The following is a 57,671-nucleotide window of genomic DNA, read 5'->3' as shown; positions in this document are numbered from 1 at the left end:
CTCGTCAACCCGTGGTTCGGTCTGCCCAAGCACACCATGAGCACCGACGCCCCGGCGGTTCAAAAAGGAAAGGCCGAGAAGCCGCCGACCGACCGTCCGGTCGTCCAACCGCGACACCCCGTTTCGGGCCTCTTTCCCGGCGTCCTGCCCTGGAGAACGCGGCCCCGCATCGCCGCCTAGCCTGGCCAACCAACCGACGAATCGGCGCGCCGGAACGAATTAACGCGCCGCGTCGCTCGGTGCGTTCTGGTCGCTCTCCTCTCCGAAGACGGGCCCGATGAGCGCATCGAGATGCGCAAGCCGCCGACTGCCAAAGAAAATCAGCCGTGAAACACGGTTGGCATGTTCGGCGTCGCCTCGCAAACGGACTCGAAGCCGAGAGCTGACGTCGACACGGATCTCGACGCCGGGAACCCGATCGTTGAGATCGCTCGGGAGCGAAATACCGTGGAAGCCGGTCATGCTCCAGAGACGTTGTGGTCTTGTAATTCATTATAAATAAAAACGTTGCGTGAAATCTCCGGGATTGGGCCGGCCGCTGGTGACTGCCATATTGGCTTGCTTTGCGATTCTTGCAACGCGACTGCCAACATGTGCACGTCAGACGATCCACACGACCCCCGCGCCGCTCCGCATTTGCCGTGATGTGGTTTTTTCGCAACGGCGCATCGGATGCATGAAAGGGTTTTCATGGTCAGGGCGGGCTCAGTCCGAATTCTTTCGTATAAGATGTGATGCTGACCAAGCTAGGACTTCGCTCCGTGCGTGTTCTAGGGTTGACGTGCATGAGGTCGTGTGATGGTCGCCGGCAAGGCGGTGTGGGCGTAGGTTCACCGAGAGGCGCGTCGCGTGAGCGGGGGGAGAAGCGTTCCCGGCTCGCTCGCAATCGGGGCGGCCCGCGAATCGACGCGGAACAGGCGTTCCGGGTTTTGAGCTTCGCGAGCCGCTCAAGGGCTGGGCTCGATCCGAGGATTACTGTGAGGTCGCGCGCCGCGGCTTCGCGAGACGACTGTGTCGTGGTCTTTCCACCGCCAGGGAAAGACTCTGGAGGATGGGGAAATGGCATCGGGAGCGTATCAAGGCCGCGACGCGCGGGATGAGTTTGTGGACGATGACGCCCACGCTGTAACCAGGGCGTCGGGCGGAAGGGTCCGGCTGTCGTTGTTCACATGGGAAGGGCTGGCGGGGGCGGCCGTCTTGGTGACGCTCTGCGTTTTCTTCGCCGCCGACGAGACCCCCGCGAATGACGGGATGATCGCCCTCAGAGGCCATGTCGGGCTGGTGGAGAGCGTCCGGTTCTCCCCTGACGGTGAGACGTTGATCTCGTCGTCCTGGGACAAGACGGTCAAGCTCTGGGATGTTGGTCCTTCGCCGCAAAGTCTGGGCGAGGAGATGGCCTGCCTGCCCAGCACGTCCGAGACCTACGCCGCGACGGTATCGCCCGACGGCGGTACGGTGGCGTCGGTCGGCCTGTGCGGGCTGACGATGTGGAACTGGCGGGACAGCCAGACGTTTCCGGAGGTGAAGGCCCTGTTCGGCCCATGCCGGGCGCTGGCGTTCGCGCCCGACGGCCGTAGTCTGGCCGTGGGGAGCTTCGACCATCAGATCCGCATCTGGGAGCCGAAAAGCGACCAGGTGCGAGCCGTGTTGAGCGGACATCGCGACGTCGTTCGAGCACTGGTGTACGTTCCTGACGGCTCGTTGCTCATCTCGCTGAGCTTTGACGGCGAGCTCAAGTTCTGGGACCCGCGGAGCGGTCGCGAGGTCGATCGCCTTGATGGGACGAACCGGGGAGTTCACGCCTTCAGCCTGTCGCCGGACGGAGCCACGATCGCCCTGAGCCGGCTGGGGCCCGACTCACGCCAGATCGAGGTCTGGGACCTGACTACCAACCGAATCAAGGCGCGCTGCCCGGGACATGCGGCGGAAGTCCACGCCCTGGTCTTCTCGCCCGACGGCCGGACGCTGGCCTCGGCGGGAGGCGATCAGCGGATTCGGTTCTGGAACGCTGAGACCGGAAACTCCGCCGGCCAGGTCGACCGAGAGCTCGGATGGGTCCGCTCGCTCGATTTTTCGAGGGACGGCCGCTGGCTCGCCTTCTCGGGAAGCTTCAACCAGGTCTATTTGAAGCGCATCGTGTTGCCGCACGAGTCGTCGTCCGCTCTCGCTCTCAAGGACTCGTGAGGCTCGCGCGGAACGCGTCGGTCGATGAAGCAGGCGGACGTCCATCGCCCGCCTGCTCAATCGTTCCGCCGGTTGCGAGGCTCCGACCGGTCAGCCGTGGCCGTAGCCGCGGTCGAAGGCCTCCAGGTCGCGCATGTACGAGGCGTAGGTGGTGCGGAACGTGTCGTAGTCGACGTTCCAGCGCGGCTGGTCCTCGGTGTGACGGTGACAGTGTTCCTCGATCAGCCGGTGCAGGAACTTGAACAGGTGGCGAGGCGTCCGCAGGTTGCCCAGGGCGTCCTTCAGGTAGTCGTCGCTGATCGTCTCGTCGACGAAGGCACGGAGCCGCCAGCCGTCGGCCGCCTTCTCGATCGGGGAGTCGCCGGCGCGGGCGTCGCCGTTGGCCGAGGGGGTCGTTCGACAGGCTCGCAGTCGGTCGCTTGCCAGGTCGTAAAGCGAAGCCCCGGTCCACCTTAGCGGCTTGATCATGTTGAGCTTGTCGGGCCGGGCGCGGTCGTAAAACTCCTTGTCTTCCTTCTCAAGGTAGTAGGCGAGTTCGATCGGCAGCAGGAGTTTGACGCCGATCCCCGGGTGGCGCAAGAACTTGTGGTCCAGGAGGGGCCAGATGAACGCGCGCATCTTGCGGGGGTCGCCCTCGATCTGCTGCGGCTCGTCGACCCGGTCGATCAGGACGACGACGCCGCCGTAGCCGAGCGTGTTGAGCACGCCCTGGAACTTGCGGAGCAGTTCGTAGCGTTCTTCGGCCCGGCCGCGCGACGCGGTGGGCATCGGCTGGCCGCCGAGTTCGCTCGGCTGGAACCAGAGCAGCTCCCAGCGTAGGGCCGACGGGTCGCGGTTGAGCACCTTCAGGCCCTTGCGGATGTCGCGGGCGTACCACTCGGCGCGGGCCAGCCGCCATCCCCAGTAGATCCAGCCAGCGACCAGTGGGACCAGCAGCCAGGGGAGCAGCGACCAGCTTTGCAGGCTGGGGAAGAGGGCGATCAAGGCGACGACCGCCAGGGTCGTGCCGAAGCCGATCTGAAGATCGCGGCGGCTCCAGAGCGGACGGAAGCCCGATCGACGGCGAAGCCGGCTCCATCGCTTCTCGATCGGCTCGCCGGTCGAGGCGTCGTACAAGGCCGACAGCAGCAAGAGGTCGCGGCGCTGATCCAGGCTGAGGACCGAGAGGTCGATTTTCTCCGCCGTCAGCAGGTCGATGAGCTGCGTCACGCCGAGCGACAAGATCGCGTCCATGTGGTCCTGAAGCTGCCACCGGCCGAGGACCTGCGACGTGTCGTTCGAATGGAGGGCGACCCGGAAGTTGTCCAGGTAGGGGTTGAAGTCGTCATAGGAGATGACGAACACTCGCTCGGAAGGGTTGGCCTTGTTGAATTCGTCGATCTCCGACGTCGCTTGCAGCCGCAAGGCTGTCTTGCCGCTCCCCTTCTCACCGAAGACCAGCGCCGTCGAGGGATCGGCCGGACTGCCGAAGAACTTGTTCCACGCCGGGTGATGGATCGTCGCCATACATCGACGCTTGAAGACCGTGTCGGTCTGCGCGTCCTCTTCGCTGAACGGATTTCCTTTGATGCCATGATGTTCGAGAAACTGTTCCGTCTTCATCCCTGGCGCGGCCTTTCCTCTAAGAACACCGGCGTCCGCGTCGACCGCCCCGCTTCAAGCGGCCACCGTCGCATGGACGTTCCTCGCGCTTCGCCGATCGACGACGACGAAAAGCAAGAGGCTCCCGGCTCGTGACACTCTCCCAGTACCCGCTCGGGTGGAAGACGTCGATCGTTTTCGTCTTACCCGATTCAGCCGCGCATCGCAATCTCAGGCGGCCTCCCCGAGCCGTCCCTCCGATTCCTCAGAGCCCGCGCACAACGCTCCCCAAAGGATTCCTTCGCTGCCTCCTGTCAACTTATTGACGAACCATGGTCCCAAAGGTACCCTCGATTCAGTTGAGACTGAATCTCAGTATCAACAGTCCTTCGGTTTGGCTCCGGACCCACCGGAGGAGGCTCGAAGGGGAGCCCGGTCGAAGCGGACGGCTTTCGGTGGTCGTGCGTGGAGAAACCGACGACGGCTTCCTCTTCGAGTGATTTTCGACGCTGAGAGTTCCGCCGCCGCCACGACACGACGTTGGGCGGCGATCTCGGCCCTTCCACATAAACGACGCGTGAGTCGGCTCGCGGCTGTGGGACGACTCACGCTTCAGAGATACCTGACGGTGGATCACCGCGCATCCACCTAAGACCTGAGGGGAATGAGCAACGATGAGCGTTTTCCGTCATACCGCCTTGTGCTTCATGGCCGCCGCGACGATGGGCTTGTTCACGACGTCGGCCCGGGCCGATTTCGTCCCGGGGGCGAGCATCATCGACCCGGGCTTGCCGGGCGCCGCCGAAGCTGACGTCTGGACGAACGCGTCCTTGACCGCCGGGGGGAATCCCGGATACGGCGGATTCCCAGGATCGGCCGCCTGGCCGGCGCCGATCGGATCGAGTCAAGGAGGAGACGCCGGACTGTCCAAGCTCTCGGGGGCCGCCTATCCGGGCGGGAGTTCGATCTATTTCGGCGGCTTTTCCTCCGCCCAGAACACCCTGGGCGGTACACTGGCCGTCCAGGACGGCACGCCGGTTGCTGGTCTTGCGAACGTCGTTTTCCAGATCCAGATCGGCGAGGCCTTCGGTTACGATTTTTTTAATCACGCCTTGCCCGTCCTGAGCTACAACGGCGGGTCGCAGAACCTTGCCGCCACGCTGTCGCTCGTGACCGACCAGGTCTACAATGGCGAATTCGCTTCGCCGACGGGTCCAAAACCCCTTTATATCAATACCTACATTCTGCAATGGGATCTGAGCGGGATCGCTGGTGTCGACGGCTTCTCGATCGCGTTCAGCGGCGTGCAGCATTCCCAGATTTACGCCCTCCGGCTGGATCAGTCGGACGTCTACGAGCCGTACGCCGCGTCCGCCGCCGTTCCCGAGCCGGCCTCGCTGGCGCTGCTCGGCTGCGGCGTCGCCGCGCTGTTCGTCAAGCTTCGCAAGCGGGCGTAACCAAACGGGAAGCTCTTCGACGCTCCGCCCGACGACGGCGGCCCCAAGACCTGCTGGGGCCGCCGTGTCGTGTTCAGGCGAACCCAGCCCGCGCCGGCCAGGCGAGCGCTCGGTTGACGCGATCATGGCGCGGGTCGTACGATTCGATGCCTGGGCGTCGATCTCGTTTCTCGATCCGTCAGGGAGTGCGTCGTGGTGCTGAACCGGTTGCGGACTCGCCACGTGCTGAGCGTCGTTTGCGTGCTCGGGCTGGGCTGCGGTCGCGCGGAGCCGACTCTGTTGCCTTCCGCCAAGGCTGAGAAGGCCGAGCCGTTGCGGATCGCCGCGGCGGCCGACCTCCAGCGCGTGCTGCCGGATCTGATCGAGAAGTACAAGGCGCACGACGCGGACGTCGTCCTGACCTTCGGCGCTTCGGGTCAGCTCGCCGAGCAGATCCGCAAGGGGGCGCCGTTCGACGTCTTCCTGTCGGCCAACATGAAGTTCGTGGAAGGGCTGGAGACCGAGGGCGTCGTCGCGGCGGGTTCCGTGAAGCCGTACGCGCGGGGCTCGCTGGTGCTCGCCGTCCACCGGGCCGCGAGCGGCGACGTTGACGGGATCGCCGATCTCGTGAAGCCGAAAGTCCGCAAGATCGCGATCGCCAATCCCAAGTTCGCCCCATATGGGACGGCCGCGAACCAGGCTCTCGAACGCGCCGGCCTGGGGGGCTCGCTCGGGCCCAAGCTGGTTCTCGCCGAATCGGTTCGCCAGGCGTTCCTTTACGTCGAGCAAGGCGACGCCGAGGCGGCGCTCGTGAGCCGTTCGCTGATCGTCGACGGGGGATCGCTCAAGGTGATCCAGGTCGATCCTGGGCTTTACGACCCCTTGATTCAGGGCCTCGGGGTCGTCGCCCAGTCTGACAAGCTCGACCGCGCCCGCCGGTTCGCCGATTTCGTCGTCGGCGAGGCCGGGCAGTCGATCCTCGGCGCGCACGGATTCCGGACTTCTGGGGAGAAGGCCGAGCCGCCCGCGGCCCGCGAAGGCGCTCCGCATGGGGGATGATCTCGGCCCGCTCTGGCTCTCGCTGAAGGTCGCGGCGGCCGCGACGCTCCTGATCGTCGCCGTGGGGTTGCCGGCCGGGTTGCTGCTGGCGAGGCGACGGTTTCCGGGCAAGGGGCTCCTGGCGGGGTTCCTGGTGCTGCCGCTGGTCCTCCCCCCCACGGTCCTCGGGTATCTCTTGCTCCAGCTTCTCGGCAAGCGAACCTGGGTCGGGGGCTGGCTCGACCAGTCGTTGGGGATCGTGCTGGTCTTCCACTGGTCGGGGGCGGTGCTGGCGTCGGCGGTGGCGGCGTTCCCGCTCTTTCTGCTCCCCGCGCGCGGCTCGTTCGAGGCCGTCGATCCCGGCCTGGAGGACGCGGCCAGGCTGCTGGGCAGGGGGGAGCTGTCGGTCCTCACGTCGGTGACCTTGCCGCTGGCCTGGCGCGGGTTGGCCGCCGGGGTCGCGCTCGCGTTCGCCCGGGCGCTCGGGGATTTCGGGGCGACGATGATGGTCGCGGGGAACATTCCGGGACTCACGCGGACGGCCTCTCTGGCGATCTACGACGCCGTGCAGGAAGGCGACTCGACGCGGGCAGCCTGGCTGACGCTCTGGATCTCGCTGATCTCGATCGCCGCGCTCGGATTCGTGCAGCGGACCTTGCCCGAGCGGGGGAGACGGCTTTGAAGGACCAACGGCCGGTGCTCGAAGTTCAGGTGACCCGGCGGGTCCACCACGGGCTCGCGGTCGACGCGACCATCAGCCTCGACGGCGAGATCGGCGTGGTCTTCGGGCCGTCGGGCTCGGGGAAGTCGACCCTGCTGCGGCTGATCGCCGGACTGACCCGGCCGGACGTGGGACGGATCGCGCTCGGCGGCGACGTGCTGTTCGACTCCAGCCGGGGCGTCGACGTCCGGTTGAGGCATCGACGGATCGGCATGATCTTCCAGGACGACCTGCTGTTCCCGCACCTCCGTGTTGGCGCGAACATCGGCTTCGGCCTGAACCACGAAGCCCGAGATCGGCGCGCGTCGCGGCTTGCCGAGGTCGCCGCGCTGTGCGGCGTCGAGCACCTCCTCGACCGTTGGCCGTCGACGCTCTCGGGGGGGGAGCGCCAGCGGGTGGGGTTGGCTCGCGCGCTGGCCCCGAGGCCCCGGCTCCTGCTCTGCGACGAGCCGGTGTCGGCCCTCGATCTGCCCAATCGCCATGCGCTGCTTGAGGGACTGCGGCGGGTCCAGAAGGCGGAGAGGCTGCCGGTGCTTTACGTGACCCACAGCCCGGCGGAAGCGATCGCCCTGGGGACGCGGCTGTTCCTGATCGAGCACGGCCGACTCGTCGCCGAGGGCTCGCCGCTCGACGTGCTGGCGAACTCGCGGCACGCGGGCTTTCTGCATCTCGAAGGGGTTCGCAACGTCTTCCTGGGACGGGTCGCCGAGCACGCCGCCGACCAGGGCTCGACCCGCCTCGAACTGACAGGCGGTCCCTCGCTGATCGTCCCGCACGTCGACCATCCCCTCGGTACGGCCATGATCGCCGAGATTCGCGGCGACGACGTTTTGCTCTCGCTCGAACCGGTCACGGGCGTGAGCGCCCGCAACCTGATTGAAGGGGTGGTCGAGGCGGTCGTGCCGCACGGTCACGAGGCCGAGATCGTGGTTCGCACCGGCAACCTGCGATGGCTGGCGAGCACCGTCGGCCCGGCGTCCGGCCTACTCGCGCTTTCGGCTGGCCAAACGGTGTATATGATTATCAAGGCCCGCAGTTGCCGCGTCGCCCTCGCGACACCGGATCGGGTGTAGAATCGTCTGATGGGAATTCCCGAGGGCGCGGCTTTCGGGGTCGTGTTGGTATAGTGATGATGTCGTCGAGCTTGCACGATCTCGAGGAGCCGACGAGGCAGCCCCCTTTCTTGTGAGCGTCCCATGTCCGGAGCCGGCTTTCCAGGAGATCGGCCCGTTCCCTCCGGCCCGTCGGCCGGGACGTCGTGTCCTGACAGCTTCGCGCCGCGGCGTCGGGTCGTTTCCAGCGCCGGCGTCCGGGGCGAGTCCGAGATCCGCGACGTGCTCCACGGTCGGCTTCGCGCGGCGGTGTTCGTGCTGTCGCTCTGCTTCCTCGCCTTCTTCGTCGTCAACGCCTTCAGTCCGGGCGTACTGACCGGAATCCTCCACCTGCAAGGCGTGGTCGTGGTGATGCTGATGGCCGCGACGGCCCTGCTTTCGACAGGGTGGAAGCCTTCGTCCCGGCGGCTTCGAATCATGGAGGCCGTGGTCTTTGGAGGGGTCGGCGTCTACTTCATCATCGCCATCTATCTGGGGATGCGACTGCGGCTCGGCGTAGAGGCCGACGGCGCCTGGCAGTTGGCCGATTTCCTCAAAAGCGCCCTGTCCTGCATGCTGCTGATTATCTACACGTATGCGATCTTCATCCCGAACGACGCGAGGCGGGCCGCCAGGATGATCGCGCCGCTGGCCTTGACCCTGCTCGTCGCGCCGTCGGCCCTCGCCCTGACCACGCCTGCATTTCGGGCGCTCCTGGGTACGCATCCGGCCTTGAGCTTCGAGAACCTCGGTGAACACGCGCTGCTCCTGACCCTTGCCGCCTCGACCGCCGTCTACGGCGCTCACACGATCAACCGATACCGGGCCGAGGTCCTCCATTCTCGCGAGATGAATCAGTATGTGCTGATCCGGAAGCTGGGGGCCGGCGGTATGGGCGACGTCTTTCTGGCCGAGCATTCGCTGCTGAAGCGGCCGTGCGCACTCAAGCTGATCAACGAGAAGCTGGACCAGAACCCGACGGCCCTGGCGCGGTTCGAGCTGGAAGTCCGGGCGACGGCCAGGCTGTCGCACTGGAACACGGTCGAGGTCTACGACTACGGCCGAACCGACCTCGGCGCGTTCTTCTACGTGATGGAGTACCTTCCCGGTTGCAGCCTCCAGGAACTGGTCGACCGTCACGGGCCGTTGCCGGCGGGGCGGGTGATCTACCTCCTCAGGCAAGCCTGCGGCGCCCTGAACGAGGCGCACCAGGCGGGCCTGGTGCATCGCGACCTCAAACCTCCCAACATCTTCGCGGCCTACCGCGGCGGACAGTACGACGTCGCCAAGATCCTCGATTTCGGCCTGGTCAAACCGATCCACGACGAGCGGTCGTCGGTCCTGACCCTCGAAGGCGTGGTCACCGGATCGCCCCTCTACATGGCGCCCGAGTTGATCGTCAGGAACCACGAGCCCGACGCGCGGGTCGACGTTTATGGGATCGGCGCGGTCGCCTACTACCTGCTGACCGGCCGGCCGCCGTTCCTGGGACCCGACGCCATGGCCGTGATGATCGCTCACGCCCGCGACCCCGTCGAGCCCCTCTCCGCCGTCGTCCCCGGCGTGCCCCCGGACCTTGAAGAGGTCGTCCTGCGCTGCCTTGAGAAAGATCCGGCCGACCGCTTCCAGGACGTCGTCAGCCTGGCCCGCGCCCTCGAAGCCTGCTCCGACGCCGACGACTGGTCGGCCGAGCGAGCAGCGGCCTGGTGGCGGACGCACCAGCCGATCGAGGCGGCCGACCAGCCGCCCCCCCCGCCGGACCGTGAGACCGATCGCGAGGCCCTCGACTCCCTGAACCACGTCGACTTTCAGGCCATCGCCCGGCCGGGCCCTCGCGAGCCTCTTGATCCCGAACTCACGATCGCCGAAGATCGGGGACATCCGGCTCGCCTCCTTCCCCACGGTTACGACGCAACCCGCGACCGATCGCCGAGTGAATCCTCGTGACGGCTCCCCAAACGATCGATCCCGAGCGGCCGGGTGGAATTCTGCCTGTCGTGGTGCATCTGGCCTTCGCGTTCGACGTCGGCGACGAGATCAACCTCGACGCGGCCCGAGAGCTGATTCAGGGCGAACTCGGGCGGTTGCCGCGCCGCAAGCGGACCCCCGAATCGATCGGCTATCGACCCGCTCCGGTGCGCCTGCCCATCGATCCCGGCGGCCTTCGGCTGCCCGGCGAGGTCGTCATGACCGGCGTCCCCCGGGCCGAGCTGACGCTGTTCGATTTCGGCGCCGTCTCGCTGGCGATCGAGTTCCCCCTGGCCGCCTCGCCCGAGGCGCTCTCGGACCTGGCGGGCCGGCTGTCGGACATGGCCCCGCTGAACGAGGCCGCGTATCGCCTCCTCGAACCCTGGATCGAGCGGCTGAAATCCGCCGTTTTCGACTTCTCGTTCAGCCCGATGACCGAAGAATACATCGTGTTCCACCTCCCCGAACGCCGGCCTCGATGGCTGGAGGATCACGCCGACTGGATCGCCGGCCTCGTCCGGCTGGAGACCGAGCCGCTGAGCGAGACCGAGGTCGCCGAGGCCACCCGGCTGTCGCTTCGGTATACGCCGAGCGACCTCGTGGTGCTCGACTGGGCCGCCGGATTCGTCGCCGACGTCGATTGCGCTGACACATTGGAAGTTATTGATTTCGCCAATGTTCAGCTCCTGGAGTATCGCCACATCGACGACCGGCTCGACGACCGCCTCGAAGCCGCGTACCGGCTGATCCGGCCCGACCGCCGGCGGTCGCTCGTCCGGGGCTGGAACACCCACGGTGTGGCCGTCCGCCAGGTCCGGGAGCTGGAGATCGAGGCCGCCGGCCTCTTCGAGCGGGTCGACAACGCCCTCAAGCTGATCGGCGACCACTACCTGTCCCGTGTCTTCGAACTCGCCTCGGGCCGGTTCCACCTCCGCGGCTGGCAGCAGTCGATCCGCCGCAAACTCGAAACCGTCGGCGACGTCTACGACCTCCTCATCCAGCAGGCCGGCGGCCACCGCATGGAGGCCCTCGAAATCACCGTGGTCCTGCTGATCACCGTCGAGATCCTGTTGGCCCTCTTGAAGCACTGATTATCCGATCAGTGGTGGAAGACGGGCTCTCCGACCCCGGCGCCGCCGGCTTGCAGCACCTGCTCTTGGTCACGCGGCAGGTATCGCGAGCCCAGCAGGAAGAAGACGGCTCCCAGGGCCAGCACCGGCGCGACCACGAGCATGGCGACGGTCAGGTTCTCATCGCCGATCGGCGCGGCGCCGATCGAGGCGAAGAACTTGCCGACCCACGAGCCGGCGACGCTGGGCTTGCCGAAGAAGGTCGAGATCCAGCCGAGGATCAGGGGCGAGCTGATGTCGCCGAACACGTGGATCAGGAAGATGTAGAGGGCGAATCCCGACGCCCGCTTGTTGGCCGGGACCACGTTGGCGATGACCGTGTTGCAGGGGCCCAGGACCATCGACAGCAGGATCATCGCCCCGAACAGCAGCGACAGCGAGACGGCCCGATCGGCTTCGAGGACGGCCATCAGACCCAGGGGAACGGCGGCCGTGGTCACGATGGTCGCCAGCAGCAGATAGGCCCGTTTGGTGAACCGCAGGGAGAAGTCGGCCAGGAAGGTCCCCAGGGCGATCCCCAGCAGCCCCGCCAGCGCGGTGAGCCCGCCGATCGACATGCCGGCCTCCTTCATCGTCATGCCCCGGACGATTTGGTAGAAGTTCGCGCCGTGGACCGCGTAGGCACCGGTCGCGAATGTGATCGCCGCCATCCCGGCGGTGTTGAACACGTAGGTCGGGATCTTGAACAGGTTGAGGTATTCGGCCAGGCCCGGGCGCTCGCTCTTCTCGGTCTCATGGCCCCCTTCGGTCGTCCCCCGACCAGGGTCGTGGATCACCAGGGCGAGAAACGCCGCGATCAGGCCGGGGAAGCCGACGATCATGAACGCCTTCTGCCAGCCCAGCTCCTCGCCGATCCAGCTCCCCAGCCCGTACCCCAGCGCCCCGCCCAGCGGCAGCGCCAGGTAGTAGATCCCCATAGCCCGGCCCCGCTTGCTGACCGGGAACAGGTCGGCGATCAGCGTCGGGGCGATCACGCCGTAGCTCGCCTCTCCGACTCCTAACAGGGCCCGCCAGAAGAACATATGGTTGAAGTCGAGCGAAAACGCGGTGCCGACCGTCGCCAGGCTCCAGAGGCCGACGCCGCCGGCCAGCAGCATCCGACGGTTGTAACGATCCCCCATCCAGCCGATCACCGGCGAGACCATCGTGTAGACGATCATGAACGAGACCCCCAGTACGCTGTACCAGAAGTCGTCGATCTTGAAGTCTTCCTTGATCTGCGTCCCGACCGCGAAGAACGAGTATCGGTCGATGTAGTTCAGCAGGTTCATGCCGAACAAGACGGCCAGCGCGAAGTACGGACCGCCGATCGTCGGCAGGAAGCTCTTGCGAACGGACGCGGCGCCCACCGGGCTGGAAGGGGGAGACGGCATCTTCAAGGAAAGCCTCACGATGAGAAAACGCTCAGGGTTAAGCATTGTGTTATACACGCTCCCCCATCGACTGGCGAGAGCCGTGGAACCGAGCCGAAGCCGCAACCGCAACCAACCCGCGCGACCCGACCCCCACCGCCGCCGGCGCGTTTGGCTTCGTTCGCGCTGGAATCACCCTCCGTCCCCCGCGCTCGGGTACCGGAAATCCGGTGCGGTTCGCCGCTCTCGACCCATCCTAACTCCCACGTGATCGACCCGAGCGGTCGCCCCAAAGCCGGTCCCGAATTGGCTTCGTTTACAACCGAAAAACAGTCGATTCTAAGACGCAAGTCCTGTATTTGCAATTTGGTGTGATCTTTTTCTGGATTGGCTTCGATCGCGCCGAAAACGGGCTCCTTCGCACGTTGCGGCGGGCTCGGAGCACCCTCGGGCCGACTCCGACCGCGGCCCGTCCCCGCACCGCCCGGAGCCCGGCGTGAATTGGGTTTATTCGCGCGGGATTTCCCATGTCCGGCATTCTGCGTTCCCGCAGGGGCACCCTGGTCCGCTGGTCGCTCCAACCGCCCGACGGGAAGCTCCGCGTCTCGCTCGGACTGGCTTTGTTCGACGGGCTGAATACGCCGTTCGACCGTTCTGAAAGCCTGTATTGGCAAGTGTTTGCGAGGGGGGCATGAATTGGCTTCGATCGCGCGGAAACCACGCAGTTTTCGACCCCGATCGTCCTCGCCTCGTCCTCGTTCGTCGGCCGTCTCGATCCGCGCCCGCGCCGCCGGCTGATTGGCTTCGATCGCGCTCTTTTCGCCGTCGCATCGCTTACGCCCCCAACTGCGGCCGGCATCGGAGGTGGAAACCTCGATCGCGTCACGCTCGAATTGAAAAAGAGCCGGGGCGAACCGCATACTGTCCCATCATGAATATACGACCTGATTCCGTCGGGGTCGGACTGGTCCGAGGGCGGCCGGACATCCTAAAAGCGCTACGTCACTGTTTTTCGTCCGCCAGCATCGACGACTCTTCGGCCGTCACAAGTCCGGATTGCAGCCGGGGTCCCCGGCCCCGATTCGTATCGAGCATCTCACCACCCTGAAGCCCGTCTTGAGCCACCCGTTTCTGAGGCGAGCATGAGCGAACCCCCCCGTCCCCGACGACCTGTCCAGAGCTTTGGCACCGTGATCACGGGCATCGTCGTGATCGTCGTGCTCAGCATCGGCACAGACGCCGCGCTGATCGCGACCGGCGTCTTTCCGGCTCACGGCCAGCCGATGACCGACGGACTTTTCCTGCTGGCGACGATCTATCGCACTCTCTATGCCATCCTTGGAAGCTACCTTGCGGCCAGACTCGCACCCGATCGGCCCATGGCGCACGCTCTCGCGTTGGGCATCGTGGGTCTGGTCGTGAGTATTTTAGGTGCCGTGACGACGTGGAACACGGATACGACCGCTGGTCTCTCCTGGTACCCCCTTGCGCTCGTCGTGCTCGCGTTACCCCCCGCCTGGGTGGGAGGCAGGCTCCGCGAGATGCAGCTTCATGCACGGTAACCGTTCACGGGTCGGCGCTGTTGAATCAGCGCGAGCCGACTGAGGGCGGGGTCAGCGATGGGACGGCGAGGGCCGCGCGATGGGCCTGGAAGGCGGAGGTCAGATAGTCGAGCACGTTGCGGCCTTGTCGTCGGCAGGTGGCGACGACCGTCAGCATCCGCTCGACGAACCGACTCCCCGAAGCGCTGGCGGTCCCGCCGCTGATCCGTCGCCAGATCACGGCGTGACGCACCGCGCGTTCCGAGACGTTGTTGGTCGGCTCGACGCCCGGCCGCCGCGCGAAGTTCCACAGCCCGGCTTCCAGCCGCAACAGCTCCGAGCACGTACCGGCCGCCCGCTCGCTCGCGCACCGCGCGCCGGCCTCCAGCGTCGCGTGGACCAGCCGTTCCAGACCGCCGATCGCTTTTTGATATGTCGCTCCGCCGAGCAGTCCGTCGCGCGCCTTGCGATGGATCCGGAACAGCCGGTTCGACAACCCCAGCAGCCGGCCGCCGAACTTCGCGCCGACCCCGCCGCGGTCGATCATCGCCTGGAAATCGCGGCGGAGATGGCTCCAGCACAGTTGCCGGTCCGCCGCGGCGATCCAGTTGTACGCGCTGAAGCGGTCGCTGCCGACGGTCCGGTCCGGCCTGTCGCCGAGCAGGCTTCGGGCGACCTCGCCGGAGCGGTTCGCGGCGATCGCGAAGACCGTGGCGGTCGGGGTCGTCGCCGCCCACAGCCAGGCCCGACGGCCTTGCTCGCGCCAGCCGGTCTCGTCGACGTTGACCACGGCCGCCTCGTGGACCGCCGCGGCCAGTTCGCGGTGGGGTTCGGCCAGGGCGAGGGCCGACCGCCGCTCCAACTTGGCGATCATGCCGGTGGAGATCGACAGCCCCAGCAAGTCGCCGGCCAACTGGCGGATCTGCCGCTTGCTCAGCCGATAGGCCCCGGCCAGGGTCGCCAGCACCGCCTGGAGCCGCGGGCCGAAACAACTCGCGGAGCCCCCCTCGGGGAGCGTGCCGCAAGTCGACGCGCCGCAGCCGGGGCAGGTCAGACGATGCAACCGATACTGATCCACCCACGGATCGAACCGGGGGATTTCGGCGACCTGATGGACCAACGGCGCCGGATCGACGCCGTCGAGCGGCCCCTTGCACCGCCGGCACGACGTCGGCTTGCAGTCGGTCGACGAGTCGAGCTGCTCCGGCGGAACCAGCGGCCGGACCGCCCTGCGATGCCCGGGCTGTCCGCCCCGCTTGCGTCGCGACGGCGGCGCCGGCGGCTTCCGCTTCACCCCGATCGGGTCCGACGACGGCGGCTTCGACGAGTTGGTCGAGTTCTGGTTCAGCCGCGCCTCGAGATCGGCGATCCGCCGCTCCAGAACGTCGATCCGCCGCTGTGTCGCCAGAAACACGGCGGCGACGGCCGCCTGCGCGTCAGGCGGCACTTTACTCCAAAGCTCCTCGGGGATCGGCGGCGCGTTCGTCATTACGACGGTATAGCGCCCTCAACGGCAAAGTTCAATACCAGGCCGTGACCGCTTACCATGCACGTTCACAACCCCCCGCCTGGGTGGGAGGCAGGCTCCGCGAGATGCAGCTTCATGCACGTTCACAAAACTGACGAAAGGCCCTTCGTCGGTGCGCTTTCACGCGTCAGCCGCCGACCCGTCCGGGCTCGCAATCACCACAGTGTAGCCTTCAGGGTCGCGCAGCCAGCATTCCCAGTGGTTCGGACCGCCGTTGCCGTCCGGCGGATTGCGATGGCGCGGCAGGACGATTTCGGCCTTCATCGATTCGGCCCGAGAGAGGGCCGCGTCGAAGTCGTCGATCTCGAACCACAGGAGAACGCCGTTGCCGTAGGGCTTCGCGTCCGGATCACCGATCGGGCCGTGGTGGTGGTCGACCTCCCACCTGTGCAGTTGGAGGATCAACACGCCGTTTGCGGTCAGCCGCTCGTATTCCGCACCGCCGTGCGCGCTCTGGCAGCCGAGCAGACGCTGATACCATCGGCTGCTTGCTTCGACGTCACGTACTGCGATCAGGGGTTGAGGACGCATGAGAAACTCCGTCTAAAGGTAGGCGTTTACGAGCCGGGGGGATAATTGCTCAGGCAGGATCCGAGTGTGGCGGTACGAAGCCTAACTTCCACTTCACGGCCGAAGGCCCCCCAAAACGCGTCGATGTGTCGGACCGACGCACCTAGCGGCCCGGCGAGCCGGCGGCGCCGCTGGCAATCCCGATCTTACGTGATTACAGTACGTTTTGTGGTCGAAGTCGAGTCGAAAGGAGCGCCCCCATTTCCGGTAGGCTGCTCAAATGCGAATCTGGATTGCCATCGTCGTCATATGGGCTGCATATGCGGCCACTGGCGCGGTTCCCGACGTCAGTGTTCCCTGGCTCGTCACGATCGGTTGTTGGGCATCAGTTGATCTCGTGTGGCATCTATCGGGACGGAAGATTGCGCCGGCGGGCAACGGCCGCGTCGCTTCCTTGAGATCACGAATTCTGACGAACTTCCCCCACCTGCTTTACTGCTTGCCCTTGGCGGACGTCCCGATTCTCGGTCTTCGGTTGCTTCCGCCGTTGGCTTCGGTGCGATGGGCCGGGGCAGCGATGTGCGTGGCCGGCGTTGGATTTGGCATCTGCGCGCGACGCGCTCTGGGGAAACGCTGGAGCGGCGATGTCGCGATCGTACCGGCGCATGCTTTGGTACGACGAGGCCCCTACGCGATCGTTCGGCATCCGATCTACCTCGGGCTTCTCGTGGCTCAGTTGGGGATGATCATCGCGCTGGGTGAAGTGCGGGCGCTGATCTTTGTATATGGAATCGACCGGTTAATGAAGAAACTGCCGCTTGAGGAAGCCGCGCTCCGTAAGGAGTGTCCGATGGAGTACGAACAGTATTCACGCCGCGTGCGGAAACTGGTTCCCTTTGTCTGGTAGTCGTGAGCGTGACGTCGGTCCGACAGAGCAGCCCAATCAGACGCTGAACCTGACCTGGGCCGCGGAGTTGGCCCCGGCAGATGAGCGGGGGCGTTGGGTAGCGCGCTTCGGTCGGATCGGCTGACGCGCTCGGGAGATATCTTCGCGGCTCTATACGTTTCCGTACGCTTGTCGCCCTCGGCGTGTGGAGGGTTACGTCCAAAGAAATGAGCCGGGAAACGCGCCGGTCGCTGTCTCATCGGGGCTGATCCAGCCGACGAGAGAGCGGTTGCGACGCATTGAGCTGCGACCGTTTCGCGTTGCCGAGTAGGACGAGGCGACTGTCCGCAAGTCCCGTCGGCACGCCCCAGTCGTTACGTCGGGCGTCGATGAGGGCGTTCGAGGCGGCGATGGTGACGTCGGACTGGCCGTTGTTCCGGATCGTGTTCTCACTCAATACGACGTCGTACTCGCCTTCGTCGGGCGCGATCCCGAAATCCTCGCCGACGTTGCCGACGCCGATGCCGGTTTTGAGGGCTTTCTCCACGATGGAGTTGCGTAAAGAGAGTCGATAGCGCCCCTTGGCGAACGGCCTTTTGTCGATCACCGAGGGAGCGAGCCAGATGTTCTGGGCCTCGCCGCGAAACCCGTCGACGAAGCCGACGTCGCGGATGACACTTCCTTGCACGTTGATCGAGACAAGGCTTTCGCCGGCTCGGGCCGGGTCGGACGGAGGTAGGTTGAGAATCGACCCTTCGAGATTCATTTGCGCCGCCTTCTCGAGCGTGGAGTCGCGAATCTCGATCTCGACCGTCGCCGGGACCGATGACGCGACGCCAACGACGCCGTCCTGGCCCGATTCACCCGATGTGGTTCGCTCGATCCGGGCCTTGGCCCTGGCGTCGGCGCTGGCGAAGACGAGGATGTTGCGGCCCTGTTGGCTCATGCGGCCACTGACCACTGCGTCGGCAAGTTCGAGCTGAGCCTCCGAGCCCTTGCCCTCGGCGAACGCCATGACTCCGATGTCGAATAGTGGAGAGCTGGGCAGGCCGCCTTCGGCTCGGGAGTGGTCGACGACCAGGCGGCTGGTGGCTCCCTTCAATGCGAACGAACCGACGCCGAGGCCGGCCGCCCGATTGATGTTGCATCGAAGGAGGCGATTCTCGGTTCTCCTGCCGGGTTGGGTCGAGATGAACAGCACTCCCGCGTGGGAGATCGGGCCAAGCAGGCCGACCTCGGTCGTGGTGAGGCCGGCGGATTGATTGGCGTCGTCCATGTCGACGCCGATGAGGCTGACGCCGGTGACGTCGACGCCGAGGACGCCGCTCGCCTTGGTTCGTTCGATACGCACTCCGATGACCTGGCAGTCGTCGGCCAGCACGAGGCCGTTGCCGCTGTTCCGCTCGACGGAGCTGTTGGTGATCGACGGTTTCCGGTCGACCTGGATTCCCACCAAGGTCTGACCTTGCTTCAACGCCAGGCCGCCGTCCAGCGGGTCCTCGCCCGGCAGCAGCATGATGACGTCGCGCGGCTTGGTAACCGCCTCGAGAGCGGCCAAGGAGCCGATCGGGGTCGATATGTCCGTCCCGTCGCCGGTCGCCTTGGCTCGCGCGAACCAGACGGCCGATCGAGCGTGAGTTGGTTCAAAGGCGTTGAGGCCGCAGGCCAGGAGCAGGACCTGTAGCGCGACGCCCGGTTTGGCCAGTCGCCCGATAAGTCGGCTCCGGCTGGAGCGCAAATCCATCCGCGCGATCGACATCCGCAGTTTCTCCGTTGGGATCGTGTTGCTGCGACGTATTCTCGAAAGGAACTTGCGCTAAACTTGATGCCATTCCGCCGTACCCCGTGCAATCTCGCGACATGACGATTCGATCATTGCCGGCGATTGGGCCGAGGGCCGCCGGCGCTGGAGTCTTCTCGAACCCGGATGAAATGGTCGGTGAACTCCGCGTTCGGGACGGCCTCGGGAATTTTGGGCATGTGGCAGTTCAGGCACCCTTCCGTCTGGTTCACGGGGCATATCGCGCCCATGGAGGCGTCTCTCGCCCCCCGACTCGTCGGATCGGCGTCTTTGGTCGCGGAGTGGCACTTGAGGCAGACCGCCTCGTAGGCGGTTGAGGAGGTCGCGACGTTCTGATGGGGGTTGTGACAACTCACGCAACTTAATGAACCGCTCTCCTTGTAGCAACGGCTCTTCACTAATGACGGGGCCTGGAACCTGATGAAGTCGGGGGAGTCGGGCGACATCGTCGGTGAGACAGGGCTGTGGCATTGGGCGCACAAGTTCGTCACTTCGTCCGCGGTCGCAGCCGACGGCCTGACGATAGCCCGGTCGGTAAGCCCGAGCGCGATTGCCTTGAGGTGGTTGCCTCCAGGGCCGTGGCAGCGTTCACAGCCGATCCCGCGGTCATGGGGACGTTCCGGAGCCGGCGTCAATACAGACGACGCGGTCGTCGTGTGGCAGTGCACGCATTTTCGAGCGAAGTCCTCGGTGATCGGACGACCCAGATAGCCGATCGCGTCGGGGGGGAGATCCGTGTGACCTATCGTCTTGCTCCACTTTTCTTGCTTCGCATGATAGGAGACGCGGCCCTCGCGGAGTTCGTCGTGCGCATCCTTCACCACGAGGGTCTCGCCGTGATTCCCCGAGCCGAGGACGTACTGGACGATCGCGCGATAAGTCTGGTCGTCGACCGTCGTTTCCAGGGTGGTCGTCCCGTGGTCGTTCGTCAATCGATGGCGTACTCGGGTCGAGATCGGGTCGGGGATCTCTCCCTCTGCTTTGTGCTTTGAGGCGGTCGGGCTTTTCCAACGATCTTGGAAGGTCAGCGCATGCCGGCTGTACTGCTGCGACTCGTAGATCGAAGCATGGCAAGGCCGGCAGCTCACTGCGCTGGTATAGGGGGCGGGCTCGCGGGCCAGCGGAGGCATGGGGGGGATCACGGCGGCGAGGGCCGACGCGACTTCGCTCGCCTTGCCCTGCTGGAGAAAGGCGCGGCTTGCAAGCCATCGCGACTCGCGGTTCCGTTCGCCCCCAGAGGCCGAGTCGAGGATCTCCAGGGCCCGTTCCGGCCGCCCCAGCCTCAGGTTGACGCGGGCCGCGAGCGAGGCGACTTCGGACCGCTCGATGCCGATCGTCCGCAGGCTCGGGGCGTCGACTTTCAGGACTCGTTCAAGTGGCGTTGACGCTGACTCGGGCTCGTCGAGATCGCTGTAGATCCGCGCCTCGATCCAGGCGCCGCGCAGGCCGAGTTTCGGATCGCTCGCGAGCTTTCGGGCCCTCGGAAGCGCTTCCAGGGGCTGCTTTTCTTTGTGAGAGTAAAGGGCGAGCCGGAAGAGGGTTTGGGGATCGTTGGGCGCGAGCCGTTCGGCGTCAAGCCAGGCCGAGACCGCCATCGGCTCCTGGCCCAATTTCGAGCACCCGTCGCCGATGAGGAGATAGTCCAAAGACTCGAGGGCGGCCGAGTCGATTCGTTGGTAGACCGCCAGCGCCTGGTCGTCACGCCCGGAGCGGGCGAAGGATCGGGCGAGTAGAACGAGCGCGCCCTGATTCCCCGGGTCCTTCTTGAGGACTTCCCGAGCCCCTTTGACGGATTCCGCCCATTCACCTCGAGTATACGCCGCCCGGCCGCGAGCCAGCCGCCAGGCCGAGTCGATGTAGTTCGATGCGAGGAATGCGGCGAATCCAAACGCCATCGCCGCCGACCCGAAGAGGCAGGCCACCCCGACGCGCTTCCCGAATCGTGGTCGCGCCCTTGTGGTAGCCATTCTGGAGTTCCGATAAGAATCAAACCGATCAGAAGTCGATTTCCGGGATGGAAGGGACTCCCGACCCGTTTAATAATCGATTCAACACTCTCATGCGTCCCGATGGTCACGGAAGAACTCCACGAGCGCCGCTTTGCGTTCGGTGGCGATCGAGTCGGTCAGCCGGCGGCGTTCGGCGTCGGGCATCGGGGTGAAGGCGCGGGCCAGCGCGATGTTGCGGCGGATGAACTCGGGCTTGGGCATGCCCAGGCTCGCCAGGCTGACGGGGAGCGAGAGCGAATAGGCGAGCAGCTTGTCGATCGGGGCGGCGCTCGTGATCTGGTCCTGGCCGAACACCTTCATGGCGATGACGCCCATTCCTTTGCGCACGGCTACCGGCAGCGCGAGTTCCTCGAAGCCGCCGGTCGGCATGCGGGTCGCTTTCATGCCCCCTTTTCCCTCGGCCATCCGGGCCATCGCGGCGTTGAGCGCCATCTGGGTGCAATTGAAGTCGTGCCGTTCGAGGGCCGTCCTCAAGGCTTCAGGGGCGGCATGGCAGGTGATGCCGATGGCCCGCGCGATCTTCTGTTCGCGGGCCTCGTACAATGCCTCCAGCACGCCCCCTTTCGCCTCGATCGCGGCCAGGTCTTCGGGGCCGGACAGGGCGTGGATGTGCAGGACGTCGAGGTGGTCGGTCTGGAGCAGCTTGAGGCATTGCTCGATCTGGCGGCGGGCGTCGTCGGCCTTCCGCGCCGCGATCTTGGTCGCGAGCGTGACCTGCTTGCGACGCTCGGGCATGAGTTTGCCGATCCACCCCTCGCTCTTGCCGTCGCCGTACGAGTGGGCCGTGTCGATGTAGGTGACGCCGAGGTCGAGGGCCAAGGTCAGCGCCTCGAGCGCGCGGTCCTCCTGTTCGTACATCAAGAACCGGCTCCCCGAGCCGAAGCCCAGGGCCGAGACCTTGATGCCGGTCTTGCCGAAGTCGCGCATCGGCAGCTTGGAGTCGGCGAGGGCGCCGGCTCCAAGCGCGGGAGCGACGACGGCCCCGACGGCGGCCGTCTGGAGGAAATCTCGACGATTGAAGTCCATGACGACTCCTCGTGGAAGAAAGGGCTCGTGGCGAGCCGGTCGGGGCCGAGATAGAGGGTTATGTGCTTATGACCTTGAGCAGTTCGCGGGCCTGGGCCATGCCGGGGGCGGGGCGGCCGCATTCGCTGGCGGTGACGCGGGCGAGGGCGACGAGCTGACGCCAGCGGAAGGCGGGACGGGTCGAGGCGAACTCCTCGCGGACCGTGTTGTAGTACTTCTCGGCGTGGAGCGCGCCGTCCTCGCTCACGGCGTACTTGAGCAAGAGCGCGAAGACCGGCGCGGGGTCGTGACCGAGCGTCCCGTAGCGGTGCACGAGCGCCGAGGCGATCTCTTGCTGGTTGGCCTGGACCGCCGATTCCAGCTCGGTCACGAGGCGGTTCGCGTCGGTCGACTTGACGTCGGCGAGGACTTCGGCGAGCGGGCGCGGGGTCCATTTGAGGAAGTCGGCGGCCCGGGCCTGGCGGTCGCGGGCGACCTCGTAGCCGGCGAGGATCAGGCAGGCGGCGGCGTTGCGTGGGTTGACCACGCGCGACATGTTCCGCCAGGCGTTGACGGCGTCGCTGGCGTGGACGCCGACCGAGTCGCCGTGCACGCTACCCGGAGGTTTGCCCGGCGACGCCCAGCGCTCGGGGCGGCCGGCGTCGCGGAGGACGAGCTGGTTCGCGGCCAGGGCGATCGCCTCGCCGACGTCGCGCGGGTCGATCCCTTCGGCCAGGGCCGCGGCGACGGCGTCGGCGGCGGCGGCCGGGCTCGATTCGAAGACCGTCTTGCTCATCGCGGCGACCCATGCGTCGTCGGCCCGCTTCGTTCCGGGCGACGTCCTCGGCAGCTTGTGCTGGTCGAACAGCCGAGGCAAGAGCGCGCGAGGCTCGACGTTCTCGGCCGTGCGCCGACTGTTCTGCTCGCTCTTGACGCAGTAGCGGACCGACTGCCGGAGCATCGTGTGAGCCTGTTCGGGGCCGACGACGTCGAGCAGTTCCCAGGCGCGGTAGGGGAGGACGACGCGGTGGACTTCGGTCTCGTCTTCAACCGCGACGAGGAGGCTGTTGAACGCCTCATCGGGCGAGATGGCGGCGATCGCGGCGAACGTGCGCTCGGCCTCTTTCATGTCCTTCCCGCGAACCGCGTCGCGGAGCGCTTCGCCCGACTCGTGGGATGCGGAGAGCGCGCCCGGCTTGACTGTGTGGAGGACTTCCGAGGCCGCGCCGCCGTGTTCGTGGATCCGGTTCGTGTTCCGGTACAGCACCTTGAGCACGGGGAGGGCGCGGCGGTCTTCGGGCAGCTCCTTCGCCATGTGGTAGGCGGGGGCGAGCGCCATCAGGGTGTGGAAGCCGATGTAATCCTCGCCGCCGAACGTTCGCGCGTTGGCGAGCGCGGCGGCGGCCACGAGTTGCTTCAGTTCGGTTCCCGACCGGAGTTTCTCGACCAGTACTGGAAGAAGGTTCTGGACGGACGTCTCCTGCATCAGGCCGACGAGCGGTTCGATTCCGCCGAAGACGAGGCGTTCGCCTTTCTCGCCGTCCGCCCAGGCGGGCGTGAGCCCCATGTCGAACGCCGTGCCGAAGCCGACGCTCGCGACCAGCATCCCCCGACCCACGTTCCCCAGAAACTCCCGACGCGTGCGCTGCGTGCCCATCATCGTCGTCCTTTCAGGTGAAGCATAGCGGAGGGCCGGAGCGTCCCTCGTCGCCTGGCAAGTTTACCAGGTTCTTCGGCGCGGCAAGAGCCTCGACTCCAGCTTGCGGGCGATTTGAATGGAGCGGTTCGATATCGCCGATCGATGCACGCCGCTCCCCTCTGGTAGGAGGTGCGGGCCCGTGGCAAGCGTCGAAACCGCCGCGGATCGGAACTGGCGCCATCCGCAGTTCGAGTGACTTCGATTTTGTCATTTAGAGCGGTTCGCGTTTGGGCTGCACACGTAGGGGCGTCCCTTGTGGGCGCCCGATCGGCGTCGGCGACCGCGGCGGCCCCGCAATTCGGGCGCCCACAAGGGACGTCCCTACAGTCACGCGGTCTTCCGGCCGCCCCTGCTGTGCGCGACTCAAAGGTTAACCGCTCTAGTATGCTTGATGATGGTATTTAAATGTAAAGGCGAGCGAGTTATTTATCTTGCTAAACGATTCGTACGGGCTTAATGTCCGGTTTATCGCGTGCCCACCAATTCCCGCCATCCCGTGCAAGATAGCCAGCAGATCGCCGATGGTTGAACTCCGTTGACTTGACGCACCCGTGGCCAAAATCATCGAGGATACGAAGCATGAGACGCTCCGCGCGCAGATCGCGGACGTTGACACCCAAGATCGATCATCTCGAGGAACGCTTCGTGCTGTCGACGCTGGTCGCCGGCGTTGCCGTGCCGTCTCCGACGGCTCATGGAGGGTGGGTCGGCTACGGGAGAAACAGTGCTTCGACCGCGATGCCAGTGCGAATCCAGGGGCTCGTTAACGGCGACGGTGCATCTCTGGCTCACCGCGGCTTCGCGAATTCGGTGGTCGTGGCTTGATTGACGGCGTCGAAAGCAGCGGGCTCACAGCACCACGTCGCTCACACATCCGCGCTCGGAGCAAACGGCATCTTCACGGCGTCGGCCGGATCGAATCCCGTTCATCGCGCCATGCGTTCGTCGAACGCCGGAAACACGCCGTCCGCGGGCGTCGCTGTGGCGGTTCCGGCGAACCGCTCCGGGGTCACGCGCTTACGATCGGCCGCTGTCTCGACGCCTGGCGCGATTCGTCCCCTGGCCCTCGCTCCTGGGGCCAGCCGCTCCACCGCTCGCGATTCCACGCTCGACTTCACGACGATGAGCGGCTCCGGCGGCAACCCCCCGGCCTACTATCCGACCTTGAAGGGCAGCGGCGGCAGCGTAGGCTCGATCTTGGCCCCGGGAGAAGACCCTGCCAAGCCGAAGAATTGGATCCTCTACAACAACAACCCGGCTCCGATTGGCGACATCATGCACTTCTGGGTGGAGAACATCGATACATCGAAGATCTTGTCCTATACTTGGTCCGGCGGCAGCGACATTAAGAGCTATTTCGGCGGTGACGGCCAGGACGCTTCGTCCCTGCACAAGTTCGTCAGCATGACGCCCGGGGTGCCCACTAATCAGGCGGGGTATGATTTCATCATCCCCGCCACGGTCGCCCCGCAGAATTACGATGTGAAGTTGACGATCAAGTATAAAGCGGAGCCCACGGGCACGGCCCCGGATTCCGTCTTGCACTGCACGTTCACCACCGTCTCTCCGGACACGGCCACATTGACGGTGGAGCATCAGGGTACGCCGCAAGCCGGTAACCCATACGCTTTTATCTGGACAGGATTGTGCCTTACTCCCTATGGCGAGACCGAAGCGGAGTCCGGGATCGAGATCACAGCCAGCACCAAGGCGGCATCATCGGTCGGCGGTAAGTTCATGTTTCTTCAACTGGTGAAGCCGGATCGATCGCGTAGGTTCAATGACAGAGTGACGGGTTTGCCAAGAACCGAAATTATGGAGGCGAGGGACGAAAGATCCAGTCCGCCGGGATGGGCGTCCGGCGAGTGGAACCTCGATGACCCATGTGGGAAGACGGGCTATTGGCTCGCTGGATATCCCCCGGATGTTTATGTTCATGAGTGGAGCGTCTCCGCAGGTGAAACTAGTCGGGCAGTATCCATGTGGGATAGTCAAATGATGAAATATTACCAGGGTATAGTTCTAAATCTGACCATCGGGCACAAGGTTCCCGCGGGCAGCACCTACTCGCCTGAACACTACGTCACATACTTAATGTACCAGCCTCCGAGCGGTGTCTGAGTGGCCCTGTACAAAGTGGCTTGGTCGTTCGGGATATCCGTAAGCGTTGTCCACCCGGACCCGACCACACCGACACAGTGGTGGTTACGACCGACAGCATGACGAACGTCGTAGCCACTCCCTCGAGCGCCGTGGGAGAATGGCCTTCGTGGATCGGTCGAGCCTCTCAAACGGTCGACGGCCACTCATGAACCGCCGACCGCTAAAGGCTGGCAGGATCGGCGGTCGGCTGAATGCCCGACTACGGGAGGCCCCGGACGCGGACAGCGGCCGAGGGTTGACGCCTGGTCGCGTCCGTCGGCATCGAAACGGTCGAGACTCAACGAGGGCTCGGACATGAAACCGCCCCGCATGCAGTTCACGATTCGCCGCCTGATGCTCGCGGTCTCGGTCGTCGCCTTGATCCTCGCCCCAGCCCGGTTCGCGAGACACGCCGTCCCCCATTTCTTGCGCTGTAGGGTTCTGTGCTTGCAAGCGGATGATTTGAGTCGGATGTGCCGCTCCCTGGCGGCGCTTTATCGGGATTGTGGCCTCCCCCACCCGCCCTCTCCCTTTATTTACTACTGCGATGACCCCAACGCGGTGGCGATTGCTGAGTTGGTCCTCTCGAACACCATGCACTGCCCACACGCGCGATCAGCTGGTTGCATCGCGCTGCTTGACTCTCGCCCTGGGGGCGAACGTGAATCCATTCAAGCCTCTGATTCACTGGGACGAGCCGCCCATGAAGAACTGAGGGTGTATCAGAAAACGTGAATCGGCCGCGAGGACCGGGCAACGGGTGCGATCCTCAGACAGAGAGGCGATCCGGGCGGTTTTCGATCCCGCAGAACCCTGACGAATAGAAAACCCGATGTCCTCTACTGATACCCCGCCCACCGAGCCGCCGGCCGCTCGCGTCCTGTTCGCGGCCTATCCTTGCTATCTCGACAATTCAAGCGGGGCGGCCGTGGCCTCACGGTCGCTTCTCGAAGGCCTGGCGAGGCGCGGGATCGCCGTCGAGGCCCTCTCGGGTTCCAGATGGGACAGTGGTCGCTACCACGAGATCGAAGAGTCGACCGCTGCGGATCTCGGTACGGCGTGGTCGTTCGACTCGAGCGGCATGCGATCCTTGGAGGCCCCCCAGGTACGGCTTACCGTGCACGGCGTGCCGGTGACGCTGTACCGGGGGCGGCCCAGCGACGACGCGCTGAGCGACCAGGAACGCGCGGAGTTCCTTGGAATCTACGAGAAGACGCTGGATCGATTTCGGCCTCGGTGCATCGTCACCTACGAAGGAGACGTCCTGGACGACGCGCTTCGTTCCCAGGCTCGCGCCCGAGGGATCGCGGTCGTCTTCGCCCTGCATAATTTCGGCTATCGGACCCGTGACACGTTCGCGAACGTCGACGCGGTGATCGTGCCATCGCGGTTCGCGGCCGATCACTACCGTCGATCGATCGGATTGAAATGCACGGCCCTTCCCAATCTGATCGATCTTGAGAGGGTCCGGACCGAGACGAGGAGGCCGGAATACCTGACTTTCGTGAACCCGTCGCCGGAAAAAGGGGTCTTCGCACTCGCCCGCATCGCCGACGAGTTGGGACGTAAACGTCCCGACATACCCGTATTGGTCGTGGAGTCGCGAGGGACCGAGCGCACCCTCGTCGACTGCGGACTGGATTTGCGGGACCACGGCAACGTACATCTGATGACTCATACGCCCGACCCGAGGCACTTTTGGGAGGTCACTCGCGTCTGCCTCTTGCCTTCGCTCTGGTGGGAAAACCAGCCATTGGTGGCGATCGAAGCCATGGTCAACGGGATTCCCGTCATCGGCTCCGACCGAGGGAGGATACCCGAGACCCTGGGGAATTCCGGGGTCGTCTTACCGCTTCCCGAACGTCTGATGCCCTACTCGCGCGAATTGCCGACCGGCGAGGAGGTGAGCCCGTGGATCGAGGCGATCTGTCGACTCTGGGACGATCCGGAACTCATGGAGGAGCACGCCCGGCGAGCCCGAATCGAAGCCTTGCGATGGAGTTCCGACCTCCTTGAAGCGCAATCGGCTCGATTCATTCGCGAAGTGACGCCTTCGTCGGCCCCGCCGTTCGTCCAACCGACCAGTTCAGTCGGACCGGTCGAACTCGATTCCCCCTGGGCGCAGCGGGCTTCGTCCTGGGACCAGATCCCGGGCATGTTCGACTTCGCCGCCGTATACGACGCTGCCGTCGAATCCGCGCCGGATGGGGCTGTCTTCGTCGAGGTGGGCTGCCTGGCGGGCCGTTCCACCTGCTACCTCGCCGCCAAAATCCGGGAGTCGGGCAAGGCTATCACTCTTTACGCGGTCGACACCGGGCGGGGATCGGCGTCGGATATGACCGGCCAAGACATCGCACCGTCACTGGGCGGCTCAATGGCCGGAGTCTTCCACTGCAATCTGATAAGCTGCGGCGTGGATGATCTGGTAGTGCCGATCTTCACCACATCCGTTCGGGCCGCGAACCTCTTCCAGGCCGGCAGCGTCGACTTATGCTTCATCGACGCCGACCACAGCTACGAGAGTGTCATGGAGGACTTGCGGACCTGGTGGCCGAAAGTCAAGCCCGGGGGAATTCTCGCGGGCCACGACTATCGTCAGACGGCTCACTGGCTCTTGGGCGTGACGCCGGCTGTCCACGAGTTCTTCGGAGTCGCGGACGCCGGGCACCCGCTCTGCCCATCCTGCTGGACAGCGACGAAACCTAGCGACTCGGAAGCCAACCTCGTCTCGACGCTTGACGGTCGGGGTTGAGGTCGGCCCTCAGTTCGCTTCGGGCTCGGTGTCGAGGTCGGGGCCTCGGGTGGCGCGGCGGGTGGTTTTGCGGGCTTTCGGCCGCGGGGCCGGCTGTTCTTCTTCCTCGTCGTTGCTGTTGTCGTCGGCGCTGCGGGCGGCGGTGACGTCGGTGTTGCGTGACCGGGTCTTGGCTCGGCTGACGGTCTCGGCGTCGAGGAACACGAGGACCTCGGTGCTGCTCGGCGCGCCGAGCGGGGTGCCGAGCCATCCCCCCTTCTTGTCGATGATGCCGGGGTGAATCCCGCCGCTGAGGAGCAGCGTCTGGCCGAGCGGCCAGTTCTTGACGGTCTGGTCGAGATGGGTCTGGTACGAGATCGGCACGTCGATCGACATCTCACTGGGACCGATCTCGCGCGGGGCGATGATCTTGGTGCGCTGGAACGACTGCACCGAGTTGACGGTCAGGTCGATGGCCGCGTCGACGCCGTCCCCCTCGAACGTGAGGAGCGGGCTGAGGCGGAGGACGATGCTCTCCTCCAGCTTGTCGGCCTTGGGCTGGAAGCCCGTGCCGGCGGCGCTCTCGCGCTGGATGCCGCCGGAGAAGGTCCGGGGCTCGGCGGTCTTGATCGTCAGGGTCTGGCCGTTGACCATGTCGACGCGCTGGTCGGCCAGCTTGCGGAAGCCTTGCTGCACCTGCATCTGCGAGAGGACCAACGCGGCGTCTTCCACCCGCATCATCCAGATCTGCTGGCCTTGCGGGCCGCTGCCGACGGACGTCAACCGAGAGAACACGGTGTGCCGCCAGCGGGTGTCGACGGCCGCGATGAACTGAACGTGGATCGACAGCACGTCCTCCGTCGCGCCCGTGAACCGCTCGACCACCTCGTCGACCTGCTTGAGGATCTCGGGGCTGTTGTAAGCCCGCAGCTCGGTCTTGCTGGCGCACAGGACGGCGGTCTTCTCGCCGTGCCAGTCGTTCGCGCCGGTGCGGCGGAAGATCCAGTCGATGATCGCCTTTTGCGGGTTCTGTTGATTCTGCGCGACCCGCGTGTAACGGCCGATCGAGAACCGCTTCCACTGGAAGCCCGGCTCATTGCTGAAGCCGACCGGCGGGTCTTCGCTCGCGGGCTCCGCATCGGGGTCGTCGCGGATGGGCGGCTCCTCGGCTTGCAGGGCCGAAGTCGAGGACGCCGGTTGAAACCCACGATCCTGACGGGAACGTGTTTTCGGGGCGCGCCGCTTGGCTTCCTGGCCGAGGAGGCTCGCGGGAGAGAACGCTCCCAGCAACGTCGTCAGCAATAGCGCGGTGCGGCGATTCATGCCAGGAGGCCTCCATGCCGGTCTGGCTAGAAACCATGCATTGAACGAGGGGATGGATGGGGCAGGCGTTCCAATCCGAATCCCCGTCCTGGGGATCGCGCCTGGGATCGAGCGGAAACCTATCAGAGGTCGAATTTTCCCTCAAGTCCAATCCATGTTCCGCCGACGCGGCGATCACGAAGAACTGGAGCGGGGAGGACATCCCGACCTTCGAGCGTTGTATGATGGGGCCGGAGAGCACGCCCTGCGTCGGGAAGATCGAACCGCGACAGGGGTGTTCTTGAATGCCGACGTTCTCCCTCGTTTGATGTGCTTCCGCGTGAGTCCGTTCCGTCCGTTCCTTCTCTTTCTTCCATGAGGCGAACCATGTCGAGCCGTCGCGGTTTCTTGGGGACGATGATCGGAGGAGCGGCCGGGGCCGCGATGACGGGCGCGGCGACGACCGCGATCGCGGGGGCCAAGGGGCGGGTCCGGGGCGCGAACGACCGGATTCGATTCGGTCTGATCGGCGGCGGCTCGCGCGGCAAGGAGATCTTGCGGGCCGCGATCCAGTGCCCGAACGTCGAGCCAGCGGCGGTGGCCGACGTCTACACCCGGCGTCTCGACGAGGCCAAGGCGATCGCGCCGGGCGCCACGACGTACCGCGACTACCGCGCGCTGCTCGACGACAAGACGATCGACGCCGTGCTGATCGCCACGCCGCAGCACCTGCACGCGCTCCACTTCGTCGCGGCCATCCAGGCGGGCAAGGACGTCTACCAGGAAAAGACCATGGCGTTCAACCCGAACCACGCCCGCCGCATGCGGAATGCGCTCGAGGGGACGGGTCGGGTCGTTCAGGTCGGCATGCAGATGAACAGCGGCGACGGCGTGCGGAAGGTCCGCGAGCATGTGACGGCCAAGGATCTGGGTGACATCACGCTCGTCCAGACCCACCACTTCCGCAACGCCGCGTACGGCGGCTGGCTCCGCGACGTCCCCCCCGACTGCAACCTGGAACACGTCGATTGGGCCGCCTTCCAGGGCGAGGCCAAGGCCGTCCCGTTCGACCCCCAGCGGTACATCAACTGGCGGTTCTTCTGGGACTACTCCGGCGGCAACGTGTTCGAGAACATGGTCCACACGTTGGCCTTCTGGTTCGGCGCCCTCAACCTCTCGATCCCCGATTCGGTGACGATGACCGGCGCGAACTACCTGTCACCCAAGATGAACGTCCCCGACACCTTCCAGGTCTCGATGAGCCATCCGGAAAAGCTGCTGTTCACGTTCACGTCGATGTTCGGCAACGGCTACTACGGCGAGGGCCGCGACTTCCTCTTCGGCAACAAGGGGACGCTGAGCTACAGCCATTCCAACGGGAATCTCGAGGTGATCGCCAGGGGCGCGAAGCCCAACGAATCGAAGCCCTCGGCCGGCTACAAAGATTTCACGGGTCTGCATATGCAGAACTTCTTCGATTGCGTGCGGAGCCGCAGTGAGCCGGCCGTCCCGTTCGAGCTGGGCTTTCGCACCTCGATCGCCTGCCGGATGGCCATCGACTCCTACCGCCGAGGGACCACCGTCCGCTGGGACCCGACCACCGAAGAGATCGTCTGAACGATCTGAAAACAGAAAGCTCGACTGAAACTTCAGGACGCCTGGCGTGCGGCCGAACCGTCTTTCTGGAGTGCGGGAGCTTGCTCCGCGCCTGACAACCAAGCGGCGGCAAGCCGCCGCACTCCGCATTCGGCTCGAACGCTCAGGTGACTTTTCTTCTTGCGAATCACACTTTGAGAAATCCCTGACCGGCGTCAATCGGCGGATCGATGATTCCGCGCCGCCGACCTGGGCTTCCTCGCGACTCGTCCGCGGATTGCGCTGATTTCCACAGACTGGGATCGGAGCATCCGTGAACTGTGAAAATCCGCGCGATCCGGGGATTGATAGAATTCCCGATCGAGGACACCTGTCTTAGTTCGGGGGCGGGTTGTCAACGGTTCGTCGGCTGGAACGCGGCGAGGGCAAGGTTCGTCGCGTGCTCGCGGACGTCGGCGGGCCAGAGGGCGACTTCGCGGGCGAACCGGTCGGCGTCGCCGGCGAACAGGGCCCGGTTGGCTTCTTCGAAGCCCGGCAAGTTGCCGCCCATCGTCGAGAGGAACCGGTAGGCCGCTTCCTGCGCCTTACGGACCCGGTCTTTCCCTTCATTGGCGCGGCGGGCCTCGTCGACGATCTTGCGGAGCGTCACCGACGCGCCGCCGGGCTGATCGCCGAGCCATTCCCAGTGTCGCGGCAAGAGCGTTACTTCGCGCGACACGACCCCGAGCCGAGGACGCCCCGGACCTCGCGGCGCGTCGTCGGCCGCCTCCGTCGATCGCTCGAACCGCTTCAACACGTCGTCGACCGTCCCGCGCAGGTCGATCTCGACCTGCTCGCTCGTCTCGTCGTCGAAGATCAATACGGGCGCCGACTCGCCCCGATCCACCACCCGCTTGACCTCGACCGCCACGTCGATCAACAACCCCCGCGCGATCCGCTGATCACCCTCGAACGCCGTGCACAACCGCCGTTCGCCATCCATTCTTCGGTCCTCCCCTTGAATCGAATTCTTCGATGCCCGACGTATTTTACCCGGATAATATCGGCAGGCAATATCGCCCGGGTAAAATCGTGGTCGAAGATTTTTTTCGAACGGGAGGCTGGCGGGTTCAGCTTCGACAGCGGTGGCGGCGGAGTGCGAATGGTCCCAGAGGGACCATCGCGCCCAGGCACAGCAAGAGGGCGGAGCAGGGCTCGGGGACGGCGAGGGGGTTGGGCTGGATATCAAGAGAGAAGGAAATGGAGACAGACGCCTCGTCGAGAGGTTGTGCGGTTGGGTTGAGGGCGTAGGCAGTGAAGATCGCCGGCTGATGGGACGTGGGGGAGGAACTGTCGTAGAGGCCGAGCGGCGTGTCCTTGTCGATCAGGGCCCAGAACAGAGACTCCGTTCCAACCCCCTTGGGGAAGTCGGCTATGGACCAATCGGGGACGACAAGCTGGATCATGTCTCCATGGGCGTTGTAGAGCGGCGTGACTCTGATTCGCTCGAAAGCGTAATTGGATGACATTGAGAGTTGAATTTGAAAGTCGACGCGCACCGTGCCATCTAATGGGCGGAATACTTGCTCGTCTGTTAAATGGTCGGATATGTAGATGCCATCTGCGTATAAGGAGGGGGAAAAGGCCGAGCAGACTCCCAAAACAAGCAACCATTTGGAGGCATGCGAAATCCGGTTCAACACGGGTGACTCCTGGAATTGGCGCGGCGGTATGTGTGCCGTTGTTCACGCAACAACTCCGGAGATCGTAAGTGATCGAGGGGCTTCAATGAAATACGAATCAAGGAGGTGTGTTGCTGATGGTGCACGTGTGTTATCTTGGTTGGCTAAATTACGCCTTGTGCGGCCATTCTTGGTTGGCTTGGCCCATAGTTTAGGGAAGTGTGTCCGCCTAAAAGTCGACCGGCCGGACGATCCGGTTCGTCGCGGCCGGTCGGTCAGAGGAGGTTAAGGACGCGGTCGGCGAGTCCTTTCTCGCCGAGGATGACGTTCAGCTTGCCGCCGGCGACGACCTTTTCGAGGACTTCGAGTTCGCGAAGCCGCATGAGGGTCGGGTTGTCGGCGAGGAGCTTGGCCGTGTTCGCCTGGCTGCGAAGGGCGGCCGTTTCTTCGCGGCGGGTGATGAGGTTGGCCTCGGCGGCCTTCCGGGCTTCCGTGACCTTGTTCATCAGGTCTTTCATGTCGCCCGGGAGGATCAGGTCGCGGACGCCGAGCGAGGCGACCGCGAGTCCCAGGGCCTCGGCCCGGGGCGCGAGCAGGCCGGCGGCCTCGACCGCCACGGCTTCCTTGTCGGCGAGCAGCGCGTCGAGTTCGCGGCCTCCCACGACGGCCCGAAGCGCGAGCTGGGCTTCGCGGTAAAGGGCCTGCTTGTGGTCGTCGATCGTGCAGACGGCCTTGCGCGGGTCGACGACGCGGTAGGTCGCCGAGGCGTTGAGCCGGAGCGTCACCTTGTCGGCGCTCATGATCTCCTGGCCCGGCACGTCGATCGTCGTTTCGCGAAGGTCGACCTCGACCACCCGGACGTCGGCCGACCGCTTCCAGAACGCCCAAGGGCCGGGATCGAGCAAGCCCGCGCAACGGCCGTCGAGGAACAGCACGCCCACGCAGCCGCGATTGACCGCTCCGGTTTCAAGCTGCTCGCGGGCCGTCGCGCTCTGAAGCACGACCTTCAGGTCGACGTGCTCGAACCTCGGAGCGCGGACGTCGACGACCTCGACCCTCACCTCGCGCTGGCCGAGCCAGACGACGTGCTGGCCCGGCGGCAAGATCCGCGCGAACCGGCCGTCGATCCAGACCAGCGCGCGCTGATCATCCTGAAGGTCGATCACCTGTGCGTAGCCCTTGAGCACCCCCGACTTGACGATCAGGTCGAGCTTCTCGTGCGCGAGGAACGGCGCGCGGCGCGAGACGACCTCGACGTTCGTGCGGTTGAACGGGTCGAAGATCCAATGCGAACCGACGCCGATCAGGCCCCGGAACTCGCCGTCGCGGAAGTGCAGACCCATCTCGAAGCTGCGGATCTTGAGCCGCTTGAAAAGGAACATGACTGAGCCTCCCCGGCCCCGGACCCAGTCCGGCGGCCGAATTCTAAGTATTGTGCATGATAAGAGACCTTGATGAATCGGATGGACGATGAAACGCCGTCGGGGGACGGGACGACCGATGGTCGCGCGTCGGGTCGCGGAGCGACGCTTGAGCCTCGTCGGGCGATGGTTTGCATGCGGGTCGGGACGGGTCGAGCGATCGGGCGTGCGCCCGGCTGCTCGACGATCGTCCGTCGCGGCGTGCTGGCCGTCGACCGAACGGGGCGGAATCCGCGTGCTACAGGGCGTCCGTCGGCGGTGCCGGCGTCGGGCCGTGCGTCGCGAGACGCTCGGGGCCGTGCGCCGGCCGACCGGTCCGGCCGCCCGTCCTCCTTCGGCTTCATGGTCTGCGACGTTTTCAGCGTCGTAGGGCAATTGGTGGGAAAACCAATCGCGGGTTTGTGGACGGGAGTCGAACCCGTGACCTCAGGTTCCTAGCCTGATGCTCAATCCGCTGAGCTACCACGATCCGGCCCCGCCGTGTTTTCGAACCCCGATACGGAACGCGCACCGCCGATCGTGAGCACACGAGAAAGGCGCGCCGTCGAGCCGACGAGACCGGCCGCTTGCTTGAAAATCAGTGCGACGCTCCTTGTGAGTTGGAGGGTCGTCGCGAGAGACGCCGGTGGGAGTCGAACCCACTTGAACCGGGTTGCAGCCGGTCGCCTGGCCGTCTGGCTCCAGCGTCGTTGAGACAAGATGTGCGAACGCCGAATTGTCAAAGACGGACGACGGCCAACAAAAAAAGCCCGACGTCGCATGACGCCGGGCCGTGGCGGACCGGGAGAAGGGCCGTCGGGCGGAGTCACTGGCGAAGCGCGTCGCCGGAGCGATCGGCGCTTTTGGTTCTGGTTTGCAGATAGCCGCGACAACCTAACATGGCCCCTCGCTCCTTTCGCCTGGAAGTCGATGATTCCGGTACTGAGACGCGCGGGCCGGTCCTGATGTTCGCCTCGATTTCGGAAGTTCCCGTGGGCCACGGTTTCCGTCCGGGCCGTGAGGCGCTTGGCGTGTCGTCGCTCGGCCTTGCTCGCTATCCTGGATCGGTCGATCAAACGAGGGAGGCGGCGAGCGATCATGATGCGGATTCGAGATGCGAGTAGTTCGGTGAAGGTTGCGCGGCGAAGCGTGCTGGGCCTCGGCGTCGTGATCGCGTCGACGCTGTCCGCGGTCGTCGCGGAGGAGCCTCCAGGTGGTCGCGAGCCCGCGATCGTCGTCCGCGCCGTTCATCCCGACCGGCAGGCCGCGGCGGTGGTTGGGCTGTTCGCCGACTCGCGTTCGCCGCACCCGGCGGCGGCGATGGCCGCGTGGCGACGGGCGACGGCCGACATCAGCCAGCTTGGCAAGCCGCTCCAGGCGGTCGCCGCGATCTTCAATCCTCAGATGATCGCGGAGTGGAAGGCGTTCCACGACGTCGAACTGGCCGTCGGCTTCGCTCCCGAGGACGGCAAGCCGCTGTGGCGCGTGATCGCGCCCGAGGACGACGGCACGCTCTCGGCCCTCATCACGTCGCTGCGGCTCTCCGGGGGCGCGAACGAACCACCGATCGCCGATCCGCCGGTCGTCGTCGAGCGTCTGGGAGGCCCTGGGGCGGCGGTCGGGGCCCGGCTGCCGGAAGGCGTGGCGTTCGCCGGTCGGCGCGACGAACTGGCATCGGCCGTCCAGGTCTTGCGGGCAAAGGCCGAAGCCGATCCCAAGGCGACCGAGCCGCTTCCCGCCGGCGTCGACGGCTCGGGGTTTCGGCTGAGCTTCGATCTCGACAGGCTCGCCCCTCCAGGGGGGGCCAACCTGACGCTGTCGCGGATCGCGACCGCCGCTCGCGCGGGGGGAGTGAAGACGAGCCTCGGCCGGCTCGCTCTCGATGACGACCATCTTGATCTGAACCTGAGCACGGGGCTCGATCCGGAACGCGTGCCGGCCGCCGCCGAAGGGCAAGGGGCGGTTCTCGATCCCTCGTGGCTGGCGTGCGTTCCGGCGCAGAGTGCCCAGGCGGCCGTGGCGATCGCCTTCGGGCGCGGGGCCGACTACTGGAATCGACTGTTCGACGTGGCCGATCGCGTCGACCGGGCCGATCCGGCCCGTGCCCAGCTCGCGCCGCTGCGGGTTCGGCTGAATTTTCTGGCCATGGCCCGAGGCGTCAGGCTCGAAGCCGACCTCTGGCCGATCCTCCGCGGCGTCACTGTCGCGGGCCTCGCCGATCCCCGACAGGCCGGCCGAGCCGGCGGCGTCCTGCTCGCCCTTCACACCGACCGAGCGGAAGACGCCGAGCGTATTCTAGCCCGCGTCGTCAGGCCGATGTCGGGGCTGTTCGGCGGCGGCAAGAACGCCGCGGAGTCGAAAACCGTGGCGCTGGGTCGGGTCTCCGGTCGTCCGCTTGAGGCGGCTGTGCGGGGGACGAGCGTGCTCGTCGGCTGGGGCGATAAAACGCTCGAACTCGGGCTCCAGTCGATCGACCGGCCCGAGCACTCGGCCGCCGCCGTCGTCGAGCGGGAGCGGGCAGGGGCCGGCGCGGGGGAGCGTCCCACCAGCCGGGCGGGCGTGTACTGGCCGGGTCGGCTGGCGTTGCCGATGCTGGGGTTGAATGCCTTGTCGCCCCTGACTGTCAGCTTGTCCGAGGGGGCCCCCGTCGTATGGCGAGGAGGCGAGGAGGGCGGCCGGGCCTGGGATCTGGTACGCTGGCCGGACCTCCGACGGCTTGTCGCGCGGTTCCTCGACCGCGTGCCCCAGTCGCCGCCGGACACTCCTTGAGACGGTCCCCCGCATCCGAGAACGAGAACCCATGCGTTTGATCGACCTGCATTGCAACTGGGCGCTCCAGTACGCCGCCGAAACGTCGCAGTACGACGCGTCCTTCTACCCGGAGATCGCCGCCAAGGTGGCGCAGGTCGACGGCTACCTGATGGGTACGTCGCTGGCCTTCCTCGCCTGCGGCCGCGCGGCGGGCGACTGGGAGCGTCAGGCCGAACCCTGGCTCGCCCTCGCGTCCATGATCGATCGGTACGAGGCCGAGTTCGCCGGCCGGCTGGTCGCCACCCCCGATGACGTCGACCGCTGGCGGGCCGAAGCCGACCAGGGCCTTTGCTGGGGCCTGCTCGGCGTGTCCGGCTTCGACCGCCTGGTCCGGTCGCCGGCGGACCTCGATCGCCTCGCCCCGCTGTTCGAGCGCGGCGTCCGACTGTACCAGCCGGTCGAAACGGCCGACGGCCTTCTCGGCGGCTCGTCTGACGCGGACGACGCGCGCGGCCTCAGCGATCTCGGCCGGGCGTTTCTGGAGCGGCTGCTGGATCTGGCACCCCTGGCCGGAAAACCCGGGTCTAGGCCGCTGCTCGACCTGGCCCACATGAACGCCCCGACGTGCGCCGACGTGCTGGCGTGGTTCGAGCACGACGAGACCCGCGCGAACCGGCTTCCGCTCCTTCATTCGCACGGGTCGATCGACGGCCTCGGCCCCGACTTCCCGGGCCGGTTTCGAGCCCTGGGTGGCGTGATCGGTCTGAGCGTCGGCCCGCCGGCGGTCGAATCGGCCGAGGCGCTCAGGTCGAGGATCGAAGCCCTCGCCGCGTCGCCGTTCCGAGGTCAAACCGGCTACGAGGGGATCGGCGTCGGGACCGATTACCTGGAACTCGACGCGACCGTCGCCGGGCTTAGCGAGGTCGAGAAGGTCGCCGAATGGCTGTCGAAAGTGTTTAGCCCCGGCGTCGCCGCGCTGCTCGGCTTTCAGAACGCCCGCCGCCTGGTCGAAGCCGCCGCTGGAGCCCGGATCTGACCCGCCGATCCGGGCCTGAAGCCGTCACCCGCGCCCGTCCGGCGGGCCTGCCAAAATGACATGGCGGCTCGACGTAATGCCAGGGTCGGCAGGAGCGACGCTCCGGAGGAAGAAATTGGGCGTGACGTAAGTTTTGCTTTCAAGGCTACTTACGAATAGTGGATCGGTCGGCATAAGGCTTGCTTAACGGGTGAGGCAAGTCAATGCGCCGCCCGGGGAATTCGAGACGGCGAGTCGGCTTCACGGCGTTTCCCGGGCCCGGCCAAGACCGGAACTTTGAAGTCAGTCGCCAAGAGGAGCAAGGGTCAGATGAATCTGAAGCCGTTGGGAGATCGCGTCGTCGTCGAGCGGGAAGAGGCCAAGGGGACGACCGCGGGCGGCATCGTGCTGCCGGACACCGCCAAGGACAAGCCCCAGAAGGGGAAGGTCGTTTCGGTGGGTGATGGCCGCGTGACCAAGGACGGCAAGCGTCGCGAGCTCCAGGTCAAGCCCGGCGACGTGGTTCTGTTCACCTCCTACGCCGGCGAAGAGTTCAAGCTCGACGGCGAGAAGAAAGTCTTGCTGATGCGCGAAGACGACATCCTCGCCGTCATCGGCTGAAGCCGGATCGAGCCGAGCCGTGCTGAGCGGGGCCGAGCCGGCCGCCGCGCGGCGGCTTGAGCGCATGAATCACGTGGTCGGGGATCGCGGAAACACGAACACTTTCACCTTTTGGTGTGGGGAGATCAAAGCAAGATGGCAGCCAAGATGATCGCGTTTGATCAGGAAGCGCGCCAGGCGATGCAGCGCGGGATCCAGAAACTGGCCCGCGCCGTCAAGGTGACGCTCGGCCCGCGCGGCCGCAACGTCATCATTCAGAAGTCGTTCGGCTCGCCGACGGTCACCAAGGACGGCGTCACCGTCGCCAAGGAGATCGAGCTCGAAGACAAGTATGAAGACATGGGCGCGAAGATGGTCAAGGAGGTCGCCAGCAAGACCTCCGACGTCGCCGGCGACGGCACGACCACGGCCACCGTCATGGCCGAGGCCATCTACAACGAAGGGCTCAAGGCGGTGGTCGCCGGCGTCAACCCGATGCTGATGAAGCGCGGCATGGACAAGGCCGTGACCGACATCGTCGCCGAGCTCCATAAGCTGTCGACGAAGATCACCAACAAGAAAGAGACCGAGCAGGTCGCCACCGTCGCGTCGAACTTCGACACCGAAGTCGGCACGATGATCGCCGAAGCCACCGAAAAGGTCGGCAAGGACGGCGTGATCACGGTCGAGGAAGGCAAGACCCTCAAGACCGAGGTCGAGTGGGTCGAAGGTATGCAGTTCGACCGCGGCTACCTGAGCCCCTACTTCGTGACCAACCCCGGCACGATGCAGGCGGTGCTCGAAGACGCCTACGTCCTGATCCACGAGAAGAAGATCTCGTCGGTCAAGGACCTGGTCCCCGTCCTCGAGAAGGTCGCGCAGACGGGCAAGCCGCTGCTGATCATCGCCGAAGACCTTGAAGGCGAGGCGCTGGCCACCCTGGTCATCAACAAGCTTCGCGGCACGTTCCGTTGCGCCGCCGTCAAGGCGCCCGGCTACGGCGACCGCCGCAAGGCCATGCTCGAAGACATCGCCGTTCTGACCGGCGGCAAGCCGATCTTCGAGGCGCTGGGCATCGAGCTCGAGAACGTCAGCCTGGAAGACCTTGGCCACGCCAAGAAGATCGAGGTCGACAAGGACAACACGACGATCATCGAAGGCGCCGGCAGCCACGACGCCATCAAGGGTCGGATCGAGGCCATCCGTCGCGAGATCGCCGACACCAAGAGCGACTACGACCGTGAGAAGCTCGAAGAGCGTCTCGCCAAGCTCGCCGGCGGCGTCGCCAAGATCAACGTCGGCGCGGCCACCGAGAGCGAGATGAAGGAAAAGAAGGCCCGCGTCGAAGACGCCCTTCACGCCACCCGCGCGGCCCTCGAGGAAGGCATCCTTCCCGGCGGCGGCGTCGCCCTGCTTCGCGCCTCGACGACCGTCAAGCCGACCGGCCTGACGCACGACGAGGAGATCGGTTTCGGCATCATCGTCCGCGCCTGCGCGGCCCCGCTCACGCAGATCGCCGAGAACGCCGGCCAGGACGGCGGCGTGGTCGTCGCCAAGGTCCGCGAGGGCAAGGGCAACTTCGGCTACGACGCCCTGAAGGACGAGTACACCGACCTGGTCAAGGCCGGCATCATCGACCCGACCAAGGTCACCCGCTCGGCCCTCCAGCACGCCGCCAGCGTCAGCACCCTGCTGCTCACCTCCGACGCCCTCATCGCCGACGCTCCCGCCGGCGACGAGAAGAAGTCGGGCTCCGGCGGCTACGAAGACATGTATTGATCCTGATCAATACACCATACGGAAATGAAGAAGGGAGCCGATTCGTCGGCTCCCTTTTTTTATGCGCCGACGTCGCGGGGACGCCCGGCCTCCGAATTCAAACCATCATGACGCCGTGGCGACGCCCGGCCTCATGAAAATGGGGGGCTTTTCGCATGGCGTCACGACCAGGTCCGGTAGGGGCGCCCCTGGTGGGGGCCCGGTTCGTTTCACGCCGACCGCTCGGCGATCGGGCACCCACAAGGGGCGCCCCTACGGCAAACCACAAACCGGAATTTTCAGAGCAGCTCGAAGCGTCTGCGAGTGCATTGTTTTGCGTTCGCGTACTCGGCCCGCCGGCCGGGAGGATGCACTCGCTGGCGCTTCGGGCTTGTATTGGGCGCCTTGCCGTCTGACGATTCACTCGCCGGCTTGCGGCTCGCGGAACAATAGGACGAGCGAATGCTGGAAGCCCGGCAGGACGTCGCCGCCTTCGATCGCCTGATCGTCGTTGAGCGTGTGGACGTCGGTCGGAGATTGGTAGACGCGGGCCTCGCCCTTGTCGGGAAAGAGCAGCCAGACGCGACGGACGCCGGCGTTGAAGCAGTCGTCGAGCTGGAAGGTGAAATCCTCTGCCAGCTCGCCCTTGCGGACGATCTGAACCAGGAGATCGGGCGCGACGTGCCAGCGGTCGTGGGACGGCACGCGGCGGTACTGCGCCCAGCGGTCGAAGGAGACGAACGCGATGTCGGGCAGCCGGCCGGTCGGCTCGCCGGCTCCCAGATCGAACTGCTTGGGGCCGACGACGTGACCGAGTTCGTTGGCCGCGACGTGGGCTTCGAGCGAATCGAACAGTGTCTTGACGACGTGGTTCTCGAAGGCGGTCGCTTCCGGCTGAACGGTTTGGAGTCCGGTCGAAGCATCGCGGTCGTCGGCCCTCCCCGCGCTCGTCTTCTTGGCCGAAGTCTTGCGACTCGCCATCCGCGAGGCTTCGGACGCATGCGGGCGCTCTTTACTCACGGCCGGCTTGGCGTGAGCGGCCTTCGGCGCCGGCGCCTTGCGAGTCTTCGAGGCGTCCGAAGCCGCGGCCGTCAACTTGGCCGGCTTCGGTTTCGGCTTCGCGGCGGCCTCGGCCTTCGCGGCCGGCGCGGCTTTGGGCTTGGCGTTCGCGGTGGGCTTGGCCGCGACGCCCTTCGGCCGCGCGGGAGCCGCCGATTTCGAGTCGACCGCATCGGCCTTGGACCTGGCGCGGGACGCGGTGGGGCGATTCGGTTCGTTCGGCGTTGTATTGGGGGTCTTCGTCGCCATGAGAGAATCTCCTGGAGATGACTCGGAACGTCGACAGTGATCGCAACCGGACTTCAACGACTGGCGAGACCGACGTGTTTTGCGGCCGTCGCTGGCGGCCTGGCTCGCTCCCCGCGTCGGAAACGATTACACTCGTGAGCATAACACGACGGCCGGGACGATTGATGCATGAAAATCCACAAGAACGCGGCGCAACGCCCGCGACGGGACTACGGAACACCTTGCCCATGAACGACGTCAGGAAGCGAGTGGAAGTCGGCGGCGTGGTTCTCCACCTGGGCGAGCCCGACGCGACCGACCAGAGCTGGATCGGCCAGGACGAAGTCTTGCGGCAGTTGTCGGCCTGCTGGCTGGTGGTCGATCCCCGCGATCGACCGCTCTCGCCCCGGCTGATCGGTCCGCCGGGTATCGGCAAGACGACGCTCGCGATGGCCGCCGCCAAGCTCCGCGGTCAGCCGCTCTATATCACCCAGTGCACCGCCGACACCCGCCCCGAGGACCTGCTGGTCACGCCGGTCCTGGCCGAGAACGGCAAGATCGCCTACCACGCCTCGCCCCTGGTCACGGCGATGCTCGTGGGGGGCGTCTGCGTGCTCGACGAGGGGAACCGGATGAACGAGAAATCGTGGGCGAGCCTCGCGCCGTTGCTCGACCACAGGCGGTACGCCGAGAGCGTCGTGGCCGGGATCACGCTCCACGCCCATCCCGACTTCCGCGTCTGCGTGACGATGAACGAAGACGAATCGACCTATGAAGTCCCCGACTACATCCTGTCGCGGTTGCAGCCGACCTTGACCCTCGGCTTCCCGGCCCGCGACGACGAGATGGCGATCCTCAAGTACCACCTTCCGTTCGCCGAGACCGACCTGTTGGCCCTGACGGTCGAGTTCCTCCAGCAGGCTCACGAGCTGAAGCTCGATTTCTCGCCGCGCGACGGGCTCAACATCCTGCGGTACGCCATTAAGCGGATGGCGCAGGACACGAACCATCCGCTCGGTCGCGACGCCGCCTGGCGCGAGGCGCTCGCATGCGTCCTCGGCGACGACGCCGTGAACCTCGAAGACCTCGCGCGCCGCAAGCGCGGATCGATGGGGGAGAGGCACGCGCCGCTCGGTCTGGGCGACCTGTTCTTTGATCCCGACGACGATTTGCACCCGGACGCCCAAGAGGACGACGACGAAGACTGATCACGTGACGCCGGGTTTCTTTACCCGCAAGTCCGGTGCCAGCCGTCAGCAGTCCGTCGGGGAGGCGTCGGTTGAGGCGTGGGCCGTCCAGGCGGCGAGGACGGCCTCGTCGAGGCACGGGTAGCAGTCGACGAGCATGGTCAGACGCACCTGGTCGAGCAGGGCCATGATCCGGGGATGCGCCTCGCAGATCCGCAAAGCGCCCCCCACGCGGTCGAGACGGAGATGGTGGGCGAGCAAGACGCCGATCGTCTGTCGTGTGAGCCGGCCGACGAATTCAAGGTTGACGACGACCCGTCGCGGCAGCGGCTGCGCCGACAGCTCGTGCAGCTTGAGCCGGAGCGCCTCGTTGGGCTCCTCGCCTTCGAGGTCCGTCACGATTGGGGTGACGACGAGGACGTTCTGGACGACCTCGCACTTAATGCGCACGCCGGCGTCGTCGTCGGCGTTGGAAGCCTGGTTCAGGGCTCCGAGCGCCGTCAGGTTCTCAGTCGGGAACGGGTCGGCCGGCGCGGCGGCGGCTTCCGAGGGCGGGGAATCGCCGTGGACCGTCGCAGGCGCGAGGGCCCCGACGAACTCCATCTCAGCTCGCGACAGCCCGATCCAGATCTTGCAGCGGACCGGGCCGATCAGGATCTTGTCTTGCGAGTGCAGCTCGGACTCGGCGGCGCGGAGCGGCTCGCCGTTGAGAATCGTGCCGTTGGTGCTGCCGAGGTCGCGGAGGAAGACCCGGGCGCCCCGGATCTCGACGGCCGCGTGTCGCTTGCTGACGTGGGGAGACCCCAGTCGTAAGTGGCTGCCCTGATCGCGGCCGACGACGAACGAGTTGCCGGCGACGGCGATCATCCGCCCTTTTGAACCGCCGTACTCGACCCGCAGCCAGACCTTGCCTTCCATCGTCTCCGCCCCACTCGCTCTCGCGGGCGCCGATGCCGACGCGTGGGCGCCTGGGTTCTCGACGGGCGAGCCGCCTTGCAAGGGAGGCACGATCGAGGCGTTCACCAGGGCTTCAAGGATATCGACGGGCAAGGCGCGCGGCCCCGGGGAGGCGGGCCAGGGGCCGTCGATCGCGGCTTGCTCGTCGTCGCAAAGGACGATCCGCCGACCCATGCCGATGATCTCGAAAATCTCCGCCAGCTGCGGCGTCAAACCGCAGACCTTGAGCCGGCCCCCTTCGGCCGCCTCGCAACGACGATGCGCGTCGACGGCCGCCGCGACGATCCAGCTTCCCAGCCGCTCAACCTTCGAGAAGTTGAGGACGACCCGCTGGTTCCCGACGCCGATCAGGTCGTCGAGATCGTCGGCCAGCTCGCGAATCTCGGCCTGCTTGACGAGCGCTCGGTCCGTGAGCCGGACCACGGTGATCCCTCGCTTGTACGCCACGCTGAACCGATTCCAGGTCCCCCGCGATTTGAATCCACGGTCCGTGCTCTTGACCTGGGAAGGAGTCCGGCGGGCCGTCGGCAAGGCGCCCACCAACTGGTTCCAGAGATTCGTCTCGGGGCGTTCGGTCTGCGCGTCGAGGTTGCCGGCGATCCAATCCTCAAGGCGACGGTCGTGGACGCGGTCGTTCTTCACGGCCTTCAGGCTGATCAGGCGCGCCGGCCGGGTTTCGCCTTCTGTTGCTTCGGGCCCCGTCGCGAGTGCAATTTCAGAGTGAGCCATGAGACCCGACCTCGACGACTGGTGGCGAAAACACGTTAACGAATCGAAATAAGAGCGCAATGCGGCTCGAAGGTCGCGGAGCGGAGCTCCCGACCTCGATCCATGGAAATAGAGCGCGGCTCAGCCGGAGCGCACACACCGCGCATCCGCCGAAACGAGGGAACGATCCCTGGAGAGAAGGTCGTCCCGGCCGAGGTGGTCGGGAGGACTTCACGGGAGGATTCCGCCCAGGACAGGCGGTGCGAATGACGGACGGGCCCGGACGGTCTTGGCGATCACTTCGGGCGGTGGGGCCTGCCGTTCCTCACACTGTCAGTCAGCGATATTCCGCGAGCGTCCGTCCCAATTTGTTTTGGATTTCCCGGAGCCTGAAATGACCCGACCCGAATGGCTCGACCGCCGCGCGTCTGGCGTCGCCCCGGCCGGGCGCCGACGCTACACTGTCTCTTTGCGGAAGTGACTCGGTCGAGGAGAGGAACGGCGGTCGCCATGTCGCAGCCCACCGCGGACGATTTTCTGACGATCGGACCCGGAATCCGGGTCTTGCCGATCGTCCACGGCTCGGGCGACTGCGCGATCCGCGTTCGTGAAGAGTTGCTGGCGCGACCCTACGACTGCCTCGCCGTGCCGTTGCCCCCGTCGTTTCAAGACGAGGTCGAGGCCGGCGTCGAGCGGCTGCCGGCGATTTCGGTCGTCGTTCAGCGCGACGTCGACCGCGACGACGGCGGCGACGGCTTCAGCTACGTCCCGATCGACCCTTGCCAGGGGGTGATCGCCGGGCTGCGGACGGCGATCGGCGAGCGGATCGCGCGGGCGTTCATCGATCGGGAAACCCCGTACTTCGAGGCGGTTCACGGCGTTTTCCCCGACCCGTACGCGCTCAAGACCGTGACCCCCGAACGGTTCTCGGCCGCGATCCTGCCGGCGACCCCCCCGCCGCCGTCCGAATGGCAGGTCGGTCGAATCGCCTGGATGGCCGCCCGGCTCCACGACCTGCAACGGCGATACCGGCGCATCCTCCTGGTGTGCTCGATTCTCGATTGGCCCTGGATTCGAGACGCCTACCAGCGACGGATCGATCCCCCCGAGGCCGAGCCGTTCTTCGCGCCTTTGTCCTCCTTCAAGGCCGATCCCAAGACCTTGCTTTTTCTGTTGGGCGAGCTGCCGTTCATAACCGCACTGTACGAGCGCGGGCGAGCCGAGCTGACGCCCGACGACAACCTCTCGGTCGACGGCGTCAAGGAACTGATCCTCCAGGCGCGCGAGCGGTTGCGGGTCGAGCGTCCCAGGATCGCGCAGCGGATCACGCCGCAGTTGCTCGGGACCTATTTCCGGTACGTCCGCAACCTGGCGTTGAGCGAGCGCCGGCTGACCCCCGACCTGTTCACGCTGGTGCTGGCGGCCAAGCAGACCTCGGGCGACGACTTCGCCCTGGCCGTGGCCGAAACGGCCCGTGAATACGCCTATGCCGGCCACGAGGTCGACGCCGACGCGTTCGGCGACCCCGAACCGCTTCGGATGGGCGTGGACCAGGCCGACGTACCGGGCTGGGGACTGGGCGCGATGGTCAGCCGGCTTCCGGGGCAAGCCGTCTCGTGGCGGTCGTGCGAGCTTCGGCCCCGGCCGCTGGAGCGCGAACAGAAGCGCTGGCGGCAGCGCTGGGACCCGTACGGGATGTGCTCCTGGCCTCCCGAGGACGATCGAATCGAGAGCTTTCACCGCCATGTGAAAGACCAGGCGCGGGCGATCCTCGGCGCCGACCTGGTGAAGTCGGAGAAGTTCACCACGAGCGTGCGCGACGGCATCGACATCCGCGAAACTCTGCGCAACTGGCACACCGGCGACGTCTACGTGAAGGTGATCCCGCCCGGCCGGGGTTCGATCGAGGTGGTCGTCTTCCTCTTCGACGTCCCCGCCGACCCCAAGCTCTACACCAACCGCGCGACGTGGTACGCCGAGCACTCCGAGGAATCGACGCTCGCCTTCTACGCCACCGACCCGATGACGAACCTGGTGGGGCCGGGGATCGCCGAGGCCCAGTACGGCGGCGCTCTGTTTCTCTATCCGCCCCGGCCGATCCCCGAGATCTGGACCGACCCGAGGCTGCGGAGCGTCGAGACCCTGGAAGAGACCTTGCTCGCCTCGGCCTTCCTGCACAGTAAAGATCGACACGTGGCGGTGGTCAGCCCCGGACCGCCGCCGGCCGCCTGGCGTCGGCTGGCTCGCAAGTACGGCCGCAAGATCGTCCACCTGCCGCTCAAGCGGTTCAGCGGACAGATAATCGAACGCCTGCGCACGTTCCACGTCCTCAACGGCAAGCACGTCCGCTCGTATGCGGCCGATTACATCCGAGAGCAGTGATGGGAAAGGATCGGTGATCATGCCCAGCCCGCTGGTCGTCTTGCTCGCGCTTCAGGTTCTGACGCAGCAGCCCGCGGCCGTCGATCTGTCGGCGACCGAGCCGTTCGACGCCCCGAAGTACGGCGTGGCCACGAAGTTGCCCAAGGCGTGGCCGCTGGCCGTGCGTGAAAAGGACGACCAGGTGTTCGTCGCCCTGATCGCCCAGAACGACGCCGACCGTCCGGGGGTCGCCGCGTGCGAACTGGGCCTGGCCCCGTCGAGCCTCGACGACTACCGGACGCGGATCGACCGGAACGCGCGCGACCGAGGCCGGCCCAACGGCAAGCTCGCCGTCAACCGGATCGTCAAGGACGACAAGGGGGAGCGGCTGGAGACCATCTGGGAGTTCCATCCGGCGACGGGCGGGTTCTGGAGGGAGGTCGTCGTGCGAACTGTCGCGCACCGGCAGCTCTACAGCTTCACGCTCAACGTCGAGGACGCCGTGTACGCGACGGCCCGCCCGGCGTTCGACGCCCTCGTCGCGGCGACGACGTTCTCACCCCCCAATACCGGCGCCGACCTCTTGACCCGGAGCGCCAATCGCTGGGTCCAGCGCGAGTACAAGTTCACGCTCGACCTGCCCGAGGGTTGGAGCCCCGTGCTGGCCCCGAGCGAGGTCGCGCTCCTGTTCGCCAACGGGCCGTCGCATGGCGTCTGGTCCGACAACGTCCTGGTCCTGGCCCATGCGCACAGCAAGTTGAGCCTCGACGAGCAGGCCAAGGAACTCCCCGCGCTCCTCAAGCAAGAGGACCCGAACAGCGAGCTGGTCTCGTGCCAGGTGGTCCCCCAGGGCAAGATCGAGGCCCTCGAAACCATCGTCCGCACGCGCCGAGGACCGTTCTCGATGACCGTGATCGAGCGCAAATTCCGGGGCGACCGGTTCGACTACGAGGTCAAATACACGCTCGAAACCGAGCGGTTCGAGGCCCTCGCGCCGACCCTTCGCAAGAGCCTCGACAGCTTCCGCGAGCTTCCGGGCGTCGTCCCCGGCGGGGCGGGGAAGGCGGCGTGACCCCGGCTTTCATTTCGACGGCGACGGCTGGTCGAGGTCGTCGCCGACGTCGTGCGTCGGCTCGGGCTTGATGCCGAACCGGAGCAACTGGACGGCGGTGAACAGGATCAGGATCGGCAGGATCAGATAGGCGATGTAGATCGTCCAATTGAACCCGAGCGCCGGGCCGGCGAGGGCCAGGGGGAGCACGAACAGCGAGCCCAGCAAGAGCATGCAGCCGGTGGAGGTCATGATCGATTTGAAGCTGGCGGCCTCGCTGATCCGCTCGTAGTGGAGGTCGATCGTCCGGCCCCGTCGGAGGCTGCGGACGACGGCCTCGGTCAGCTCCATCGACCGGGTGCCGTCGTGAAGGCTCGGCGCGGGCGCGAGGCGGACGTCGGCGTCGGGCGCGAGCGCCCGCGAGGCTCGCAGCACGTCGAAGACGGCGGCGTGGGAATCCCAGAATCCGAGGTCCGTCGTCAGCTCGGCGTCACGGGCCGACGCTCGCTGGATCAGCCGCGCGGGGGACTCGAAGTGCGGGTCGTATTCAAGAGTGAGCGAGCCGTTCGAGCCGACGACCATCAGCCGGGCCGTCTCGCCCGGTTCGGACGAAAGCCGGATTTCCGCCCGTCGACCCGCTTCGGCGCGAAGCTGGACGATCAGCTCGTGTTTGGGATTCACCCCCGGCGGGTCGCCGTTGGCGGTGAGCGCCTCGACCTCGCCGAGCAACGCCCGGACGACGTCGACGGCCCGGGCGAAGCCGACGCGGACGAGGCTTTCGTCGGCCTCGGCCGGCGACTCGTGGCGGATCGCCCGGAACGCGCCCAGAGTCCCGGCGGCGATCACTTCCTGCAACCGGCCTACTCCGGGGTGAAGCCGTAGCGGCAGGTCGGGGACGACCACCGCCCCGGTCTCGTGACGGCTCATCGCGACCTGATAATAGGCTTCGGAATCCAGCCCCGGCGGGTGCAGGCAGAGGGTTGCGAGCCCTTCGGCCGCCGCGCGTCGGAGGGCTTCCGCCCGCTGCTCGATCGGGCCGCCGACGATCGCCGCGTCCAGCCCCGGCGTGGCCAGAGCTTCGTCGAGATCGGCGATCGCGCAGCCGTCGAACGGAGACCCTCCCGCAAAGCCGGGTTGGACGGCGATCACGTCGAGGTCGTCTTGCTCGATCGCCCACTCGGCCCAGGCTCGCTCATCGTCGCCGTCGCCGATTATCAAGATCTTCATCGTGGAGAGAGTCCTTCAGGGCGTAAGGTCGCCGGCCGGTCCGCATTGACCTCGCTCGCGCGGTCTGGCGATAATCGTGATGCGCGAGCGGGGAGTTCGATTCCAAAGGGGCGGGGAAACGCGTCGGTGATCACGATCGAGAACGTCCGCGATTTTCCGGCCTCGGCCCGTGGGGCGTATGTCACGATCGGCAACTTCGACGGGGTCCATCGCGGCCACGGTCGGCTGATCGCCGAACTGCGAAGCCAGGCCGACGCGGCCGGCGTCCCGGCCGTCGCCGTGACGTTCGACCCGCACCCGGTCGCCCTGCTGCGCCCCGACAAGGCCCCGTTGCCGCTCGTTTGGCAAGAGCGCGAGTACGAGCTGCTCAAGGCCGCCGGCGCGTCGGAGGTGGCCGTCTTTCGGACCGGTCCCTGGCTGCTCGAACTCTCGGCCCGCGCGTTCTTCGAGCAAGTGATCCTCGGCCAGTTCGCCGCGCGCGGGCTCGTCGAGGGGCCCAACTTCTTCTTCGGCCGCGATCGTCGCGGAGACGTCGAGACCCTGGGCCGCTGGTGTGCGGAGAAGGGCCTGGCTTTCGACGTCGCCGAGCCGACGTTCGACGCCGGCCGGCTGATCTCGTCGTCGCGGATTCGCGAGGCGCTGGTCGACGGCGACGTCGCCGAGGCCCGCCGGCTGCTCGGACGGCCGTACCGGATTCGAGGGGTCGTCAGCCACGGCGCGGGCCGAGGCGCGGGGATCGGCGTCCCCACGGCCAATCTCGAGGAGGTCGACACGCTCATCCCTGGCGACGGCGTCTACGCCGCGACGGCCCTCGTCCCCGGCGACGATCCCGGCGACGAGCCCCGGTCCTGGCCGGCGGCCTGCAACATCGGCCCGAACCCCACGTTCGGCGAGCAGGTCCGCAAGGTCGAGGCGCACCTGATCGACTTCAAGGGCGACCTCTACGGCCGGACGGTCGAACTCGATTTCCTCGAACACCTGCGGCCTACCCGGACGTTCGCCGGCCTCGACGACCTGCTCGGCCAGATCCGCCTCGACGTCGAGGCCGCGCGACGCCTCGCCGCGAACCCCTGACGATCTCGAAGCGCCGTTGCTCGCGGGGCGGTCAGGCATTGCGGCGGATCTCGTAATACTGGCTGATGACCAGGAACCGCTTGACCATGCGCGCGACCACGAAGCCCGTCAGCGCCAGGCAAGCAATATAGATGTTCGCATAAGGCAAGACGTCGGGCCCGATCCAGGCAGGCGTTCCGCGGCTCCAGTCGAGGCCGGCGCGGAGGTAGAGCGTGAGGTAGCCGAAGATCGCGAGCGCGGTCGTGAACCAGACGATCCCTTCCCGGAACCAGAGGCCCGACGCGGCGATCATGAGAGGATAGCCGATCAACAGCGGGGTGTACTGGCCATCCAGGATCCAGAGCAGCAGCGTGAGGCAGACCATGTCGCCGGTGGACCAGAGCCGGCGAACGGGGTCGGAATCCCAGCCGTTTCGATGGAGTCGCTGGAACAGCAGCGTCAGGCCGGCCCACAAGGCCAGGACCGTCTGCACGCGAACGTGGGCGACGGGGTCGGGGTTCGACGATCCGACGTGGAAGTTGTATTCCGTCAGCAGGCTGACGAGTCCCAGCCCGGCGAGCCTTGAAACGACCTCGGGCTCGCGTCGGGTCCATCGCCTTAGCTTGCGCAGGGTTCCGGTGGCGTCGATCGTTTCGCCCTGAAGGGAGCGGACCAGGTCGTCGGCGAGCGCCTCGGCCGAGGGGTAGCGGTCTTGCGGCGCTTTCTCCAGGCATTTCAGGCAGATGCTCTCCAGCTCGCGGGGCAGCTCGGGGCGAAGCTCGCGGGGGGGCGTCGGTTCGTTATAGAGGGCCTGGAGGACCGTTTCCATCATCGTCGGCATGCGGAACGGCGGCCGGCCGGTCAACAGTTCGTAGAAGATCGCCCCCAGGCCGTAGACGTCGGTCGCGGGGCTGATCGCCTCGCGCTGGCCCGACGCTTGCTCGGGCGCCATGTAGCTGGGCGTTCCCAGCACGGCCCCCGACGCCGTCAGCGAGCTATCGGTGGATGCCTGGCGGGCGAGGCCGAAATCGGTGATCTGGGGGACGCCGTCGCGGTCCATCAGGATGTTCGACGGCTTCAGGTCGCAGTGGACGAAGCCTTTATCGTTGGCGTAGTGGATCGCCCGGGCCAGCACCACGATCAACCGGCCCGCCGCGTGCGGATCGCTGCCGAACGAGTCCACTCGCTCCGTCAGCGATCCCCCTTCGACCAGTCGCATCGTGAAGTAAAGGAAGCCGTCCTGCTCGCCGACCTCGTGGATCGGCACGATGTTGCGGTGATCGAGGTTCGCGGCCAGCTTGGCCTCGCGGCGGAATCGCGCCCGCTCGACATCGGTGGCCAGCGAGCCGGAGAGGATCATCTTGACCGCCACCTCCCGGTTCAAGACCGTATCGCGCGCCCGGTAGACCACGCCCATCCCCCCCCGGGCGATTTCCGAGAGCAGCTCGTACTTCCCGAACCGCTCCCCCTGCGACGGCGGCGAGGATCGGTGCGACGATTTCTCGGAAACGTCGCCGACCGGTTCGGAGTCGTTCAAGGTCGACTGGATGGGGGGCCAGATCACGGTTTGATCGGGGGACAGGCCGATCGTGGTCGACTGACCGAACAGGCCGCCTACGACTTCCGAGAAATCGGGGAAGCGCGTCAGGTATTCGTGGATCGTGGGATGTTCGCACTGGCTTCGCCGCAGCTCGATTTCGAGGGCAATCAGCTCCTCGACCAACCGCGTTCGGCAGGGGCCTTCGTCCCCTTCGAGGTAGTCCTCAATGCGCGGGCGAGGCCCGGAGCGCCAGGCGGCTTCGAACCGCTCGCAGACTCGGTGCACCTGGCGAGCGGTCGCCAGCGCGTCGGAGGCGTCGGCGCCGTGAAGTCCCTCGGGGTGGCTGTTCAGCATGAGGCTTCCCCGTCGCGGTCGAGCCACGTCTGGCGGATCAAGTCGAGCCGTCGCGCGACGGTGCGGCGCGCGCAGCCGAGCCGGTCGGCGATCTCGTCGCAGGTGAAACCTTCCATGCGGCGGACGGCGACCTCGCGGAGACCGTCGTCCTCGAGCGCGTCGAGCAGCCGCCGGTACTCCTCAGCGACCATCGCCGCGAACTCGGGGGTCGGCTCGGGGCCGGCGACCAGGTCGAGCCCTTTCACGTTCGAATCGCCTTCCTCAACGATCCGGCCGCCGCCGCGCTTGAGCCGGCGCTGGCGTCCCGCCTGGGCGAAGGCCTTGCGCGCGGTGATCACGACGAGAAGCTTCCAGAGGTCTTCACGGTCGTCGAGCTTGGGGAATTTGCCGCGCGCGGCACCCGCGCAGAAGCTGTTGAACGCCGAGAGCGCGGCGTCTTCCTCGTCCTGTTCGGCGCCCGACCGAGGCAGCCGACGGAGCTTGGCCCGGGCCAGGACCACGAGCTGGCCGAAATAGCGCTCCCAGAGGGGCTGGGCGGCGGTCATGTCGCCCACCTTCAAATCGCCCAGCCAGTGGGTCACCGAGCCTCGGTCTTCGTCCCCCATCGATCCCCTCGACGTGCTCGAACCGGATGCCGGCAAGGCTCGGCGCGACGTTCGCCGTTGCGAATTTCCAGTGTACCACGCCGCGCCCCGGCCGGGTCGGTTCAGGGCTCGACGACCTTAGCGGCGGCGACTTCGGCGGCGGTGAGCGGGCGAATCTGGATGTTCCGGACGGCCCCGGCGGTCTCCCAGGTGGCGAAACCCAAGGGCTGGCTCGCCCGCACCTGGACCCGCGTGCTGAGGTGGCGATTCGTGACGTCGACCGCGATGATCTCCTTGTCGTCGATCGCGCACCGGACCGCCTGATCGGTCACCCGGATTCGAAACCGGTACCAGGTCTTGTTGTTGTAGGCATGGCTGTAGGTCGTCTCGTTTTCCGAGGCGTCGGCGCCGTCGAGGCTGGAAAGCCCCGTGACGTGGCCGCCCCAGCCGCCATTGACGAACGAGAGGAACGATCCGCCGACCGGAAACGTCGCCGCGCCGAAGAAGTCGACCCCTTCCGTCCGCATCGCCTCGTAAGTCAGCTCGTAATTCGTCTTCGGCAAATCGGTCCGGGTCGTGGTCACGCCGGTCATCGACTTGCCCAGCGGCAGGACGATCGCGCCGTCGGCGACCCGGACGTCGACGTCCTTCGCGCCGTAGAAGTCGGTCTTCTTCCAGCCGTCGAGCGTCTTGCCGTCGAACAGGACGATCGCCTTGGGCTTCTCGGCCGGCTCCTCGCCGACGGCCCGAGCGCCCGCGAACGCCCCCAGCAGAACGCAGACCGCGAGGCCGCCGAGGATCGACAATCGAAGCGTGAGGCGGCCGTTGCGCGAGGAAGCCAGCGACGTCGTCATGACCGTCTCCATTCACCAAGAGTCTAGCAAAGACCAGAGCGTCGAGGACCGAGAGAAGTCGGCCCGCGTCCCTTGATGCTAATCCAAGAACGGCCGCCGGTCGATCTCCGAGCGTCGATCTGGGCGGCGGTCCCGAAACGATCGAAAAAATTCGTGCATGCTTGAAACCGCTGTTCGCTTCGGTTTATGCTTGCACGTCCCGTCCGCCTCGCACGCCTCGACCTATCAGGGGTCTCACGATGAGCGCGTTTCGCTTCGAATGGTCACAATCAACGGGGCGACCCGTCTGGATCGGCGTTTTGCTGGCCTCGGCGATGCTCGCGCCGCCTTCGCTCGCCGCGCCGGACGACAAGCCGCCGAAGCCGTCTTCCGGCCTCATGAGCCTCGAAGAACTCCACCGCGACATCCGACTGCGAATCCGGAAGCTGGCCGAGGCGGTGTTGGCGGATGAGAAACGGTGGCAAGAGTCCGTAGAGATTCGGATCGGTCCCAGGATCAAAGGGGGAGGCGAGGAGGCCGTCTACCGGCAGGCCAAGCTCGCGCGCGAGATCGCCGAGCTGGCGAGCAGGGAATACAAAGAGGTCGCCGCGCCGCTGGAACACGCGAAGCTCGAGGCCGAGATCCGGCTCGCGGAGGCTGCGATCCGCAGTGCGGAGGAGAACCTGCGCGGCATCGAGGCGATCGCCCTGAAGGCGAAGCAGATCGAGCCTACGTCGATCTTGGAGTTCATGAGAGCTGACGGCGTCGAGGCGATGGTGGAGTCGGCGCAGCTTTCGCTGGAGAAGGAGAAGTTTGGGCTTGAGCAGGCCCAGGGCAAGCTGATCGTGCTCGACCAGTTCACCAAGGCCAAGACGATCAAGGAGCTGCGCAGCGACGTCGAGAGGGCGTACTCCGACGAACTCGCGAAAGAGCAGACCCTGAAGCTGAGGGGAGACCAGATCGCGAGCCGGAAACGGGCGATCGAATTATTTAAGAGCCCGCAGGAATCGATGTGGGCTCCTGTCGTCAAGGCGCTGGGCGAGATCATCGGACTGGAGGCTGAACTCCAGGCGCGATTGAAGGAAGGCCCGCCGGCCGATCCCAAGGATCGCGCAGGCTGGGAGGAGAAGTCCAGCACCCTGTCAAGTCGGCTGCGAGCCGGGCTCGACAACGCGGAGCAACTCCGCGACGACATCGATTTCGGACGACTCGGCCGCAGTATCCACGAGGCTCAACGCGCGGGTTCGGGATCGCTTCTCGAGCGGCTGCGTGCGATCGCTCCCGAGGATCGCAAAGCCCTCTTCTCGTCGGCGCCGGAACAGCGTGACGCGATCTTAAGGAAGGCGGGGTTCACCGAGTCGGAGATCGAGCGGTTCAAAGAGATGCAGGCCCATGGCAAGGAAAAATGATGAGGCGTGATCGTGGCGCTTGGGGATCTCCAGGGCTGATCCTCTGCGCGTTCCATCCTTACTCCCAGGGGGTCGACCATGGCGTCATCTCGTTTCGACAGTCCGCGATCATCACGTCGTCTCGTCTGGATCGGCCTAATGCTGGCTGCGGCGATGATCGCTCCGGCGCGGCTCGCCGCTCAGGACGACAAGCCGCGCATCGGGCCGATCAGCCTCGAAGAACTTAATCGCGACGTTCGACTGCGAATCCGGAAGCTCGCCGAAGCTGCGCTGAACGCGCAGCGGCCGGTGCAGAGGGGCTTGGAGGACGAGTTGATCAATCGCGGAATCGAGCAACGAGGCGAGGAGGCGGCGTACCAGCAGGCCAAGCTCGCGCGCGAGGTCGCCGAGATCAGGGTTAACGAATACGAGGAGGGAATCGCCGTTCTGGACCGCGCGACGATCATGGGCGAAATCCGTCTCGCTGAGAACTCGGCAGCCAGAGCGAAGGCGATGGTCGACAAGATCGAAGCGACCCTCCAGAAGTTGCAGAAGTTCGAGCCGACGCAGATCTACGAGATGACGACCGTTTACAACCTCCAGCAATCGTTGAGGGCTGCACAGCTTCAAATTCCGAAGTATCAGATCGAACTGGAACAGGCCCAGGGCAAGCTGAAGAGCTTCGAAGCATATCAAAAGCCGAAACGGACGAAGGAGCTGCAAGTCGAGGTCGAAAAAGCGCTCGCCGATGAATTGATCAAGAAGGAAAGCCTCGAGGCTTTCAATGAGGACCTCGCACTCATGAAGCAACGGGCTGAACTCGCCAAGAAGCGAAAAAAGCCGAACCGGGCGCCCCTATTCTCGGCCCTGGACGAAGCCGTTGCATTGGAGAGTACGTTGCAAACCCAGTTGAAGGAGAGCCCGCCGGCCGATCCCAAGGAACGCCAAAGTTGGGATGAGAGACTCGCCTCCCAGACGGCGAAGTTGAGAGCCGCTCTCGACAAGGCCGAACAGCTCTCCGACGACGTCGACTTCGAGCAGCTCGGCGAAAGGGTCCATGTACTGCTTCAAGACACGGAGGCCGCCCGGACGCCCAAGAGCGAAAAGTGACGGCCATAGCGCCGACGCGGCGCGGGGGCGATGGTACGCTACGAGAAAGGAAGGGGCGGCGGGATCCGAGTGTTTTTGGGACGGGTGGATCAAGGCGATGAGAAGACTGGATGCGATGGCCGGCGATCTCAGCCGGCGTGAGTGGATCCGGGCGACGGCTCTGGGCGTTTCGGGAATGCTCGTCGGCGACGCCGTCCTTGCCGCGCCTCAGGCGGTGAAAAAGGAGGACAAGCCGCCGATCGAGATCAAGGATTCCGACCTCGCCGAGGTCGAGCGGAAGCTTGAGAAGGCGGGGATCACCCGCGTCCACCGGCTCGACTCGGCGCACTACCAGGCGGTCGGCGACGCGGCCGACGTGTTCATGAAGTCGATCCTCGGCGACTGCGAGCAGCTTGCGGTCGCTTACCTGCGGCACTTCAAGGATCGCGGCTTCGAGATTCACGCGCCCGAGCGGTCGTTGATCCTGCTGGTGTTCCGCGACGATCGCTCGTTCGGCAAATTCTTCCGCATGCCCTCTCTGCCGGAGGCGGCCTCGAAGGGGATCGGGGCCCAGATGACCGGCGCCTACGACCGGTCGACCAACCTGCTGAACGTATTCGACTGGCGCAACGTGCCGATGGCCGCGCGGTCGTCGCACCTCAACGTTCAGACCGTCGCCCACGAGGGGACTCACCAGCTCACCTTCAACACCGGCCTTCTCAATCGTTCCGGCGACGTACCGGTCTCGATCATCGAGGGGCTCGGAACCTACGGTGAACCCCGCAAGGTGATCGGCCCCAGCGCGCTCGGGAGGATCAACCTGCGACGGCTCGACGATCTGGCCAAGCTTCAGCGGGTCACCGACTGGATTCCGCTCCATGATTTGATCGTCAATGACGCAATCATCCGCGAAGGGCTCGTCGTGCGGGTCAGCCTCGCCTACGCCCAGAGCTGGCTCCTGGTCCACTTCCTGCTGAACGACGCGGAGTTCACCCCCAAGTTCCGCGACTACCTGAACGCGATCCGGACGCGCAAGACCACCGCGCACCGGCTCGACGACGCCAAGCAACACCTGGGCGATCTCGCCGCCCTTGACCGTGCCCTGAAGGCCTATTCGATCCGTCTACTTCGATCGCTCTGAATCGGATCGCTTCGAAAGCGAGAACGGCGTGGGCCGACCGGAGAGGGAATCTCCAGGCCGTCCACGCCGTGTTTCGGTCGCATTCGTCGGAGCTGGCCGCGCTCAGTTGGCCTTGGGGTTGAGCATCGACGAGCCGGGCAGGGGGGGCAGCGAGGCGGTCGTCTCTTCGGGCGACGGCATCAGCTTGGTGGCGGCGTCGCGGACCTGCTGCGAGCGGTCGGAGCGGGCCATCTCGACGATCCGTCGCTTGACCGAGACCGTCTGCGACTTCTGGGCGCCCAGGGCCTCGACGGCGTGAATCCGGACCGATTCGTCGGCGTCGTGCGAGAGCTGGAGCAACCAGACGATCGGGTCGATGTCGTTGCGGTCCTTGACGAGCGCGATCACCGAGGCCCGCTGGTCGGCCTTGGGGCTGGTCATGAGACCCCCCAGGCTGATCAGCTCGTCGCTCAGCCCGCGCACCTTGAGAGTGGTC

45 protein-coding genes and 1 tRNA gene (2 of these 46 only partly in view) are annotated in these 57,671 nt (G+C 65.9%); 25 read left to right on the top strand and 21 right to left on the bottom strand.

Features of this window, described 5'->3' with window-relative positions:
* On the top strand, positions 1-180 hold the final stretch of the coding sequence (locus tag BSF38_RS32450) for a protein kinase domain-containing protein (RefSeq protein WP_076345756.1). 2,925 nt of this gene lie to the left of the window's left edge; the window shows 180 of its 3,105 coding nt (coding positions 2,926-3,105); the start codon falls outside the window, past its left edge; the stop codon is at positions 178-180.
* Positions 181-219: 39 nt separating this feature from the next.
* Here BSF38_RS32450 and BSF38_RS11610 read toward each other — a convergent pair whose 3' ends face one another.
* Positions 220-462 carry a hypothetical protein gene (locus tag BSF38_RS11610; RefSeq protein ID WP_076345754.1) on the bottom strand — a complete coding sequence of 81 codons (243 nt, stop codon included), beginning with the start codon at positions 460-462 and terminating at the stop codon, positions 220-222.
* A gap of 597 nt (positions 463-1,059) precedes the next feature.
* Here BSF38_RS11610 and BSF38_RS11605 point away from each other — a divergent pair.
* Entirely contained in the window at positions 1,060-2,184 is a 1,125-nt protein-coding gene (locus BSF38_RS11605) for a WD40 repeat domain-containing protein (protein ID WP_083712881.1), read from the top strand.
* Positions 2,185-2,274: 90 nt separating this feature from the next.
* On the opposite strand, the gene BSF38_RS11600 is transcribed toward BSF38_RS11605, so the two are convergent.
* Positions 2,275-3,690 carry a hypothetical protein gene (locus tag BSF38_RS11600; RefSeq protein WP_237170851.1) on the bottom strand — a complete coding sequence of 472 codons (1,416 nt, stop codon included), beginning with the start codon at positions 3,688-3,690 and terminating at the stop codon, positions 2,275-2,277.
* Between BSF38_RS11600 and BSF38_RS31335 the strand changes: the two genes are divergently transcribed.
* The 7 genes from BSF38_RS31335 to BSF38_RS11570 all read left to right on the top strand — a co-directional run bounded on the left by BSF38_RS31335 (position 3,673) and on the right by BSF38_RS11570 (position 11,110).
* Entirely contained in the window at positions 3,673-3,921 is a 249-nt protein-coding gene (locus tag BSF38_RS31335) for a hypothetical protein (protein ID WP_168189275.1), read from the top strand. The genes BSF38_RS11600 and BSF38_RS31335 overlap by 18 nt on opposite strands.
* Positions 3,922-4,439: 518 nt before the next feature.
* Positions 4,440-5,222, top strand: coding sequence for a PEP-CTERM sorting domain-containing protein (locus BSF38_RS11595; protein WP_210405712.1), 783 nt, complete (start codon positions 4,440-4,442; stop codon positions 5,220-5,222).
* Between the two features lie 192 nt (positions 5,223-5,414).
* Complete coding sequence (modA, locus tag BSF38_RS11590) at positions 5,415-6,260, top strand: molybdate ABC transporter substrate-binding protein (RefSeq protein ID WP_076345748.1); 846 nt, start codon at positions 5,415-5,417, stop codon at positions 6,258-6,260.
* Positions 6,250-6,921 (top strand): molybdate ABC transporter permease subunit, encoded by a 672-nt coding sequence (gene modB, locus BSF38_RS11585; RefSeq protein ID WP_076345746.1) that lies wholly within the window; start codon positions 6,250-6,252, stop codon positions 6,919-6,921. Before modA ends, modB begins: the two co-directional genes overlap by 11 nt.
* On the top strand, positions 6,918-8,033 hold the full coding sequence (gene modC, locus BSF38_RS11580; RefSeq protein ID WP_083712879.1) for a molybdenum ABC transporter ATP-binding protein: 1,116 nt from the start codon (positions 6,918-6,920) through the stop codon (positions 8,031-8,033). Before modB ends, modC begins: the two co-directional genes overlap by 4 nt.
* Positions 8,034-8,156: 123 nt before the next feature.
* Positions 8,157-9,998, top strand: a complete 1,842-nt coding sequence (locus tag BSF38_RS11575) for a serine/threonine-protein kinase (RefSeq protein WP_076345744.1) — start codon at positions 8,157-8,159, stop codon at positions 9,996-9,998.
* Positions 9,995-11,110, top strand: a complete 1,116-nt coding sequence (locus BSF38_RS11570) for an RMD1 family protein (protein WP_237170850.1) — start codon at positions 9,995-9,997, stop codon at positions 11,108-11,110. Before BSF38_RS11575 ends, BSF38_RS11570 begins: the two co-directional genes overlap by 4 nt.
* Positions 11,111-11,118: 8 nt before the next feature.
* Here BSF38_RS11570 and BSF38_RS11565 read toward each other — a convergent pair whose 3' ends face one another.
* Complete coding sequence (locus tag BSF38_RS11565) at positions 11,119-12,522, bottom strand: spinster family MFS transporter (RefSeq protein ID WP_076350774.1); 1,404 nt, start codon at positions 12,520-12,522, stop codon at positions 11,119-11,121.
* 1,169 nt (positions 12,523-13,691) lie between these two features.
* Here BSF38_RS11565 and BSF38_RS11560 point away from each other — a divergent pair.
* Positions 13,692-14,063: a hypothetical protein gene (locus BSF38_RS11560; protein WP_210405711.1), complete on the top strand. Its 372-nt coding sequence runs from the start codon at positions 13,692-13,694 to the stop codon at positions 14,061-14,063.
* Between the two features lie 25 nt (positions 14,064-14,088).
* Here the strand turns inward: BSF38_RS11560 and tnpC are convergent, their stop codons facing one another.
* Positions 14,089-15,531: an IS66 family transposase gene (gene tnpC, locus BSF38_RS11555; RefSeq protein WP_076344478.1), complete on the bottom strand. Its 1,443-nt coding sequence runs from the start codon at positions 15,529-15,531 to the stop codon at positions 14,089-14,091.
* Between the two features lie 159 nt (positions 15,532-15,690).
* A complete protein-coding gene (locus tag BSF38_RS11550; RefSeq protein WP_076345740.1) occupies positions 15,691-16,101 on the bottom strand; it encodes a VOC family protein in 411 nt (136 codons plus the stop codon).
* Positions 16,102-16,360: 259 nt separating this feature from the next.
* Here BSF38_RS11550 and BSF38_RS11545 point away from each other — a divergent pair, with 259 nt between their 5' ends.
* Positions 16,361-16,987: a methyltransferase family protein gene (locus tag BSF38_RS11545; protein ID WP_076345738.1), complete on the top strand. Its 627-nt coding sequence runs from the start codon at positions 16,361-16,363 to the stop codon at positions 16,985-16,987.
* A gap of 235 nt (positions 16,988-17,222) precedes the next feature.
* Here the strand turns inward: BSF38_RS11545 and BSF38_RS11540 are convergent, their stop codons facing one another.
* The 4 genes from BSF38_RS11540 to BSF38_RS11525 form a co-directional block, all read right to left on the bottom strand.
* Positions 17,223-18,725 carry a hypothetical protein gene (locus tag BSF38_RS11540; RefSeq protein WP_076345736.1) on the bottom strand — a complete coding sequence of 501 codons (1,503 nt, stop codon included), beginning with the start codon at positions 18,723-18,725 and terminating at the stop codon, positions 17,223-17,225.
* Between the two features lie 113 nt (positions 18,726-18,838).
* Positions 18,839-20,689 carry a tetratricopeptide repeat protein gene (locus tag BSF38_RS11535; RefSeq protein ID WP_076345734.1) on the bottom strand — a complete coding sequence of 617 codons (1,851 nt, stop codon included), beginning with the start codon at positions 20,687-20,689 and terminating at the stop codon, positions 18,839-18,841.
* A gap of 135 nt (positions 20,690-20,824) precedes the next feature.
* Entirely contained in the window at positions 20,825-21,802 is a 978-nt protein-coding gene (locus BSF38_RS11530) for an aldo/keto reductase (protein WP_076345732.1), read from the bottom strand.
* Between the two features lie 58 nt (positions 21,803-21,860).
* Positions 21,861-23,438 (bottom strand): hypothetical protein, encoded by a 1,578-nt coding sequence (locus tag BSF38_RS11525; protein WP_076345730.1) that lies wholly within the window; start codon positions 23,436-23,438, stop codon positions 21,861-21,863.
* A 978-nt stretch (positions 23,439-24,416) separates the two neighbouring features.
* On the opposite strand from BSF38_RS11525, the gene BSF38_RS11520 reads away from it, so the two are divergent.
* Positions 24,417-25,601, top strand: coding sequence for a hypothetical protein (locus BSF38_RS11520; protein ID WP_076345728.1), 1,185 nt, complete (start codon positions 24,417-24,419; stop codon positions 25,599-25,601).
* An 853-nt stretch (positions 25,602-26,454) separates the two neighbouring features.
* Entirely contained in the window at positions 26,455-28,374 is a 1,920-nt protein-coding gene (locus tag BSF38_RS11510; protein ID WP_076345724.1) for a class I SAM-dependent methyltransferase, read from the top strand.
* Positions 28,375-28,383: 9 nt separating this feature from the next.
* Here BSF38_RS11510 and BSF38_RS11505 read toward each other — a convergent pair whose 3' ends face one another.
* Positions 28,384-29,676 (bottom strand): hypothetical protein, encoded by a 1,293-nt coding sequence (locus tag BSF38_RS11505; protein ID WP_076345722.1) that lies wholly within the window; start codon positions 29,674-29,676, stop codon positions 28,384-28,386.
* 366 nt (positions 29,677-30,042) lie between these two features.
* Between BSF38_RS11505 and BSF38_RS11500 the strand changes: the two genes are divergently transcribed.
* Positions 30,043-31,272, top strand: coding sequence for a Gfo/Idh/MocA family protein (locus tag BSF38_RS11500; RefSeq protein ID WP_076345720.1), 1,230 nt, complete (start codon positions 30,043-30,045; stop codon positions 31,270-31,272).
* 373 nt (positions 31,273-31,645) lie between these two features.
* Here BSF38_RS11500 and BSF38_RS11495 read toward each other — a convergent pair whose 3' ends face one another.
* The 4 genes from BSF38_RS11495 to BSF38_RS31120 all read right to left on the bottom strand — a co-directional run bounded on the left by BSF38_RS11495 (position 31,646) and on the right by BSF38_RS31120 (position 35,021).
* Entirely contained in the window at positions 31,646-32,233 is a 588-nt protein-coding gene (locus BSF38_RS11495; protein WP_076345718.1) for a DUF2239 family protein, read from the bottom strand.
* A gap of 127 nt (positions 32,234-32,360) precedes the next feature.
* Positions 32,361-32,933, bottom strand: a complete 573-nt coding sequence (locus BSF38_RS11490) for a hypothetical protein (RefSeq protein ID WP_145952081.1) — start codon at positions 32,931-32,933, stop codon at positions 32,361-32,363.
* Between the two features lie 254 nt (positions 32,934-33,187).
* Positions 33,188-34,294 (bottom strand): slipin family protein, encoded by a 1,107-nt coding sequence (locus BSF38_RS11485; protein WP_076345714.1) that lies wholly within the window; start codon positions 34,292-34,294, stop codon positions 33,188-33,190.
* A 656-nt stretch (positions 34,295-34,950) separates the two neighbouring features.
* Positions 34,951-35,021 (bottom strand) — tRNA-Cys (locus BSF38_RS31120).
* 389 nt (positions 35,022-35,410) lie between these two features.
* Here BSF38_RS31120 and BSF38_RS11475 point away from each other — a divergent pair.
* The 4 genes from BSF38_RS11475 (at position 35,411) to groL (ending at position 40,457) form a co-directional block, all read left to right on the top strand.
* On the top strand, positions 35,411-37,081 hold the full coding sequence (locus tag BSF38_RS11475; protein ID WP_145952080.1) for a hypothetical protein: 1,671 nt from the start codon (positions 35,411-35,413) through the stop codon (positions 37,079-37,081).
* A 31-nt stretch (positions 37,082-37,112) separates the two neighbouring features.
* Positions 37,113-38,099: a membrane dipeptidase gene (locus BSF38_RS11470; protein WP_076345710.1), complete on the top strand. Its 987-nt coding sequence runs from the start codon at positions 37,113-37,115 to the stop codon at positions 38,097-38,099.
* Between the two features lie 309 nt (positions 38,100-38,408).
* On the top strand, positions 38,409-38,699 hold the full coding sequence (groES, locus tag BSF38_RS11465) for a co-chaperone GroES (RefSeq protein ID WP_076345708.1): 291 nt from the start codon (positions 38,409-38,411) through the stop codon (positions 38,697-38,699).
* 135 nt (positions 38,700-38,834) lie between these two features.
* Positions 38,835-40,457 (top strand): chaperonin GroEL, encoded by a 1,623-nt coding sequence (gene groL, locus BSF38_RS11460; RefSeq protein ID WP_076350772.1) that lies wholly within the window; start codon positions 38,835-38,837, stop codon positions 40,455-40,457.
* A gap of 399 nt (positions 40,458-40,856) precedes the next feature.
* Here groL and BSF38_RS11455 read toward each other — a convergent pair whose 3' ends face one another.
* Entirely contained in the window at positions 40,857-41,744 is an 888-nt protein-coding gene (locus BSF38_RS11455) for a Uma2 family endonuclease (RefSeq protein WP_076345706.1), read from the bottom strand.
* A gap of 227 nt (positions 41,745-41,971) precedes the next feature.
* Here BSF38_RS11455 and BSF38_RS11450 point away from each other — a divergent pair, with 227 nt between their 5' ends.
* Positions 41,972-42,931 carry an AAA family ATPase gene (locus BSF38_RS11450; RefSeq protein ID WP_076345704.1) on the top strand — a complete coding sequence of 320 codons (960 nt, stop codon included), beginning with the start codon at positions 41,972-41,974 and terminating at the stop codon, positions 42,929-42,931.
* 45 nt (positions 42,932-42,976) lie between these two features.
* Here the strand turns inward: BSF38_RS11450 and BSF38_RS11445 are convergent, their stop codons facing one another.
* Entirely contained in the window at positions 42,977-44,596 is a 1,620-nt protein-coding gene (locus BSF38_RS11445) for an FHA domain-containing protein (RefSeq protein ID WP_076345702.1), read from the bottom strand.
* A 489-nt stretch (positions 44,597-45,085) separates the two neighbouring features.
* Between BSF38_RS11445 and BSF38_RS11440 the strand changes: the two genes are divergently transcribed.
* Complete coding sequence (locus BSF38_RS11440; RefSeq protein ID WP_076345700.1) at positions 45,086-46,957, top strand: hypothetical protein; 1,872 nt, start codon at positions 45,086-45,088, stop codon at positions 46,955-46,957.
* Between the two features lie 19 nt (positions 46,958-46,976).
* Positions 46,977-48,008 (top strand): hypothetical protein, encoded by a 1,032-nt coding sequence (locus tag BSF38_RS11435; RefSeq protein WP_076345698.1) that lies wholly within the window; start codon positions 46,977-46,979, stop codon positions 48,006-48,008.
* Positions 48,009-48,017: 9 nt separating this feature from the next.
* On the opposite strand, the gene BSF38_RS11430 is transcribed toward BSF38_RS11435, so the two are convergent.
* Positions 48,018-49,214, bottom strand: a complete 1,197-nt coding sequence (locus BSF38_RS11430; RefSeq protein ID WP_076345696.1) for a Gfo/Idh/MocA family oxidoreductase — start codon at positions 49,212-49,214, stop codon at positions 48,018-48,020.
* Positions 49,215-49,340: 126 nt separating this feature from the next.
* On the opposite strand from BSF38_RS11430, the gene ribF reads away from it, so the two are divergent.
* On the top strand, positions 49,341-50,288 hold the full coding sequence (gene ribF / locus BSF38_RS11425; RefSeq protein ID WP_076345694.1) for a riboflavin biosynthesis protein RibF: 948 nt from the start codon (positions 49,341-49,343) through the stop codon (positions 50,286-50,288).
* 31 nt (positions 50,289-50,319) lie between these two features.
* Here ribF and BSF38_RS11420 read toward each other — a convergent pair whose 3' ends face one another.
* The 3 genes from BSF38_RS11420 to BSF38_RS11410 all read right to left on the bottom strand — a co-directional run bounded on the left by BSF38_RS11420 (position 50,320) and on the right by BSF38_RS11410 (position 53,599).
* A complete protein-coding gene (locus BSF38_RS11420; protein WP_076345692.1) occupies positions 50,320-52,161 on the bottom strand; it encodes a serine/threonine-protein kinase in 1,842 nt (613 codons plus the stop codon).
* A complete protein-coding gene (locus BSF38_RS11415; protein WP_076345690.1) occupies positions 52,155-52,766 on the bottom strand; it encodes an ECF-type sigma factor in 612 nt (203 codons plus the stop codon). The genes BSF38_RS11420 and BSF38_RS11415 overlap by 7 nt, the downstream gene beginning before the upstream one ends.
* Before the next feature lie 101 nt (positions 52,767-52,867).
* On the bottom strand, positions 52,868-53,599 hold the full coding sequence (locus BSF38_RS11410) for a 3-keto-disaccharide hydrolase (RefSeq protein ID WP_076350770.1): 732 nt from the start codon (positions 53,597-53,599) through the stop codon (positions 52,868-52,870).
* Between the two features lie 239 nt (positions 53,600-53,838).
* Here BSF38_RS11410 and BSF38_RS11405 point away from each other — a divergent pair, with 239 nt between their 5' ends.
* The 3 genes from BSF38_RS11405 to BSF38_RS11395 all read left to right on the top strand — a co-directional run bounded on the left by BSF38_RS11405 (position 53,839) and on the right by BSF38_RS11395 (position 57,196).
* Positions 53,839-54,987 (top strand): hypothetical protein, encoded by a 1,149-nt coding sequence (locus BSF38_RS11405; RefSeq protein ID WP_076345688.1) that lies wholly within the window; start codon positions 53,839-53,841, stop codon positions 54,985-54,987.
* A gap of 78 nt (positions 54,988-55,065) precedes the next feature.
* Positions 55,066-56,076: a coiled-coil domain-containing protein gene (locus tag BSF38_RS11400; protein WP_145952079.1), complete on the top strand. Its 1,011-nt coding sequence runs from the start codon at positions 55,066-55,068 to the stop codon at positions 56,074-56,076.
* 97 nt (positions 56,077-56,173) lie between these two features.
* Positions 56,174-57,196 (top strand): DUF1570 domain-containing protein, encoded by a 1,023-nt coding sequence (locus BSF38_RS11395; RefSeq protein ID WP_168189363.1) that lies wholly within the window; start codon positions 56,174-56,176, stop codon positions 57,194-57,196.
* Between the two features lie 102 nt (positions 57,197-57,298).
* Here BSF38_RS11395 and BSF38_RS11390 read toward each other — a convergent pair whose 3' ends face one another.
* On the bottom strand, positions 57,299-57,671 hold the final stretch of the coding sequence (locus tag BSF38_RS11390) for a HEAT repeat domain-containing protein (protein WP_076345682.1). Its footprint extends 827 nt past the window's final position; 373 of the gene's 1,200 nt are visible here — the last part of the coding sequence; its start codon lies beyond the right edge, outside the window — the gene reads right to left on this strand; its stop codon occupies positions 57,299-57,301.

Origin of the sequence: Paludisphaera borealis, assembly GCF_001956985.1 — a bacterium.
GTDB lineage: Bacteria > Planctomycetota > Planctomycetia > Isosphaerales > Isosphaeraceae > Paludisphaera > Paludisphaera borealis.
This window is presented reverse-complemented; position numbering and strand designations above follow the sequence as displayed.

Bases quoted from the DNA above. Each gene is read 5' to 3' on its own strand.
- BSF38_RS11410 (WP_076350770.1), bottom strand. From the start codon at position 53,599: ATGACGACGTCGCTGGCTTCCTCGCGCAACGGCCGCCTCACGCTTCGA.
- BSF38_RS11605 (WP_083712881.1), top strand. From the start codon at position 1,060: ATGGCATCGGGAGCGTATCAAGGCCGCGACGCGCGGGATGAGTTTGTG.
- BSF38_RS11510 (WP_076345724.1), top strand. From the start codon at position 26,455: ATGTCCTCTACTGATACCCCGCCCACCGAGCCGCCGGCCGCTCGCGTC.
- BSF38_RS11600 (WP_237170851.1), bottom strand. From the start codon at position 3,690: ATGGCGACGATCCATCACCCGGCGTGGAACAAGTTCTTCGGCAGTCCG.
- BSF38_RS11530 (WP_076345732.1), bottom strand. From the start codon at position 21,802: ATGGACTTCAATCGTCGAGATTTCCTCCAGACGGCCGCCGTCGGGGCC.
- tnpC (WP_076344478.1), bottom strand. From the start codon at position 15,531: ATGACGAACGCGCCGCCGATCCCCGAGGAGCTTTGGAGTAAAGTGCCG.
- BSF38_RS11610 (WP_076345754.1), bottom strand. From the start codon at position 462: ATGACCGGCTTCCACGGTATTTCGCTCCCGAGCGATCTCAACGATCGG.
- BSF38_RS11455 (WP_076345706.1), bottom strand. From the start codon at position 41,744: ATGGCGACGAAGACCCCCAATACAACGCCGAACGAACCGAATCGCCCC.
- BSF38_RS11400 (WP_145952079.1), top strand. From the start codon at position 55,066: ATGGCGTCATCTCGTTTCGACAGTCCGCGATCATCACGTCGTCTCGTC.
- groES (WP_076345708.1), top strand. From the start codon at position 38,409: ATGAATCTGAAGCCGTTGGGAGATCGCGTCGTCGTCGAGCGGGAAGAG.
- BSF38_RS11485 (WP_076345714.1), bottom strand. From the start codon at position 34,294: ATGTTCCTTTTCAAGCGGCTCAAGATCCGCAGCTTCGAGATGGGTCTG.
- BSF38_RS11450 (WP_076345704.1), top strand. From the start codon at position 41,972: ATGAACGACGTCAGGAAGCGAGTGGAAGTCGGCGGCGTGGTTCTCCAC.
- BSF38_RS11540 (WP_076345736.1), bottom strand. From the start codon at position 18,725: ATGTCGATCGCGCGGATGGATTTGCGCTCCAGCCGGAGCCGACTTATC.
- BSF38_RS11470 (WP_076345710.1), top strand. From the start codon at position 37,113: ATGCGTTTGATCGACCTGCATTGCAACTGGGCGCTCCAGTACGCCGCC.
- BSF38_RS11415 (WP_076345690.1), bottom strand. From the start codon at position 52,766: ATGGGGGACGAAGACCGAGGCTCGGTGACCCACTGGCTGGGCGATTTG.
- BSF38_RS11595 (WP_210405712.1), top strand. From the start codon at position 4,440: ATGAGCGTTTTCCGTCATACCGCCTTGTGCTTCATGGCCGCCGCGACG.
- BSF38_RS11550 (WP_076345740.1), bottom strand. From the start codon at position 16,101: ATGCGTCCTCAACCCCTGATCGCAGTACGTGACGTCGAAGCAAGCAGC.
- modB (WP_076345746.1), top strand. From the start codon at position 6,250: ATGGGGGATGATCTCGGCCCGCTCTGGCTCTCGCTGAAGGTCGCGGCG.
- BSF38_RS11420 (WP_076345692.1), bottom strand. From the start codon at position 52,161: ATGCTGAACAGCCACCCCGAGGGACTTCACGGCGCCGACGCCTCCGAC.
- BSF38_RS11520 (WP_076345728.1), top strand. From the start codon at position 24,417: ATGCGTTCGTCGAACGCCGGAAACACGCCGTCCGCGGGCGTCGCTGTG.
- BSF38_RS11505 (WP_076345722.1), bottom strand. From the start codon at position 29,676: ATGAATCGCCGCACCGCGCTATTGCTGACGACGTTGCTGGGAGCGTTC.
- BSF38_RS11525 (WP_076345730.1), bottom strand. From the start codon at position 23,438: ATGGGCACGCAGCGCACGCGTCGGGAGTTTCTGGGGAACGTGGGTCGG.
- BSF38_RS11565 (WP_076350774.1), bottom strand. From the start codon at position 12,522: ATGCCGTCTCCCCCTTCCAGCCCGGTGGGCGCCGCGTCCGTTCGCAAG.
- BSF38_RS11475 (WP_145952080.1), top strand. From the start codon at position 35,411: ATGATGCGGATTCGAGATGCGAGTAGTTCGGTGAAGGTTGCGCGGCGA.
- BSF38_RS11575 (WP_076345744.1), top strand. From the start codon at position 8,157: ATGTCCGGAGCCGGCTTTCCAGGAGATCGGCCCGTTCCCTCCGGCCCG.
- BSF38_RS11435 (WP_076345698.1), top strand. From the start codon at position 46,977: ATGCCCAGCCCGCTGGTCGTCTTGCTCGCGCTTCAGGTTCTGACGCAG.
- BSF38_RS11545 (WP_076345738.1), top strand. From the start codon at position 16,361: ATGCGAATCTGGATTGCCATCGTCGTCATATGGGCTGCATATGCGGCC.
- BSF38_RS11500 (WP_076345720.1), top strand. From the start codon at position 30,043: ATGTCGAGCCGTCGCGGTTTCTTGGGGACGATGATCGGAGGAGCGGCC.
- BSF38_RS11405 (WP_076345688.1), top strand. From the start codon at position 53,839: ATGAGCGCGTTTCGCTTCGAATGGTCACAATCAACGGGGCGACCCGTC.
- BSF38_RS11395 (WP_168189363.1), top strand. From the start codon at position 56,174: ATGAGAAGACTGGATGCGATGGCCGGCGATCTCAGCCGGCGTGAGTGG.
- BSF38_RS11430 (WP_076345696.1), bottom strand. From the start codon at position 49,214: ATGAAGATCTTGATAATCGGCGACGGCGACGATGAGCGAGCCTGGGCC.
- groL (WP_076350772.1), top strand. From the start codon at position 38,835: ATGGCAGCCAAGATGATCGCGTTTGATCAGGAAGCGCGCCAGGCGATG.
- BSF38_RS11495 (WP_076345718.1), bottom strand. From the start codon at position 32,233: ATGGATGGCGAACGGCGGTTGTGCACGGCGTTCGAGGGTGATCAGCGG.
- BSF38_RS11440 (WP_076345700.1), top strand. From the start codon at position 45,086: ATGTCGCAGCCCACCGCGGACGATTTTCTGACGATCGGACCCGGAATC.
- BSF38_RS11445 (WP_076345702.1), bottom strand. From the start codon at position 44,596: ATGGCTCACTCTGAAATTGCACTCGCGACGGGGCCCGAAGCAACAGAA.